Genomic DNA, 41,819 nt, shown 5'->3' on the forward strand with positions numbered 1-41,819 from the left:
AACATCTTGCTAAACCCAATATTGCGTTTAGCGGGTTCAATCTTTAACTTATTATTGTGTTTTAACCGCATCATTATGCAAAAAGCCCAATTATTAGAATCCGCAAAACAAAAGCTTGTAATTCGTAATTATAGCAATCAAACTATTGCATCTTATTTGTCTGCTATAAGCCATTTTGCCAGCTGGCTCATTACAGTCAAAGTTACAAAAGTAAATGATGACGTTGTTGAAAAGTATTTATATAATTTAATACATACACAATCGCGATCTATTTCTTCCATGAAGCAAACAATTGCTTCGTTAAAATTTGTTTTTTCTGAAGTATTAAATAGGGACATTCCTTCTGCCTTAAACATTCGATTTCGAAAAGAAGAAAAAATTCCCGTTGTCCTCTCAGAATCGGAAGTAGCACGTATTTTGAATTCTGTGAAAAATTTAAAACATAAAACGATTTTAATGACAGTTTATTCATCGGGGATTCGTTTAAACGAACTTATTTCTCTCCAAATAAAAGATATAGATTTTGATCGAAATCTCATTGTTGTTAAAATGGGAAAAGGGAAAAAGGATCGCCAGTCTGTTTTGTCGAAATCATTGAAAATGGTTTTAAAGCGCTATTTGCTAGAATATCATCCGTCACACTATTTATTCGAAGGGCAAAAAGGGGGGAAGTATAGTGCCAGTTCTGTCCAAGCGATTATGAAAAAGGCAGTGAATAAAGTTGGCATTAAAAAGCATGCAACTGTTCATACATTACGCCATAGTTTTGCGACGCATTTATTAGAAAATGGAACAGATATTCGATTTATTCAAGAATTGTTAGGGCATAAAAGATTAGAAACAACACAAATATACACACACATTTCTAAAGTGTCATTCAACCGAATTAAAAGTCCATTAGATAGATTAAAAATCGATAAATAACATGTTTGAATTCATCACCAATTATTTCGTCCCCAAGACCAAAGAATCGGCCCAAATCTACCGAACAAAAATTGGTGTCTTTGAAGGTTGGGTTTCAGTCCTCGTTAATGGAATTCTTTTTGTTATAAAATTAGCGATTGGAATTATGGTGGGCGCCGTTAGTCTCATCGCAGATGCAGTCCATACTTTGAGTGATGTTATATCATCAGGTGTGGTTATTTGGGGATTTAAACAAGCGGAAAAACCTGCAGATGTTGAACATCCTTATGGACATGGGCGGGCAGAATATATTGCCACTTTAATTATCGCTATTTTGTTGGTAGTTGCAGGAATTGAATTTATTCAAGTGGCCATTGACAGAATTAGAAATCCAGAATTAGTATCTTCTGAATGGTGGATGGTTGTTGCTTTGGGTGTCACCATCCTTTTAAAAGAGGTAACAGCGCGATATGCAGAATTTTTATCGTCAAAGATAGCCTCGGGAACACTCCATGCCGATGCATGGCACCATCGTTCCGATGCAATTTCGAGTCTATTGGTGGTAATTGCATTGGTCGCCGGTAATTTTGGTTATCCTGCCGTAGATGGTTGGGCGGGATTGGGCGTTTCTCTATTTTTAATTTATACCGGTTATGAGATTGCCAAAGAGGCTGTGGATGATCTCATCGGTAAACCGCCTTCATCTGAAGAGGTGGAAACTATTCGCCAAATTGTTTTGGATGTGAATGGTGTATTAGGTGCCCATGATATTATTGTTCATAGTTATGGTCATGATAAATTTGTAAGCATTCATGTTGAGATTGATGCAATAAAATCCACCGGAGAAGCGCACGATATTTCAGAAGAAGTGGAGTCTCGGCTTGAAGCATCATTGGGCGTGGAACCTACCATTCATTTGGACCCAGTCCATCCCAATGATCCCCTTGTGCAGGATGTGATGAACCATTTATCCAGCATTACTTCCCAAGATGATCGGGTAACGGATTTTCACGACATCAGGGTGGTGAATACTGAAAATCACCAAGTTATTTTATTTGGGACTAATATGAAAATTGGGACAACTCAGAAGGATATTGTTGCTTGCAACCAAGGACTTGAAAAAAGTTTAAAAGAAAAATTTAATAACTATGAGGTGCAGATCAAAGTATCGCCTATGCACCGTTTTTGATCAGGATATTTCGCCAGAGTAAAACCGTTTTTCTTGGCCATTTACTTCTAATACAGCCGATCCTGTTTCACCCAAAGATTTAAAAATGCCATTGATCATTTCGTCCCCGTTATGAAAGTGTACCGTTTCGTTTAAATGGCCGCAAGCAGCTTCCCAATGGGATTGGATCGTTTTAATATTTTCAGGAAGTCCATCGATTAGAGGTTCTAGCGTATTTAATATTTCTGCTAAAACCCTTTCGCGCTGGAAAAATATATTGGATTGAATATGCATAGATGTGGCGGAAGTTTGGAGTGATTGGTCAAAATCATCCATGGTTTCATTCACATTGAGTCCGATGCCAATTACGGCTTGATTTAATTTATTCCCTTTTACTTTTGACTCACAGAGAATGCCGCCCACTTTTTTCCCGTTTAGGATAAGGTCGTTGGGCCATTTCAATTTTACATCCGTATTAAAATTCAACAGCGCTTTTTGAACGGCCAGTCCAGATAAGATAGGAAGCCAACCGGAAAGATTCGCATTTAAATCATGAAGAAGAATGAGGGAGAAGGTGAGGCTTTTATCAGCAGCTGCAAACCATTTACGATCGGCTCGGCCTTTGCCACTAAATTGATTGTCTGTAACAATAAGGGCACCCGACTGGGCGCCCTCAATAATAATTTCCCAAGCTTCAGAATTGGTGGATTCCAGCCGGGTATAATATTCAATCTGTTGACCAAATATCCTGGTTTTCAGGTTGGCCTGGACCAGGTTGGTAAACAACATGGTGTTTTAAGCGTTGGGGTCTAACTTTTCACGCAGTTTCAAAGTCATACCGGGATTTAATATACCGGCATTGGCTTTGATTGTTTCTTCATTATCCCAAAGAAGAATGATCCATGATTTTGCATCGCCATATTTATTCCCTGCGATATTCCAAAGATTGTCACCAGTCTGAACAGTGTATTCTGTATAAGTCGGTTCAGCTGTTTTTGCGGAGAGACGTTCCTTTTGAAGATTTAGAAAATGATAGGGAAATATGATATTTGGGTTTTCGCCAATTTCATTTTTATTCCATGCGTAGATCTGACGCCACAGGCGAAAATCGCCATATTCTCTTTTTGCGATTTTAATCAAAAAGTCGCCGGGCTCTATCATTTGCTTTTCCCATGCGAAATCTGGGAATAAAACTTCAGGGTCAACCTTAATTTCTTTTTTTGGTTTCTCTGAAACTATTTTTTTATCCTTATCAACATCGGCAGCAGGTCCGTGTTCCGGTATATCGGTTGAATTCGTTTCTTCAATAACTTCTGGTTTGGCAGCAAAAGTTGCTTCTTGTGGTGTTGGGAGTTCGGCACGTTTTACTTCACTAGAATTTTGTGTTGCATCTGTATCTTGGAGTTCCAGAGCCGGGGCCGTTTGTTTTCCACAGGAAACTATAAATAGGAGTGTTACGCTTGCGAGAATCTTTTTCATAATCTATGCCTTATTTTTTTAAAAAGGGATGATAACTAAGTAAGAACTTAATAATACTTAATTAGTTTAAACATGTTCCAAATTGAAATAATATGCTTCAAAACAGTGTTTTATTTTAGATGTAAGAAAAAATATATAAAATAAAAATAATGTTGATTTAGGTTAAAATTCTCCAAATTGGGATCGTAATGAATCTGCCACCTCACCTAATGTACATTCAGCGCGAATACAGTCAATAATGGCAGGCATTAAATTATTCTCAGAATTGGCTACGGATTGCAGCACAGTTAGCTTTGATTGAACGGAACCATTATCCCGATCTTCCTTAAACTTTAGGACGCCATCAATTTGATTTTTTACCGATTCTTGGTTGATTTCCTGAAGGTCAGATTCTGATTCATCATCTTCTTCAAAACTATTTACACCAACAATCTTATTGTCTTTGCTATCCACGGACTTCTGGTATTCATAGGCACTTTTACCAATCTCACTTTGAACCCATCCCGCCTTGATGGCAGAAATTGCGCCACCCATATTGTCAATTTTTTCAATGATTGCCAAAGCTTCTTCTTCTAAATCTGATGTGAGTTTTTCTATCACTTCACTACCACCCAGTGGATCTACAAAATTTGTAACACCCGATTCATGGGCAATCACCTGTTGGGTTCGTAGGGCCAATTTCGCAGAATTGTCTGTAGGCAATGCTAATGCTTCATCAAATGCATTCGTATGTAATGATTGGGTCCCGCCCAGAACCGCGGATAAAGCTTGAATTGTAGTGCGCACCACATTATTATCTACTTGTTGCGCTGTTAGTGTGGAGCCACCGGTTTGGGTGTGAAATCGGCATAGCATGGCTTTTTCATCTGTAGCACCAAAGCGATCTTTCATGATTTTTGCCCAAAGGCTTCGGGCAGCTCGGAATTTTGCTATTTCAGTTAGAAAATCATTATGAGCGTTAAAAAAGAATGAAAGCCTTTTTCCAAAAGCATCTACTTTTAATCCTTTATCTATGGCAGCCTGAACGTATGCAATTCCATTGGCGATTGTGAAAGCCAGTTCTTGGGCGGCGGTGGATCCCGCTTCCCGTATGTGGTAACCAGAAATGGAAATCGTATTCCATTTAGGGACATGATCTGCGCAAAATGAAAATACATCCGTTACCAGTCGCATAGACGCTTCCGGTGGATAAATGTAAGTTCCTCGTGCGATGTATTCTTTTAATATATCATTCTGAATCGTGCCGTGAAGTTTGTCCGGGGCGACGCCATTTTTTTCTGCAGACACAATGTATAAAGCCAACATAGTTGCTGCCGTGGCATTTATGGTCATGGATGTGGACACTTGATCTAGTGGTATATCCTTAAATAATCGATCTATATCCCGGATGGAAGAAATGGGGACACCCACTTTTCCCACTTCTCCTTCTGCCATGGAATGATCTGAATCATATCCTATTTGTGTGGGTAGGTCAAAGGCCACTGATAGTCCCGATACTCCTTGGTCTAGAAGATAACGATAGCGTTGGTTGGATTCTTCAGCAGAAGTAAATCCAGCATATTGGCGCATGGTCCAAAGCCTATCCTGATACATATTGGGATAGATGCCACGGGTGAAGGGGAATTGACCTGCTTTATCCGCCACTATTTCATTCCGCGATCTTTTTTAATGTTTTGATAAGCATCATTCACTGCTTTGAATTTTTCTTCTGCCAAACTGATGAGGTCTTTACCTAAGTGTCCCACTTTATCGGGGTGATATTTTGTAGCCATTTTCCGATAAGCTTTTTTTACGTCACTATCAGAGGCGGAAAGGTCTACTTCTAAGATGGTGTAATCAGAAAGTGTATCTCTAAAAAACATGGCCCGGATGGAATCAAAATCACCTTCATTAATATTTAGATAACGGGCGATAGTATGGATAACCTTCACTTCGTCTGGGTGGACATGACCATCCGATTTTGAAAGTCCAAATAATACATGAATTAATTCCAATCGGCTGGGGTGATCCATAGAACGGACGATTTGCCGGCACACATCCTTGAGTGGATAATCTTGTTTCACAATATCCTTGAACAGGGTCATAAAATCCCGAACTTGTTTTTGACTAAATTGCTTGGATAGGAATTGTTTTACATAATCCAGTTCAGATTTCAGCATTTGTTTGTCCGCTTTCATCACAGCCGAAAACAGAACCAATAAGGATACAATAAAGTCTCCCGGTTGGGTTTGAGGATAATCACTGGATTGGTAAGCGCCCCCATAGGTGCCGCTGGCTTGTGCTGACATCCCGGCCAAAGAATAACCGATTATGGCACCAATTGGACCGCCCAAGACCCATCCCAGGCCTCCCCACAACATTTTTTTACCGACACTCACGTAATTTTATCCTTTCAAGAGTTGGCGAAGTTAATACTATTTTCTTTGTCTTAAGAAAGCAGAAGAATCCAAAGTAAACGAATTATGGAAGTTTCAAAGAAAACAAAAGCAGCCCTTTGGTGGCATCGACTACGGAAAAAAAATAATTATGGGACCGATACCTTTTCATTGTCTCCTAACGGGAGGGGTGTCTACAGGTTCCTGATTATTCTCCCGGAACATACTACCCAATCAGAATTGGCAAAACGATTTGTCTTTTCCATGCGTAATGCTCTAGGTCCAAAGGATATTAATAAAGTACAGATTCTTGGCCCTGCTCATGTTGGTAATCTATTAAACTTAGAAGATTTTCGTGATTTTATATTATATACAGAGGCAGATCTAAATCGTTGGGGCCTCCCGGGAAAAAAGTTGAATTGGGCTTGCCAGCGAATCCAAGCGGATGCAGTTTTGGATTTGAATCAGGATTTTGCGCCTGTTTCCGCGACGATTTGTTCCGAGGTGAATGCACCATTAAAAGTGGGTTTTTATAGTGAAGAGGGAGAGGATTATTTTAATGTAATGATTCGTCGCCATGGAAGCGACTTGATGGAAAGTGGTTTTAAGGAAATATTTCAAATAATGGGAATACGATGAATATATATGTTTACGAAGATCAATCGGCATTGAATTTTGATCCGATTTCACTTACAAGGGCATCATTTGATATTCGGATTGGGGCTGAAACTTTCTTGGAGCGAATTCAGTCCATTTTTCCAGATGAAAAGATTTCTTTATTCGTAAGAGACGAATTAAAGGATGTAACCGCAGAGAGACACCCCGGTTTAGCTGTCAATCCAAATTCTGTTGAAGATGGCTTATGGCTTTTGGGAAATGTGATATGGGATGAAACTGCTGCAAGCTTATTCCAAAAAGAGGATATAGTATTTTATTCAAATCAAAATATCATCGGTGCAAATCTTTCAAAAAATGATGGAAATAAATGGATCAAAATGGGTGGACCAAATAAGACTGAACCACCTTTAGAAAATAAAATAGAGTTTGAAGCAGCTCATTGTCAATATCTTTGGAATATTTTGGGGCAGATTTCACAAACAATTTTTTCTGAGTCTCAGCAATTTCAAAATAAATTTAATGCGTCAAAATATCCCAATGCTGTTTTCATGAATGAAGAACAGGTATTTGTTGGGGATGCCACGATTCAACCTACGACATTGATTAATGCTGAAAATGGACCGGTAATAATTGATGATGGCGTATTGATTTATGGCCAAACTTATTTAGAGGGGCCATTATATGTTGGTCCCGGTTCCGTGATTAAACCATTTACCCAACTTAAAAATTCAATAATTGGTCCAGAATGTAAAATCGGTGGTGAGGTAGATACTGTTATTATTCAAGGGTTTACCAACAAGGTTCACGATGGACATCTAGGTGATTCCTTTTTGGGTGAGTGGGTAAACCTTGGTGCCGGAACCCAAAATAGTAATCTAAAAAATAATTATGCTTCGGTTAAAGTCCAGGTAAATGATAAAAGTGTAGATACAAAATCATTACACATTGGCTGCTTTATGGGAGACCATGTAAAAACAGCAATCGGTACCGTTATAAATACAGGAACCTTAATTGGGCCGGGAGCCATGATTGCGACAGATGGCTTTCCACCGAAGACGATTCGACCATTTACATGGTACGTAAATGGTAAACATCGAAAAGTAATGCTTGACAAATTCATTGAAACTGCATATCATGTAAAAGAAAGAAGGGGTCAAGAGCTCACAAATGGTGAAAAAACATTGCTTAAAAAAATGCAAAATAAGCGATGAATAATTGTTGCTGAGTGAATTGACTCCGATTATATTCGTGTCCCATTTTAGAGGAAAAAATTCATGTTAGAAGGCATAATCTGCCCTGTATGCGAAGCCACTTTGGATGAAGTGGATATTAAAGAATCACTGGTTTGCAAAAATTGTAAAACAGATTTAAAAGATAGAAAATTTCTGGACTTCCTAGAATTTCTCATGACCAATGGCATGGTAGAAGACTTGGATTTCTTTGATCAAAAGGTTTACAGTGAAGATGTAGAACGTCTTGAACCGGATGATGAAGAAGATGTTGATCCTGCTCAATTTGAGAAGAAAAAAGATATTTTCAGTTTATACGAAGGCGAAATAGAAATGTATAAACAAAAGGCCGAAGATGAAGAAATAAAAGGCTATGAAGATTTTGAAGGTATCGAAGAAGAGTGGGAAGATTTCAACCAGCGAGATTTCAAAGGATCAACCAAAAGTTCATAATCATGGAAGATAATAAGAATATTCAGCAAATTAATATTGAACTCTCTCAGGAAGTGAGTGAAGGAGAATATGCTAATTTTGTGGTGGTTACCCATTCACCGGCAGAATTTGTCATGGATTTTACTAAGATTCTTCCCGGCGTCACTAAGGCGCGGGTTCATTCTCGGGTGATAATGGCGCCCCAACATGCCAAAGCATTTTTAGCGGCATTGGGTGATAATATTAATAAGTTTGAACAGAAAAATGGTGAAATTACACCACCGGCCAATAATGGATTTGGTGAATATCCAATCACCCCCCCAGAAGGATCACTACCTAATTAGTAGAGAATCCACTTTGCGCCCCTTTTTAATTCCCTCATTTTAATTATAACCCACAGGCTGAGGACAGCCCAGGAAAGACCATAGCCTAGCAATCCTCCGAAAATAATATCGGCGGGATAATGCACACCAACATACACGCGGCTGAAAGCAATCATGGTTGCAATGGTGAAAAAGACTTTATTATAGCGCTCGTAGAAATAGCTGAAAACTACCGCTGCCGCAAACATATTGGCAGCATGAGAAGAAACAAAGCCGTACTTGCCACCTTTCCCCATTAAAACTCTAATTCCTTCTGTTAATTCATGGCTGGGTCTGAGGCGCTGAAAAAATGGCTTCAAGATTGAGGCAGATGTATAGTCCGCCAATCCAACAGAAACTATTAAAATCACTACGCAGATTTGTCCTCGACGACCGCCTTTTATAGCCAAATAGAAAACAATGAATAAAATTGGAACGGCCCAGATATTCTGATTGGTAATTATTGGCATTAAAAAATCAAAGATTGGATTGGCTGTAGTCGTGTTGAAAAAGTGAAAAATCGCCTTATCTACATTTATGAAGAATTCTAACATGGTGGAAATTAAGGTAAAATTTCTTTTAAAAAACACTTGACCGAGGAGAAATGCTGAGATAATTTTTCGTCTACTTATAGCAGGATTGTAACTAAAGAAGACTGGTTGTTCCCCCGCTCCCAGGATTCCTACAATCCTGCTTCTATTTTTAGAAAAAAGAAAAGGCCCCCGGTTACGGAGGCCTTTTTTATTTAGATTTGATATTTATAAAGTGCTTAAAATCGGGCATTGAGTTTTAGTGTAATGTGCCGACCTAATTTTGGTCCGCCAACAATTTCACGGTGGACATCGCCATTGAGATTATTAATATTAAGCAATAAGTCATATCGCTTACCGAAACGATATCCTACCATGGAATCCACAACCAGATATTGCTCAATAATCCCATAATGCACGCCGGCGGCCCATTCAAATTCAGGGATGTATCGAAATCCAATATTTCCGTGGAATCCTATTTCAGAATTATAAGCTAGCTTACCATTCACTTTAAACTTTGGTGCATTGATGGGGTCATAATCCCGTGTTAAGAAATTCCAAAAGCGTGTTTTACCCAAATATGAAAAATTAATATCTGCTGTAATCTGTGGCGTAATAAAGGTGTAAAAACTAGCATCCAATCCCCACAAACTCACGGCGCCATAGTTGATATTGGTCAACATTAAATTAACAGGATTATCAAAATCAACTGAGTCGTCAGACCACCAAGCACCCAAGGTGTCACCATTGGAAATGACCAATTCAGTACCCTTCCGTGCTGCGGGATCTTTATTCCACCAACCGCTTGGAATTATACTCCATTTAGATGATCCTCTTTCAATATAGTAGGCGCCAGGTATGCCATCGCCCCCATCTTTAATACCACTATGATTAGAAGTAGGAATGAATCCAAGTATAGCCGGATCGGGGTTATCTACAGAATAAAAGCCGTTGGACGTATCCAACACAACGGGAGTTACCCAGGTTAAATCACTAACAAAATCGCTGTATTTGCTATAGTAAAAATCGAAAGTGGCGCGAGTTCGTTCACCCACAAAACCAGCATAGCCAAATTCGTAAGTCCATACTTCTTCAGAACGAACGGGATCCAAATATTTATAATCTTCTTCATGAACAAAGGCATGAGGTCTGCCCAGAACCGCCGGTATAAAAAGTACAGATTTTTCTGGCATATTTGCCCATCGGAACTCAGATGGTGAACCATCCCGCACATCATACATCATAAGATTGCCATCGGTATTTCGGGTATAACCATAGCCATCTTTGTTGCCTCGGGCTTTTACAGGAAAGATGGAATATTGGGCCGCTAAAACATCCAAGTACAAGCCTTGAGATGATGGCGTATTAAAGGCTCTGGCTGCAGTTAATCGGAATGTTTGGTTGTCTTTAGGTTTCCACATCAATCCAAATTTGGGAGAAATCTGTGGGGAAAAATTAGCTGTCTCCATCGTAAGTGGATCAAGAATAAAGGGAATACCATTTTCATCCAGTAAACCACTGTGAAGATCGATCCGACCTGATATGATTAGCTCAAAATGATCGGAAAGTTTGGATTGGGATTGACCATAAAGACCGAATTCGTTGGTGACAAATAATTCATCCCACTCATCTATTTCTCCATCACCATCATTATCTTTTCCATCTTCGTCAAAACTAATTGGATTATTACCACCAGACCCATCAGGAAGTATCGTACCAAATGTTTTGGGCATGGTCCGTTGATAATCTCCACCCCAGATTAGTTTGGTATTGAGAAAATTGAAATCAAGATTGTGCTGGAATTGTAGATGAAAAAATTTGGACTGATCCCATACAACACCACCGGTTCTCATATTGCGTGTTGTACCAGAAATGCTTGTATTCAGGTAGGCCTGGGCAAACCAGTTTTTATAGATCCATCGAGTTTGAAAGAATTGATAGATCCAGTCATCGGCCAAGTAACGACCGATTCCTGTTATATTAATATTTGTTGCCTGGGCAAAACCATAATTTAAGCTGACAAAATGTTCCGGGGAGAAATCATAATCCATCCGCAAATCGAAACGGGTATTTTTAATGTCAAAATTGGGCATATCATCCACGCCATCATTATTGCGGTCCCGGATTATATTATCGGAACCAAGATAGGTCGTATCCACAATACCATCGCCATCACGATCTACTTCAATATCCCAACCCTTCCACCAAGCATTTCCATCTTCAAAATAATCATCCAATTTATCGCCATCGCCAAAATCATCATTTTGCCATTGATTATAATGGGCTGTTCTTTCCGCATGTTCAATATATTCCCAATCATGGGCAGAAAAATTGACCAAAGACACTTTATAGGCAAAGTTTCCTATTTGCTGGGAATGGCGAACTTGTGCTTTTGCAAAATTTCTTGTTCCGCCTGTAAATCCAATAACTGTACCCAGGGATTCTTGGGGACGTTTTGATATAATGTTAACCACACCTGCATGCGCATTAGGGCCATAGAGAGAAGAAGAAGGACCTAAAACCACTTCAATCTGTTTTACATCATCAGAGGTGAGGGGAATAACGTTGTAGGCGATTAATCGCAGGGAGGGGACATTGGCCATCCGTCCATCTGTTAATGTGAGTAAACGGCTACTAAAGCTTGAATTAAACCCACGAGCGCTCAGATTGTAACTGTCTAGTCCAGAAGCAGTAAAATCAACTCCTTTTATATTTTTGAAATAATCCCCCAAGTTGGGATTGCTTGCATTACGAATTTTTAATTCTGATATAATGGAAATAGCTGCAGGAGCATCGGTAATTTTTTCCCGTTTGCCGCGACTGGCTGTAACCACATATTCTTGTAGCTGAATAGCAGAAACAGAAAGTTGAACATTAAATGTATTTGGGCTCTGGGTAGAAATATTGATTTTTCCCTTGAACTCACTATAACCGATATAGGTGACTTTAATATCGAAAGGTCCTTCAGGAATTTTCTTAATAGTATAATGGCCGTTGAAGTCCGTAGCGGCACCTGTATTTAAACCAGAACCGTTAATGATTACATTAGCGCCAATTAAGGGATTACCAGTGTTTTTGTCGGTAATTACACCTGTTAAACTGGTTTTTTGGGAGAAGGCAAAGATAACGCTTAATAGAAAAATGGAGATTATTTTTTTCATCTGTGTCCTATTCTGTTTATCTTCAAAAAAAAAATAGGGGTGATCCAAAGACCACCCCCACCTCTATGAACGATACACTTGCGAGGCATCAAAGAGTAATTTTATTCAGCAGCTGTCCACTGGGATTCGAATGAGATTGTTTCATCCACCGGGATACAAACACCACTTTTGAGTGTAAATCTCATTTTACCACCGGATGCAGTGGCCAATCCTGCTAAGGCAAAATCGCCAGCACTGTCATCTGTTGGTACAGGCTGTGCTGGATTTGAGCTATTAACCAACATGGCGTAAGGTATGCCAAATGCGGATACGGTACCACCACTGGCCAAGTTGTCATAATGCATGTAAGCGACCATATCTGCAGGTGTAATATTTCCATCACCATCAAGGTCCGTTAATGGATTTTTAACATCGGTTACTTTTAAGGATGTTTCAGCAACAATATTGAAAGCATACCATGTTAAAAAGTTGCCCCACGAAGCGAGTTTGCCACTTGGATCATAGATATAGGCTTCTTTTGTTGTAACAAGAGCACCAGTTGCATCTTTATCTGCGTGGGGATCTTCAGCAATTGTGAATGCATCAACAACGGTATTCCGTGGTAATGCGTCAATACCTGAGATTACACGGTCATCGGCTTCGCTCCATGAATCCATCACTTCTGTGTAGCGGGAGCTGTGAGCGTCGCGATCTAAAAAGTCAATCGTCATTGTGCCCGCATCACCATCCACGGTAAGTGTTCCATCCGAGAAGGGGGGAAGCACTTGTTCAATATCGACTGCTGGCGCAAGGGCCACTTGATGTTTGCCGGTACTGTAATAGTCAAATGTGACCGTATAGTCACCCTGGTCGTTGATCTGGGGAACAGTTAAATATGGTGCACAAGTTTCTGTATTCAGACGAATGGAAGGATAAGTACCGGTAATTTTATAGGTACCCGGTTTATCCTTGCTGGGTGCATCGTCAAAAACACCTTTCATTGATATGCCGTAAGCAGCGAGTGCTGCAGTATTTAAATCATTGGTTCTTGGGAAGCCCGGTGAATTATCGCCCGCTTTCCAGGATGCCAGATCTTGACTCGTGGCGCCAGCTACCATAGCCGCATCTGCGCCAGTGGCTGCGGCAAAACCTGCAGCATCATTCCATGAAGCTACCAAAGTGTAAGCATCAGCAGAATTCGCCACGCCATCTTTGGTCACAACAGTTCGGGAGTAAGTTCCTTTAAGACCAGATAAGGTCCAAGTTCCTACCACGTCACCAAAAATTGGGGGATCTTCATCTTTATCACAGGCAGAAAAGACAATCATTCCTGCAAGTAGAATCGAGGATGTTTTAAAGAGTTTTGTTTTCATAATCTATCCTTTTGAGTATTCGTTCATTTTATATATTGTTAATTACTATTGCCAATTTCAGTATTACCTCGCAAGAGTTACTGAAATGCATGTTCAAAAGCTACAGCTTTCCTATACTGTGGTCAAATCTTTTTTTATAGGGAAATTTTAAGATTATTATCTACGAGTAAGCCATCTTTTCAGCGACCATAAAAGTATGATTATCCCTAAGAAAAAGAGCAAATGGCTAAAGATGAAATTCATTATGGTTTCCATACATTTAATATAAGAACCGTATGAAAAATCTATTACACAAATTAATTAGTCCAAAATTAATCTACTTTTCATGACTAACTCATTGTTTGTGTAAAAATTTGTCCCTTGGGGGAAACATTGTTCATTCTTTATTATCTCAAAAATTGGTGGTGCAAGATTGTAATAGACCGACCAGTCGGTTTATAGCTTGAATTTTCCTCGGCATTCAACATAACTTTAACTAAAATTAAATGGTCTTTTTAATACCATTATTCATATTCACAGGAAATTAATACCATGAAAATTGCCGTTTTAGTAAAACAAGTACCCGGGTCTGAATCGCCCCTGCCCATCCAATCTGATCAAAAATGGGTGGATGAAGGTGCTGTTGCCTATGTCATGAACGAAAGTGACAATTATGCATTAGAAGAAGCGCTCCAGATCAAAGAAGCCAATGGCGAAGGTGAAGTGGTAGCAGTTAGCCTTGGTCCGATTCGAATCCAAAAAGTCATTCGGGAAGCTTTGGCTAAAGGTGCCGACAGGGCTATCCATATTCAAATGGAAACGGCCGGTGCCGTTGACCCTCTTACCACGGCAGGATTGTTTGCGGATGCATTAAAAGCAGAAAATTTTGATTTAATTTTTTCAGGTCTCCAGTCCGATGATGTGGGTATGGGGCAAACTGGTGTAATTCTTGGTGAAATGATGGGGATGGCTACTGCATCCTTAGCCATGGCAACTGAGGTGGGCGATGGTAAAATTAAGGTGAAACGTGAGCTGGAAGCAGGGTGGTTTCAATGGGTGTCCCTCTCGCTACCTGCAAGTGTAACTATTCAATCAGGGTTGAATACGCCAAGATATCCGTCATTAAAAGGTATCATGGGCGCCAAAAGAAAAGAGATTAAAGTGGTGGAGTCGAACGCCGGCGATGGTAAGCAATCTCTTGAAAAAGTTTATGTACCTCAAAGTGAAAAACAGACCGTTATGATCGAGGGAACTGTGGATCAAATGGTAGAAAAATTGATCGACACATTCCGTAACGACATTAAAGTATTATAGGGGGAATCATGGATATTTTAATCATACTTGAAGACAGTAATGGTAAAATTCACCGCATGGGATTAGAATCTATTGTTGCGGCGCAAAAAATGGCTAGTGGATTGGGCCTCACAATGGGCGCTGTTGTTATGGGCGCCAATGGAGACGCTTTAGCCAACGAAGCTTCCGCATATAATATAGGAGAAGTCATTAAAGTAAATGATGACCTTTTAGTATCATATTCATCCGATGGTTACGCTGAAGCGGTAAAACAAATAATTGAACAGGAAAATCCAACATATGTATTGTTTGGCCATACCTACCAAGTTCGGGATTTTGCCCCAAAAGTCAGCGCTAAATTGATGAAACCGTTTCTAGTAGATAATGTGGCTTTTAGCACCGATGGTGGCAAAGTTGTTTTCACGAAACAAATGTTCAATGCAAAATTGTTCTCTGATGTTACCCCAAATGGTGACGGCCCATATTTGGTAAGTTTTCAATCAGCTGCATTTTCTGCAGATAAGATTGAAACTGGATCGGCAGCGGTTAGAGATGGTTCCATAGCCTTAGACGCATCCATGATCAAGACCGAATCAGAAGACCCATTCCAAGAAGAAGCTGGCGGCGTGGACCTTACATCGGCAGAATTGATTGTTTCCGTCGGAAGGGGAATCGGGAAGGAAGAAAATATTCCATTAGCACAAGCATTAGCTAAAGCATTGGGTGCCGAGTTGGCATCCTCTCGACCGGTGGTGGATGCAGGATGGTTACCATCTGCACATCAAGTGGGTAGTTCGGGACAATCGGTTTCACCCAAAATGTATTTGGCCTTAGGCATATCCGGTGCAATCCAGCATGTGGTTGGGATGAAAGGATCTAAGAATATTGTCGCCATCAATAAAGATCCGGAAGCGCCCATCTTTGAGATTGCTGATTATGGTGTAGTTGGAGATGTCTTAGAAATTGTACCCAAATTGACTGAAGCATTGCAGTAATAATCTAAATGCTCTCAAATCTCGAACGTATCCTTTTTGTAATACTCGTTACCGTCTCTATGGGACTTGCGTGGGTTACTTTTCGGCGTATGTTCAAGGTTATCGGCCGTGGATCTAACCCCATTGATTGGGCAAAAGCTCTTGCCAACTGGCCAAAAGGATTATCCGTATTCTTAAGCCAAAAAACCCTTTTTAAAACGAGACCGATTATTGGTGCCATTCACGCCGGCGTAGCTTGGGGGTTTACGCTATATTTATTGGTGAATGTGATTGATGTCCTCTATGGCATGGTTCCCGGATTTCACTTTTTCCCCAACAATATTATTGGGGATATATACCGATTTTTCGTAGATATTTTTAGTATGATTGTCATTATTGGGGTGGTTATGTTTGTGGTCCGACGATTTATCACGAAAGATGAAAGATTGGTCACTAATGAACCAGTTCTCTTGAGTGAATCTGCCCGAAAAGGAATTAAACGAGATTCCTTTATTGTAGGTGTATTTATTATTCTTCATGTTGGTTTTCGATTTGTGGGCGCCTCATTTGAAGTGGCTATCGAGGGTGCCGATTGGAGCCAGCCCGGCGCAACACTTTTAGCTTCTGCATGGGGCGGACTGTCACCTGAGTCTCTTGTCTTTGGTGAACACTTAGGTTGGTGGATGGCATTAGGTTTAATCTTGGGATTCATGCCTTATTTTCCTTATTCTAAGCATGCCCATTTATTTATGGGTCCCCTGAATTATATGGCCCAGGTCGATCGCAAATCACCTTCAACTTTGGAGCTCATGGATCTGGAAGATGAAGATGCGGAACAGTTCGGCGCGGCGAAAATAGAACATTTACCACAAAAACAACTTTTGGATGGCTATGCATGTATCATGTGCAATCGCTGCCAGGATGGGTGTCCCGCCTATCAAACGGGAAAAGAACTTTCACCTTCTGCCTTGGAAATTAATAAGCGATATTATTTTAATGAAAATGTGAAAGAGTTTTCTGAAGGTGCCGAAAGTATAGATAGTCTTTCAAAATGGATGCTGTCAGAAGAGGCGGCATGGTCCTGCACAACATGTGGATTCTGTATTGAAGTTTGCCCTGTGGGGAATGAACCAATGGTAGATATCCTCCGCATGCGCCAAGATTTGGTTCTCATGGAGAGTAATTTCCCTCGGGATGCAATGGAAGTATTTGATAAGATTGAGAATTATGGCAATCCATGGGGTATGTCTCCCCAGGATCGTGAAAAGTGGACCGAAGGAATGGAAGTCCCGAAAATGCGTGATAAAGGATCGGCAGAATATTTATACTGGGCGGGCTGCTCCGGCGCTTATGATGACCGGGGAAAAGACATTTCGAAATCCGTAGCAAAAATTATGAACAAAGCGGGGGTGGATTATGCCATCCTTGGGAATGAAGAAACATGTACTGGTGATTCAGCCCGACGAATTGGGAATGAGTATTTATTCCAGATGCAGGCCACGCAAAACATGGAGAATTTTGAAAAGTACGGCGTAAAGAAAATTGTTACTCAATGTCCCCATTGCTTAACCACATTGAAAAATGATTATGGTGAAATGGGCGCCGAACTGGAAGTTATTCACCATTCTGAATTCATTGCTGATCTGATAAAAGAAGGGAAAATCAGTCCAGATAATTCTTTAGAAGAGGATGTAACTTTTCATGATGCTTGTTATGTAGGACGCCATCATGGGGAATACGATGCGCCAAGAGATGTGCTTAATTCTGTTATGGGTGACAATGCCAAAATTGTGGAAATGCCACGGAATAAAGAACAGAGTTTTTGTTGCGGTGCCGGCGGTGGCAATATGTGGTACGAAATCGACAAAGGTAAAAGGATCAATGTGGAACGATTTGAAGAAGCAATCGAAACGGGGGCCAAAAAAGTAGCCACATCCTGTAATTTTTGTATGATTATGATGGAAGATGCTCGCAAGGTTACGGGCCAAGATGAAACCATGGTAGTTTTCGATATTGCCGAATTGGTTGCCGATCGCATTTAAATTTTATCGCCATCATGGCAAACAATAATCACTTTTATTTTCCCTTTGAAAAAGGAATAAAAAACTACGATTCGGAAACCATTGAGAATCTATCCGAATATGAAAAATATCAATTGTCATTTCATCCGGAACGACCCAAATATTTAGACTATTTATCTATTTTTAATAACCCAGAGGAATGTCTTAAGCGTGATATATTTGGCGCCTGTTTAATCCAGGTACACAGGGCAGATTTTAATGAAATTCCTGTCATGCTTATCGGCCAACAAAGTGGGCCAACATCCGATTATAAAAAATTCCAAAATATAGTGTCTGATTCAGAATTGGTCCGCAGTTGGAACCATGGTATGCCTACTCCCGCCAGTTATGAAAAAGCAATTGAAGCAGTAGAAATCGCCAATACAGAAAATCGGATAATAATAATTTTTGTGGATACACCCGGTGCTGATCCTACGGAAGAATCAGAAGCAGGTGGTATTGCTTGGAAGATTGGGGGAACAATCAAGGCATTGGTGAATTCTAAAATGCCTACAATTTCTGTCATTATTAATAGGGGATGCAGTGGGGGCGCGATTGCATTAACTGGAACAGATATTACTTTAGCCATGGAAAATTCAACATATTTGGTGATTTCGCCGGAAGCTTGCTCGTCTATTTTATTTCACGACCGCCATCATGCCAACGAGGCAGCAGAGATTAGCCAAATTACTTCTAAAGAAGGGTTCACTCATGGCATTGTAGATAAATTGATTGATGAACCTGAAGGACCGGCCCACCGTTATCCACAGGAGTCCATAAAGTCTTTGAAAAAAGTATTGGCTAAAACTATTCAAAAATTGAATGGGTTGTCATCGGAGGCGGTTTATGAATTTAGAATAAATCGCTGGGCCAAAATGGGACATTGGGTAGAAGGTGCGCATATTGAAAGGCAACGTAAATCCCGCCTGCCCACATCAAATTCAAATGGGTATATCAAACGTCATAAAGGGTGTAGAGATAACAATGGAAATGGGATATTCGATCCGGTTTCTTTAAACCAACTATCCAATGATGATTTTGTTTGCAATATTTGTAATCATCGTTACATCCGCCTTTCCGCTTGGGACTATATAGACCTCATACTGGATAAAGGATCATTTGTCGAACATCCAGAAACAGCATCTGTTTTAGATAAAGATATATTGAATTTTCCCGGCTATAAGGAAAAATTAGATTCGGAGCGAGTGAAAACAGGTTTGCCCTCTGCCATGATCACCGGAGATGGAAAGATCGAAGGAAATGATGTGGTGTTTTGTGCAAATGATTTTGGATTCCTTGGCGGCTCATTTTGCATGAGTACTGGTGAAAAGATTTGGCGTGGAGCTGAAATTGCTATAGAGAAAAAAGTGCCCATGGTTATCCAGGCCTGCGGTGGCGGTGCTCGCATGCATGAAGGATGTTCGTCCATGGTTAGTATCCCCAAAGTACAACTGGCCATCACTAGGGTAGAACGAGCTGGGTTAAAAGTTATAACAATAATTACCGATCCGACACTTGGGGGAGTGGCCATCGGCTATGGATCGAGGGGCATTCGACTGTTTGAGTCCGGGGCTGGGAATATTGGATTTTCAGGTAAAAGAGTCGTGGAACAATATGTGGGCCATCCGGTATCAAGGGACTTCCAAAAGACTTCTTGGCTGGCATCATACGGCCATGCAAATCATGTTGTTAAATTGGGAGATCTTCGTGGAGAAATCAATAGAATTTTATCGAAATAAATATCTGATAGGGATTGAAGGTAGGCATAAAAAAGCGTTAAGTTTCTTGACTTTATTACACACTAATTGAACTGATTTATGATAAAATTCATTATTACTTTTTTAATTTATACCACAATACTGGCGGGGGCCTCATCAACAAAAAGAGGTATCGTAGAAGATTTTACCCAATTGAAATATAAGGTGGCTATGGCCACTCGCACCGAAAGTCCCCCTGTGATCGATGGAATTATCGATGATGATTCATGGCAAAATGCTATGCTGATTGACGAATTTATTCAGTATGAGCCTTATAATCTTGAAGCACCTACCGTACAAACGGAGTTACGCGTTCTTTATGATGATAATTATCTTTATATCGCATTTAAAAATTATGATCCAAAACCGGAAGAAATTATGGGGAGGTTATCCCGTAGAGATGATTGGATGACCGGGTTTGATTTTAATGGAGATTGGGTTGGTATTGGTATTGATTCTCGCAACGATGACAAAACTGGGTATTGGTTTGCCGTTAATGCGGCAGAAGTTCAGATTGATGTTGTTATCTCTGGAGATGGCTATGATGGGTTTGATAGAACTTGGGATGTGATTTGGGAAAGTAAAGTAACTCGCCATAAAGAGGGTTGGTCCGCTGAGATTCGAATACCGTTTAATGTATTTCAATATAGTAAAGATAAAGTTCAGGAGTGGGGCGTATCATTTCAGCGTGGTTATTATGGAAACCAAGAAGAAATTCAGTGGCCCGGCCGTGCCCTTGGTGCCAGGGGCATTGTCCCCCATTATGGTATATTGAAAGGAATTGAAAATATTCCCCAACCGAAACAATTGGATATAATGCCATATTTATTGGGAGGCCAGACTAGGAATGGCACCACAGAAAAAACAACCAATTATGGTTTAGATGCTCAATATACATTATCATCCACTTCAACTATGAATCTTACTTTTAACCCTGATTTCGGTCAAGTTGAGGCGGACCCATCCGTATTGAACTTATCAGCATTTGAAACGAGATTATCTGAACGGCGCCCCTTTTTTGTTGAAGGTGCCGCATTTTTTAAAAGTCGTTTGAATTTGTTTCACTCTCGTCGTGTGGGACAAAGTCCCAGTTACTATTACCCAGAAAAGGGTTCCATTGTGGATCAACCAGACGCAACAACCATTTTAGGTGCTACTAAAATTCTGGGTGAAACAGCTTCCGGATTGAAATATGGTGTTATTGAAGCTGTAACCAATAGAGAATATGGTACCTGGGAATATGACGAGAATGGCAAAACGGTTCGCGACCAATTTATGATTGAGCCATACACCAATTATTTCATTGGCCGTGTAGAGCAGCCCATTATTAATGATGTATCTACAGTTGGTTTTATGGCAACGGACCTTCGCCGACAAGGTGGTGACCCGACGAGTGCGTTCAACATGGACTGGCGGATGAAGTTTAAAGACAATAAACTTTTTTTTAATGGGCAGGTGGCTCATTCAAGAGCGGCGGGCGATCCGGGGATGGCCGGTCGCTACAGTCTTAGTTATCGGGATCCTGTTTGGTGGGAAATTATGACTTGGGGCGGTTACTCCGACAAAAATTTTGATGTGAATGATATGGGTTTCATGCGCCGGAATAACAGTTGGGACTGGGGTCTAAGGGGTAAAATCCGCCGAGATGTTCCAAAAGGAATTTTTCTGAAACAAGAATTATCATTAAGAGTGGGTGCTCGTGGAAATAATGACGGATTAATCACCAGTAAAGATATTGATTTTGAGCAGGAAAATACCTTTATGAATTATTGGAGTACCGGCATCAATATTAATTTGAGTCCTGATGTTTATGAAGATGATGATCTATTTAGAGATTCCCGCGCGATGGTGATTAAAGATGAAGCATGGCAATCATATGAATTGGGGTTTTCTACGGATCGGAGAAAACGAATCATCCTAAATCCAAGTATTGGATATACCCATGGCAAAGTTCGTGGATGGGGACATAGCTATAACATGAGGGTGATGATTCGCCCAACGGATTATATCAATTTTACTATAATGACTCATAATGGTGATCACCCCAGTGCTATGCAGTGGGTGGGAATTGAAGAAGATTCAGTGCGAACTAATATCATTTATGCCACCACAGAACAAACAATGCAGAATATTAACTATCGATTCAATTGGGCTTTCTCACCTACAATGACCTTTGAAGCCTTTTACCAACCATTCAAAATTGATATGGATTATGTGTCCTATAATCGTTTATTAAAAGAAAAAACGAACAATGTTGAACCATACAATTATGTTGGAAATGAAGATTTTAAAATTGATAACCAAGTGGGCACATTCGTGTTTCGTTGGGAATATTCACCGGGGAGTTTGCTCTACGTTGTATATAATTTAAATGACAATAATTACTTTTCTTCTGAGGAAGAGAAGTGGTTTAAAACTAAATCAAATTCATTATTTATTAAACTGAATTATTTTTTTCAAACTTGATATTTAGGAACTGATTTAGCGGTTTATTTAGACAAATCGACTAAATCAATTCCCAATTCTTTGGCGTGTGCCATGATTCTTTCATCACGATAAAATTCACCAAAATATATTTTATTAATGCCAGCGTTGGCAATTAGTTTAAAGCAATCATAACAAGGTGAGGCTGTCACATATATCTCACTATCCTCTAACCGAACACCATGACGTGCCGATTGAACAATAGCATTCGCTTCTGCATGTATCGTCCGAACGCAATGGGTGTTTTCCATTTCATGTCCCGCTTCGTCACAATGAGCTAATCCACGAATGGAGCCATTATATCCTGTAGCTAAAATCGTTTTCCCCCTCGTAATAACTGCACCCACATGCTTCCGATCACAAGTGGATCGGGTGGCGACTTCTCGGGCGATATTCATGAAATACTGTTCCCAACTAACCCGTTCGCTCATTTTACTTAATCTCCAAAATTTTATACATTTTTCATTCGTTTCGGATAAATATTTTTACTGCAGACCTTAGTTCTCCGAAATAAATCCGTTCTACATATTGGGTCAATTGGGCCGTTAAAATTAAAAAGGCCCAAGTAGGGATTGGTACCTCTGAGCATCCCTTTATGAGAACTCTCTTATTTGTATATTGGGACCAATCTATTTCAGCTACTTTTTTACGAAAGACTTTCTCTCGGAGAATACCACCGTCCAAAAAATCATTGAGAAAAATGGTTTCCATTTAATCTTTAATTTGTTCAGTGGACATATACACCGGTTTTTTGTCACCCATAAAATGGTGGTAATCCAAAATACCGTAGCCTTCAGGATTTCGCGTAGGACAAGTGCTGCAGCTATTGGAACCATCTTCCCGATGACGGACAATATCTAACAATTTTTCATCCGTTTCAGCAGCGCCGGCAACAAGCGCTTCATCTGTCTCCACATACCATCGCATGGTGACGAGATATTTATACTTTTTGGCTTCATTTCCATTTTCACTCATTGTTAAACTCCTTTAAGAACTTTTAGTCAATGGGGTAAAAGTAAGCAAAAATCAGGTGAAAATAAGGGCCGTTTTTTCAATACTTTCAGCCAACTCTTCAATATCATTTTTTGTATTATATAAATAAAAACTTGCACGAGCAGTAGCCGTCACCCCCAGGTGATTCATTATGGGCTGTGAACAATGATGACCGGCACGTATGCAAATACCGTCTGTATCGAGAAATTTTGCTAAATCATGGGGATGAATATTTTTTACGTTAAAGGGAATGACTGCGCCTCGATCAGTCGAATTTCCGTAAAGAGTAATATCTTTATTCTGAGAGAGGAGCTGCAACCCATAGGTAAGCAATTCTTTTTCATGTTCATGGATGGTATCAACGCCGACCGATTGTAAGTAATCAATGGCCGCGCCCAACCCAATGACTTGGGCAATGTTGGGTGTTCCCGCTTCAAACTTCCAGGGTACATCGTTCCAAGTGGATTTTTCTATTGTGACCGTATTAATCATTTCGCCACCGCCCATGAATGGGTCCATTTCTTCGAGTAATTTTGTCCGACCAATTAGAACACCAACGCCGGTAGGCCCCACCATTTTATGTCCGGAAAAAGCGTAAAAATCACAATCTAACTTCGTGATATCCACATTCATGTGGGGGACGGCCTGGGCGCCATCAATGACCGTAATGGTGCCGATATTTTTGGCAGCATCTATAATTTGATCAATTGGGTTCACCGTACCAAAAACATTGGATTGATGACACACGCTAACCAATTTTGTATCGCTGGAAAAATAAGAATCCAATGATTCAAGATTGAGTAAGCTATCATCAGTTAGTGGGATATATTTTATGGAAGCACCCGTTTTTTCTGTGGCCAATTGCCATGGGACCAAATTACTGTGGTGTTCCATTTCTGAAACAAGAACTGAATCATGTTTACATAAGTTTTTCAACCCCCAGGCATAAGCGACGAGGTTTAGTGATTCAGTTGTACTCCGTGTGAATATAACTGAATGGGTGTCTGGCACATTCAAGAATTGTTTTATTTTTAGCCGAACACCTTCATACTCATCCGTGGCTTTTTCGCCAATAGTATATAAAGCACGATGAACATTGGCAGCATAGGAATTATAGTAAGATGTTAAGGCATCAATTACTATTTGTGGTTTTTGGGTCGTTGATGCAGAATCCAGATAGACAAATGGCTTTTCCGAATTAAAAATGGGAAAATCTTTCCGGATGGATTTTACATTCAGCATTAGAGCATACCCAATTGGAGTCGAGCTGATTCTGTGATCATACCCCGATCCCAAGGTGGATCCCAGACCAATTCGACTCGGACATCCGAAGTCCCAGGGACGCCGGCGATTTTTTGTTTAACTTCAGAAGCAATCATATCGCCCATGCCACATCCCGGTGCCGTTAAAGTCATTTTTATATCTACGAAAGAACCGCCTTCGTCTTCATCGGAAATATCACATGAATAAATTAATCCAAGGTCCACCACATTAACGGGAATTTCAGGATCATAACATGTTTTCATGGCATCCCACACTGCTTTTTCATTGGCGCGTCCATCTGTTTCAATCTCTTCTAACCAAGGTTGCACTTCAGGAATTTTCCCGATTGCATCTGCATCTTTGCCTTCAACCCGTACAAGGTTACCTCGAATCATGACGGTATAACTTCCCCCTAAGGCTTGGGTTATATGGCCTTCTTCCCCCTTTTTTAGAGTAATCTTATTGCCGAAAGGAATGAGGGTTGCTTCGCAATCTCTTGCGATAACGACTTGTTCATCAATATCTGCATACATATTTAATCCAGTAATTCTGTTTGAATTTTGTGAATAGCGCTGCTAAAACCATTGGTGCGCTGACTGCTTATGGCTCGTCCCAATCCAATTGATTCAAGGAATTGTCCACTATTAATTTCTAAAATATCTTTTTTGGAATGGCCATTAAAAACACGTTCAATAAGAGAAAGGAGTCCTTTAACAATCATGGCGTCCGAATCGGTGCGGAATGAAAAAACACCATTATTATGATCACAAACCACCCACGCTTGAGATGTACATCCGTGGATTCGATTGGATTCAATTCGCTCTTCTGGGGATAGACCATTGCTATCTTTGGCCAAATCCACTAAGTATACATATTTATCTCGTGGATCTGAAAAGATCGAAAAATCATTGAGGATCAAATCCAATGATTCCTTAACGCTAGCCATTAATGACAGTACCTTCCAGCCAATCAGTAATTTTTTCACTGATGTAAGTTTTTATATCTTCATTTTTAATCGGATTCAAAATTTCTTTTGCGAAACCGCCTATGATTAATTCAATTGCCTTTTGTTTACTAAGGCCACGGGATCGCATATAAAAAAGTGCTTCTTTGTCAATTTGACCGGTGGTGGATCCATGAGCACATTTTACATCTTCAGTATAAATTTCTAATTGTGGATTGGCATTCATGAGTGCCGATGGACTCAGCAATAAATTTTTGTTGGACTGATCTGCATCTGTTTGTTTTGTATTCTCTCGAACAATCACTTTTCCGTTAAAAACGCCCGATGATTTGTCTGCTAAAATATATTTAAAAAGCTGATGACTTTGGCAGGCATCATTTTGATGATCAACTACTACATGCTGATCGTGATGCTGTTGATTTTCCGTAAGACTCAAACCATTAATGGTTGCTTCTCCGCCGTTACCTTTGAAATGAAGTTTTATATCATGGCGGAATAATTTGCTTCCAGACGAAAAATGGGTGGTTTTCAATCGTGAATCGGAATTTAATATATATTGGGTGGTGGCTACATGGTCGGCGGATTTAGTCTCTTCCTGGATACGAATGTGGTTTAAATATCCATTTTTGCCGATTACTACTTGGCTCACAGGATTCACAAAATATGATTGGTCTGACAAACCGATATAATGTTCAATTATGGTCGCTTGAGAATTTTTACCGATATTGAAAATAAAGCGGGGGTGATTCATGAGTTGTTCAGACATATCCGTCATTAAATAGATAATTTGGATGGGCTTTTCAATAATCACATTCGGATCAATATTAATCGGTATGCCGGAATTCATCATGGCTGTATTCAGGGCTAAAAATGGATTTTCATTTTTATTCATTGAATAATGTTCTGGGTTTGAGTTGAAGTGATCTAGTCCAGTGGTAATAGTGATCTCTTTTGGAATATCCAAAAGTTGCGATTGGTAATGACCATTAATCATAAAAATGAGATGTGAGTCGGGAATTCGTCCCGGAATATTTTTAGGTAATTTTGGCAAATCATCAGCCCAAGAAAGGCGGTAGCCAGATTTTTTCATTGATGAAAAATCAGTAAATTGCCATTCTTCCCATCTTTTTGTCGGGAATCCCAATTCGTTAAATTGGTCAAATGCTTGGCGCCGAAGATTCCGAAGAGATTGATCTTCATGAGGCCAATAATCTAATAGGGCGGAAAACTGGTTTTGGAAATTGGTCATGATTCCAGCCAGGAATAGCCTTTTTCTTCTAATTCAATCGCCAGTGATTTATCGCCAGATTTTACAATTTTACCATCGATAAGAACGTGGATAAAATCTGGCTGCATGTATTCTAAAAGTCGCTGGTAATGGGTGATTGCTAAAAAGGCGCGATCACTATTTCGGAAATTATTTACCCCTTCAGCCACAATCTTTAACGCATCAATATCTAGTCCGGAATCGGTTTCGTCTAGAATGGACAATTGAGGTTCAAGTGTGAGCATTTGGAGAATTTCATTGCGTTTCTTTTCTCCTCCGGAGAATCCATCATTTACGGCACGCCTCAAGTACTTTTCATCCATGTCAACTAGTCTCAATTTTTCACGGATGAGGCGCATAAAGTCTGCCGCATTGATTTCTTTGATTCCGTTATGCTTCAGTTTTGCATTTAAAGCTGCTCTCAAAAAATATGTATTATTTACGCCAGGAATTACAACGGGGTATTGGAAGGACATAAATATGCCTGATAACGCGCGATCTTCCGGAGACAGTTCAAGCAAGTCAATTCCATTATAAGTAACGGAGCCGGCCATGACTTCATAGTTATCTCGCCCAGTAATAATATTGGCTAAAGTACTTTTCCCGGAACCGTTACGGCCCATGATGGCATGGAGTTCACCAGTGGCAACAGAGAGATTAATCCCTTTCAGGATTTCTTTTCCATCAACACCGGCGTGTAAGTTTTTGATTTCTAGCATGTTTCTATTTTTTTTAAACGTAATGAATTATTTGAGAAATTGGTGGTAATTGAATGAGATGTTACCCAACCGCCCCTTCTAAACTCACCTCCATGAGTTTTTGGGCTTCTACTGCGAACTCCATTGGAAGCTCATTGAATACTCTTTTACAGAATCCATTCACAATCATGGAAACCGCATCTTCTGTGGAAATGCCCCTTTGGTTGCAGTAAAATAACTGATCTTCTCCGATTCGGGATGTGGATGCTTCATGCTCCATTTGAGCCGAGGGATTTCTTACATCAATATATGGGAAGGTATGTGCGCCACATTCGTTGCCGATAAGAATGGAATCACACTGAGAATAATTCCGGGCATTTTCAGCACCTTTCATTATTTTGACACTACCGCGATAAGTATTTTGTCCTTTTCCTGCAGAAATACCTTTTGAAATAATAGTGCTTCGTGTGTTCTTCCCAAGGTGAATCATTTTTGTTCCAGTGTCCGCTTGCTGAAAATTATTGGAGAGGGCGACGGAATAAAATTCACCCACAGAATTATCACCTTTTAAGATACAACTTGGATATTTCCACGTGAGGGCAGATCCTGTCTCTACTTGTGTCCATGAAATTTTAGAATTGGCTTCAAGGCAGATGCCTCGTTTTGTGACAAAATTATAGATGCCACCTTTTCCTGTTTTCGGATCACCGGGATACCAATTTTGGACAGTAGAATATTTAATTTCTGCATCCTTATGGGCCACCAGTTCTACTACTGCAGCGTGGAGCTGGTTCTCATCCCGCATGGGGGCTGTACATCCTTCGAGGTAACTCACATGACTACCTTCTTCAGCTACAATTAATGTTCTTTCGAATTGTCCAGTATTGGCTGCATTGATACGAAAATAAGTAGACAGTTCCATTGGACATCGTACCCCTTTTGGGATAAATACAAAGCTGCCATCGCTGAAAACGGCAGAATTGAGTGCCGCAAAATAATTGTCTGTTGTTGGCACCACACTGCCCAGATATTTTTTTATAACATTGGGGTGGTTTTTGACTGCCTCAGAAAAAGAGCAAAAAATAACACCTGCTTTACCCAATTCTTCTTTAAAAGTTGTGGCGACAGATACGCTGTCAAAGACTGCATCCACGGCCACATTGGCCAGCATTTTTTGCTCTTCTAGTGGAATGCCTAATTTATTATATGTGTCCAGAAGTTTAGGATCAACCTCATCTAAACTTTTGAGTTTTTCTTTTGGTTTTGGGGCCGAGTAATAGGAAATGGCCTGAAAATCTATGTTTGAATAATTAAGTTTGGACCAATCCGGTTCGTCCATTTTTAGCCATTGTTTGTAAGCTTTAAGACGCCATTCTAGCATCCATTCCGGCTCATCTTTCTTAGAAGAAATAAGACGAATTACATCTTCATTTAAGCCGGGCGGTATGGTCTCCTGCTCAATATCGGTTGTAAAACCGTATTCGTATTCTTGACCAATAGCCTGGTCAAGAATCTGTTGGTTTTTGGACATAAAGGCTAAACCTTAATCACTATGCCGAGAAGCTGGTTCCGCAACCGCAAGTGCGTTCTGCATTCGGATTAACAATCTTAAATCCACCATTTAATATATCGCTGGAAAAATCAACTGAGATTCCCTTTAAATATAGATAGCTTTTTAAATCGCAGAAAATCTTCAGTCCTTGGCTTTCAAAGACCTTATCAAATTCTTCCTGTTCTTTTTCAAAGGACATATCATAATTCATCCCCGAGCATCCGCCGGTAGTAACTTTCATCCTAAGGCCGAAACCTTTTTTTCCTTCAGTTTCCATTACGGCTGATAGATGTTTGGCTGCTTTTTCAGTTACAGTAATTCCGGCGTCAAAAATTTCTTGTGTATTGGGTTGTGTTGCCATTATTCCCACTCCATATTAATTTTTTGTTCAGTTCGTTCTTTTGGTGCTGATAATCCCAACCCCAATTTTTCCCGTGCTTCATCTGTAATCATTTCAGGATTCCAAGGCGGGTCGAAGGTTACTTCCACAAATGCTTGGGTCACTTCATCCAACGCTTCCAATTTATTCTTGATATCCAACGACATCTGTTGACCCATAGTACACCCCGGTGTGGTCAGGGACATGACAATATTTACGTCAGATCGTATTTCATCATAAGATTCCTGGATTTGGATTTTATAGATCAACCCCAAATTCCATAAATCTACTGGCAGTTCTGGATCGTAACATTGCTTTAAAATTTCAATCACTTGATCTTCTTTTACTTGTGCCATTACTGGGTTACCTCCCGTACACTCATTTGCGAAAACATATTTCGCATATTATCATTAATGCGTTGGATTGGTACACGGATATTGCACGTGCCCAATTGAATACAATCAGATTCGAAAAAACAATCCATCATACCTAATGGACCTTCAAGGTTCTCGAAAAAATCTTTTAAAGAAATATGATCAAGATTGGCAAGGATGCGATATCCGCCAGCTGGACCTTGCACCGCTTCAACGATACCATCTTTTGCCATTTGTTGCAATGTTTTGGCTAACAATTGCTGGGGGATACCATATTGGGTTGCAATCTCCTTGGCGCTGGTCAATCCGTCATTATTTTCGGATTGCATGTGGCGTAAGGCGATTAAGGCATATTCGACTTTGCGTGTAATCTTTAGCATTGTGTTTTCTCTAGCTTGGGAATTTACCTTTTTCTAAAAATGCACTACAAGAATTAAATACGACTTTTTTTATCGCATTTAAAAAAAATAACAAATAAATAGTCTTAGTGAATACCGATTGGTGTTCGCTACAGCACAATTATTTCAGATTTTTGTTTAGAGGTGAAAAAACCAATTTGTTGTGCGGCAAGGCCGGTAAGCTCGGTGCATTTTTTGGCATAATCTTCAGCTTGGGATTGGGGCAGAGCCACCAGCAATCCGCCGGATGTTTGTGCATCAGATGCCATTAACTTTTGAGTTTCACTAAGTGAATTAGAAAATGAAACAAATTTGGAGATATATTCAAAATTCCGTTTTGTACCGCCGGGAATAACACCATCATTTGCTAATACATCAACGCCATCCAAAAAGGGGAGTGATTTAAATTGTATTTTTGCTGAAACATTACTGGCTTTACACATTTCTGATAAATGACCCAAAAGGCCAAATCCTGTTACATCCGTGGCTGCATGGGCGTCAAAATCATTCATTAATTTGGAAGCAGTTGCATTAAGCATGGCCATACAATCTACCGCACTTTTAATCATTTCATCTGGAGCCAACTCCTGTTTAATGGCAGTAGATACTATGCCTGTCCCCAGTGGCTTCGTCAGGATAATCGCATCGTCATCACGAGCACTTGAATTCCGGATAAGTTTATTCTCATTCACATCTCCTGTGACCACTAATCCGTACTTCGGTTCTTTATCATCAATAGAATGACCACCCACAATTGGGATGCCGGCCTCCTTAGCTTTATCTGAACCACCATGAAGAATTTCTTTTAACACATCTTTTGATAATTCTTTGATTGGAAACCCAACAATATTTAGCGCGAATCGTGGTGTTGCTCCCATGGCATAAATATCTGATAGTGAATTTGCCGCGGCAATTTGACCAAATTGGTAAGGATCATCTACAATGGGTGTGAAAAAATCTACAGTCTGGACGACCAGTTTGCCTTCGTCAAGGCGCACCACGGCAGCATCGTCAGAACCATTGAATCCAACAATCACTCTTTCTTGATGTACTATTTCGAGATCACCCAGTACCTGGGCTAGGTCCTCCGGACCAATCTTGCAGGCTCAGCCTGCGCCGTGTGAGTAATGGGTCAGTTTAATTTGATTGCGTTTTGACATGGGAATAATTTAAAGAGATAAAATGAGGATTCTAAAGTGCTTCTATTTTTAAATGAATTCTATTCACAATTTATTGTTTTCAGTTAATACAGGTCTGTAAATTCCGCACTGGTAAAAAGCCAATGAACATGTTTTTAATTGATTTAAACGCAATAAAACAATCCAACCTAACGGAATAATATTTTATTCAATCATTCATATATTTCACACAATTTATTAAGGAAAATTCATGAGTAAAACCACACAACAGGTAGATGAAGTTGTTATTCGCTTCGCCGGTGATTCAGGCGACGGCATGCAGCTTACGGGTGGCCGATTTACGGAAACCACTGCCATTGTGGGCAATGACTTAAGTACTCTGCCCGATTTCCCAGCAGAAATTCGCGCACCTGCCGGATCACTTGCAGGTGTTAGTGCATTCCAAATCAAATTTAGTTCTAAGGATATTCATACACCTGGAGATGAACCGGATGTTTTGGTCGCTATGAATCCAGCAGCATTAAAAGTACACCAAAAAGAATTACCTCCCGGCAGCACAATTATTTGTAATGCTAATGCCTTTTCGCCAAAAAATTTGAAGTTGGCCGGTTACGAAACCAATCCACTAGAAGATGGTACTCTAGACGATTACTATACACTTTATTCTATTGAAATGGGAAAAATTGTCGCTCTTGCCTGCGAAGATATGGAACTTCCGTCTAAAACTGTAGATCGAACAAAAAACTTTTTTGCCCTCGGACTCTTATTTTGGATTTATGATCGCCCCACTCAGTCAACCAAAGATTGGTTAAATGTCAAATTTGGAAAGCGACCTGAATTGGTTGAAGCCAATATCCGTGCTTTAGATGCGGGTTATAATTATGGGGAAACAACTGAAATCTTCACCACGAGATATACAGTTGATAAAGCGAGTTTACCCGCAGGTACTTACCGAAATGTGGTAGGGAATTATGCCCTTTCTTTAGGATTGGCGGCTGCGGCTGAAAAATCAAAATTGGAATTGTTTTATGGCGGCTATCCCATTACACCAGCTAGTGACATTCTTCATACTCTTGCTGCCTGGAAGCATTTAGGTATAAAGACCTTTCAAGCTGAGGATGAAATTGCAGGGATTGGATCTGTAATTGGTGCAGCTTTTGCAGGAAATTTGGGAATTACGGCAACATCAGGTCCTGGGGTTGCTTTAAAAGCTGAAGCTTTAGGTTTAGCAATCATTGCTGAATTGCCATTGGTAATTATTAATGTTCAACGCGGTGGCCCGAGTACCGGGTTGCCAACAAAAACAGAACAATCCGATTTACTTCAGGCCATGTATGGCAGAAATGGTGAAGCGCCCATGCCGGTAATAGCATCAGCTACACCTGGGGATTGTTTTTATGCAGCATATGAAGCATGTCGCATTGCAGTGAAATACATGACACCAGTCATGTTGTTGACTGATGGTTATTTGGCGAATGGTTCTGAACCTTGGCAAGTACCCCAATTGGATGAACTAAAAGATTTTGATGTATCCTTTGCAGATGAATCAAATTTAACCGACGGCGAATTCATGGCCTACACGCGTGATAAGAAAACACTGGCGCGTCCTTGGGCTATCCCGGGGACAGAAGGACTTGAACATCGGATCGGTGGTATTGAAAAGGAAGATTTAACCGGAAATGTAAGTTACGATCCTGATAACCATCATTATATGGTAGAGACACGGGCTAAAAAAGTAGATACAGTTGCACAAGATTTTGGTCCGACAGAAATCTTTGGTGATGCCCATGGTGACCTTTTAATCCTCAGTTGGGGCGGGACAAAGGGCTCCTGTCGCTCTGCTGCAGAAGCTCTGCAGGCTGATGGACAAAAAGTAAGCCATGTCCACCTTCGATGGGTTCATCCTTTTCCGAATGATTTGGGTGAAATCCTGATCAAATTCAAAAACGTTCTCATGCCTGAGATTAACTATGGTCAATTGATAAAAATGGTTCGTGCTGAATTCCTGATTGATGCGAAAGGGTTAAATCAAGTTCGTGGCAAACCAATCAGTTCTTCAGATATTCAACAAGCAGCAAAAGATTTAATAGGATAAAATTATGTCAGAAACATTAGCAAAAACATATACGCGGGCAGATTTTTCTTCTGATCAATCCGTTCGTTGGTGCCCAGGTTGCGGTGACTATGCCATCTTGGCCCAAACACAAAAAGTATTCCCTGATCTTGGAGTGAAAAAAGAGAATTTCGTATTTATTTCCGGTATCGGCTGCTCCAGTCGTTTTCCATATTATATGGATACTTTTGGGTTCCATACTATTCATGGTCGTGCACCGGCCATAGCATCGGGAGTAAAATTATCCAACCCTGATCTTTCCGTTTGGGTGGTAACCGGTGACGGTGATGCACTTTCAATTGGTGGTAATCATACCATCCATCTCTTGCGCAGGAATTTGGATATTAATGTAATGTTGTTTAACAACCGGATTTATGGATTGACGAAAGGGCAATATTCACCTACTTCTGAAGTGGGTAAAGTGACGAAATCAACACCCATGGGTTCATTGGATAGTCCTTTCAATCCACTGAATTTAGCCATGGGGGCAGGGTCAACTTTTGTTGCTAGAACCATAGATAAAGAAACCAAGCATATGCAAGAAATGATTAAGCGTTCCTACGGGCATAAAGGAACATCTTTCTTGGAAATTTATCAAAACTGCAACATTTTCAATGATGGTGCTTATGCGCCATTAACCGATAAGTTAACGAAATCCGATAAAGTGATACGCCTTGAGAATGGGCAACCCATGACCTTTGGCGCTGAAAAGACTAAAGGCATTCGCCTGGATGGGAATACTCCCATCATTGTGGAAATTGGTGATAAGTGGAGTTTGGATGATGTATTGGTTCATGATGAGTCGGATTATGTGATAGCATCCCTGCTGTCAAACTTGACCTACCAAAGTGATTTTCCTGATCCCATCGGTGTGATTTATGCAATTGATTCTCCCACTTATAACAATATGTTGGTAGAACAGATTAATTCCGCGATAGAGAAAAAGGGAGTAGAATCAGTTCAGGATATTTTGAATGCAGGCGACACTTGGGTGGTTGAATAAAAAGAAAAATGGGTTTCCGAAAAGAAAAAGACAGCATGGGGGAACTTGAAGTTCCCGAAGATCGATATTACGGTGCCCAAACACAACGGTCTCTAAATAATTTTAAAATTGGTGGCGAACGGTTTCAACGTGAATTGATTCGTGCCTATGGTATCTTGAAAAAAGCTGCCGCAACTGTTAATGAATCTGCTGGGAAACTTGAAAAGAATCTTGCGGAAAATATTCGCAGTGCAGCTGATGAAGTAATCTCCGGAAAACTTGATGATCATTTTCCTTTAGTGGTTTGGCAAACTGGTTCCGGTACCCAATCCAACATGAACTTTAATGAGGTAATTGCCAATCGTGCCATAGAAATGATGGGCGGAGAATTGGGAAGTAAGGATCCTATACATCCAAACGATCATGTAAACATGGGCCAATCCACAAATGATACTTTCCCCACAGCTATTAACATCGCGGCGGTGGAAGCATCAGTTAATCAACTCCTTCCCGAATTAAAAAATCTTTGTGATAGTCTTCAGAATAAGGCCCATGAGTTTGATTCAATCATCAAGCTGGGGCGCACCCATTTGCAGGATGCAACACCCTTAAGTTTGGGACAGGAATTCTCCGGCTATGCTTCTGCCTTAAATCATGGAATTACGCGGATTGAAAAGGCTCTCGATTATTGTTATGAATTGGCCATGGGTGGTACAGCCGTAGGGACAGGTATCAATTCTTTTGAAGGATTTGGTGAACAAGTTGCAAATGAAATATCAAAACTGACTCGACTGCCATTCAAAACGGCTGAAAATAAATTTGAAGCTTTAGGAGGTCAGGATTGTATTGTTGAATTGTCCGGTGCTTTAAAAACAGTGGCTGGGTCATTATTCAAAATTGCCAATGATGTTAGATGGTTGGCCAGCGGTCCACGTTCAGGCTTTGGTGAAATACTTATTCCTGCCAATGAGCCCGGTTCATCCATCATGCCAGGAAAGGTTAACCCTACTCAATGTGAAGCCATGACAATGGTATGCACTCAGGTTATGGGTAATGATACTACAATTACAATTGCAGGCGCTAGTGGAAATTTTGAATTAAATGTTTACCGACCTGTGATCGCCTATAATATTCTTCAATCCATTCGATTATTGACTGATGCTTGTGATTCTTTCCGCGTCCATTGCGTTGACGGCATTGAAGCAAACAAAGAAAGAATCCATTCGAATTTATATAATTCACTTATGTTGGTTACAGCACTAAATCCTCATATCGGTTATGATAAAGCAGCAGAAGTAGCCAAAAAAGCCTACAAGGATGATACCTCCTTGCGAGATGCAATTGTAGCATTAGGATATCTAAGTGGAGAAGATTTCGATCGACTGGTTCAGCCGGAACAAATGATTCGCCCGGCAAAATTAAAATCCTGATTGGTTGGAACCGATTCGGTTCCCCCGAGTTAATTTTAATAAATTCACGCCTGTTCTACTTCAGGCATTGACTTAAATTTCACAATGGCATTCAAACTTTCCATTCCACAATTGGTAAAATATTTAAAACCAGCAGCAATTCTTGCTGTTACGGGAATGGTGGTAATCTTTGCCTATATTTTTTATTTAGCCCAGGATCTTCCTTCTCTCAGTCAATTGGAAAATTATGATCCGGATTTGGTAACGCGGATTTATTCCGCTGATGGTGAAATTCTCGATGAACTCTATCTTGAAAAACGTATTTTTATCAGCATTAATGATTTACCCAACAATTTGAAAAATGCTCTGATTGCTTCTGAGGATCGCCGTTTTTATGATCATTGGGGAATTTCTATGCGTGACTTTTTTCGCGCAATCGTAATTAATATAATAAGTTTGAGTTATGAGCAAGGATTCAGTTCTCTCACCCAACAGGTGGCCCGGACGCTTTATGATTCAATCGGGTTCAAGAAAACCATCACCCGAAAAATTAAAGAAATTATTACGGCAATCCAAATTGAGCGGACTTACACCAAAGATGAGATTCTAGAAATGTATCTCAATAATGTTCATTTTGGCCACGGCACCTATGGTGTTCAAGCGGCGTCAAAACGGTATTTTGGGAAAAGTGCTTCAACATTAACATTGGGTGAGTCAGCTATGTTGGTGGGTATCCTCCCGGCGCCGGCGCGGTTTTCCCCCGTGCGCCATACAGAAAGAGCCCATTATAAACGGAATGTAGTTCTTCGCGTTATGCGCGACCAGCAATTCATCACTAGAGATATATATTCTGAAGCACGGGCGATTGAATCTGAATATGTAATTGAAACCCAAGCTAAGGGGAAAGCACCTTATTTTACGGAACATATTCGTCGATTCATGGAAAAAGAGGATGACCGTCTTGGGGTGAATATTTATCGTGACGGCCTAAAAATTTATACCACATTGGATACCCGTCTTCAGGAGATTGCAGAAGAATCTCTCATGAAATCCATCAAGCGGAATCAAGATAAATTGAATAAACGCCTCTTCAGCGATGATGAAGAATTTTCCCAATTGGCATACCTTGGAATTTATCCTGAGGATTCAGTCAAAATGATGATGCGGGGCGATACATTACTTTATGAAGATTTAAGAAATAAGTTGCTCGTTCAAGGTGCCTTTATTGCATTAGATCCCACTTCCGGAGCGATACTGGCAATGGTTGGAGGGCGTCCCGATTACCATGATCAATATAACCGTGCCGTCCAGGCCAAGCGTCAGCCAGGATCGGTTTTTAAACCATTCGTATATACCACCGCCATAGATAATGGATATCCTGTCACGAAGCAATTATTAAATCAGCCACTTGTTCTTCGTGTACGGAATGCGGAGGGAGAATGGGAAAAATGGATGCCCCGCAATTACGACGGCACCACGAGTGGATTAACTTCTTTGCGAGAGGGGATTCGAAAGTCTGTTAATTTGGTGGCTGTTCGGGTTGTAAAAGAATTGGTGCCTGCGACAGAAGTGAAGGCCACTGCTGAGCGCATGGGAATTACAACAAACATCCGTGCCGTGGATGCCATTGCCCTAGGCACATCCGAAGTATTTTTATTAGATGTGGTGAATGCTTATTCTGCTTTCACCAATAAGGGTGTACTTAATCAACCATTTGCCATTACTCGTGTTGAAGATCGTTATGGGAATGTGATTGTAGAATACCGCCCCATCCGGGAAGAGGTATTGCGGGAAGAGTCTGCCTATATTATGGCCAACATGCTCCAGACTGTCATGGATGCAGGGACGGGCGGTAGTGCCCGTTGGCGTCATAATTTTTATCATCCTGCCGGGGGTAAAACGGGCACAACCCAAAACTGGACAGACGCCTGGTTTGTGGGATTCTCATCACAAATAGCAGCGGGAGTATGGATGGGTGTGGACGATCCTCGCGTTAGTTTGGGTGAGGGCCAAGATGGCTCTCGTGCCGCCTTGCCAGCTTGGGCGCGATTCATGACAGCAGCCCACGATACCCTTGGTTTAAAGCGGGTTGGTTTTGATCGTCCCGATGGGGTGGTAGATGTTGAAATCTGTGCCACCACCAAAGATAAGCCAACCAATTTATGTCCCTTGGAAACTGAAATATTTATAAAGGGAACGGAGCCTTCGCGATTATGTAAGGTCCACCGACGAAATTAAGCAGCGTCTAAAATCTCCTGTGCTTCCCGGCGGACGAGATAGGCCGGATCCAGTTTCCGATCTTCATCTAGACCCATGACCCGTTTAATTTTTGCCATAATTTCATTTTTTTGAATTTCATTGGCAAATCCATAACGAATCAATTTGCCCAAGTTGCGGATTGCTTTCGATCGAATCACATCATTCCCATGAGAAAGTTTACTCACCAATGCGTTGAACATGGCTTCGCGCAATTCCAGGCTTACATCTTCGGGGTTCATATTTTCGCAAATTTTCCCTAATGCTCTAACGGCAGTATCTTCACATTCCTTTTGGGGACTATTCACCTTTTCCAGTACCGGTTGAAGTGCTGCCACAATTTTTGGTGATTTAATTTTCCCCAACGCGTAAAGGGCAAAGGCAATTTCTGGTGAGCCACCCTTTGATGATAGTATTTTCAATAGCGGTGCGATTGCTTCCTCATTCATGAGTCCACAGGCGCGACCGAAATTCAATTCGGCTTTTATATCGGAATCGGTAACTTTTTCAAAAACAAGGGGAATGGCAGCTGCACCCATTTTGGCTACGGTATCCAATGCTTTCTCGATGGCGGTTCTTAAGTCAGGGCGGTCAAATGCATCAATGTAAAAAAGAGATGTAACTGCATCAAACATGATGGGAAGATTATCGTTGGATGTGCCTCGCGTTACGGCGGCATCAATTTCTTCGAGACCTTCCATTATAATTGACGAATTGGCTGAGGACAGCTTTTTGAAGGACTTGTCCATGGGAAACCTCCTATGCTAAGGGCTAAAAAATAACGTGTGGCTATCTTTTTTCGGTCCAATGATGACCGAATCTCGCAGATAATTTACTCCAGAATTCAATTTATTTTCATTAGAATTGAAACAACGATATATTGGTTCGCCGGCATGAATTTCATCGCCAATTTTTGCCATGAATTCAACGCCTGCGGTTGGGTCTAAAATGTCATCTTTATTACGTCGTCCGCATCCTAGTTCAACACCAGCCCATCCGATTTTAAGTGTATCCATGGATGTGACAAACCCTGAAGTCTCAGCCTTGACAATTATTTCAAATTTCGGTGGATTTAATTTGCTATCAAATAAATTGCCCCCTTGTGCTAAAACCATTTCCTCAAACTTTTGGTATGCTTTTCCAGTTTGGATTAGGTTTTCTTGGATGGAAATGGCGGCCGTTTCCCACCGCGTTATTCCTGCTTGAACGAGAAGTTTACAACCTAATTCATACACCACATCCATAAGGTCTTTTGAACCATCTCCTTTTAATGCATTAATAGATTCCTGAATCTCGCACCACATTCCCGCCGTTCTTCCCAATGGTTGATTCATACTGGAATAGATTACATCCGTTTTTACACCAAATGCTTCACCCACTTTTTGGAGTGTATTTCCCAATGATGACGCTTGATTTATATTTTTCATAAAGGCACCGTTTCCGGTTTTAATATCCAAAACCAAGCCTTGAATTCCTTCAGCAATTTTTTTACTCATGATTGATCCACATATTAATGGAATAGAATCAATGGTATTGGTTACATCTCGCAAGGCATACATCTTGCGATCGGCAGGACAGATATTTTCAGTTTGGCTCATCATGCAAAGGCCATGCGTTTCCACAATTTTTTTAAATGTATTAATAGAAAGATTTGATTGAAAGCCGGGAATAGTTTCAAGTTTATCAATTGTTCCACCCGTATGGCCGAGACTTCGCCCTGCTAACATGGGGATGGCCAACCCCGCCGCCGCCATAATGGGCGCCAAGATTATGGAAACTTTATCCCCAACACCGCCGGTGGAATGTTTATCAGCAATATAGGAATCCATGCCAGAAAATTGAATTTGTTCTCCGGAATTCAGCATAACTTCGGTAAACGCAACAATTTCTTCAAGGGTCATTCCTTTCGCATGAACTGCCTTGAGGAAAGGTGTCATTTTATCATCATTGATTTGACCGTTTACATAGGCGTTAATGAAAGTTTCAAGGTCATCTCCGGGGATGGCTTCACCTCTTGATTTAAGCTCAACTAGTTTTTGAGGATTCATTTTTTTTTCTTCATAAATCGTTTGAATATATTGAGATTAATTTTAAAGGGTGGTTGTTCCCGAACAGTATGGAGGAGGAGGTAGGTGGCAATGACAAATAAAATAGCATTGGGTGACCAAATGCCAACAACGGGGGAAAGAATATTTCTATCGGCTAAATCTTCACCACCAATCATAAATATGTAGTATACCAGAAAAAAGCCAAATGAAAGGCTGGTGGCAATGGTGAATCCGCCTTTACGAAATAACACGCCCAGGGAGGCGCCTGTCATGATGAAAAGAATACAGGCCACGGGTAAAGAGATTTTTTTATGGAGTTCCACTTCATACTTATTGTTAGACTTGCCATAACTGCGAAGGAGATTGTACTCATTTCGAAGTTGCCGTTGGGCGATGTTAATATCTTTTTCCTTACGGTATATTTCATCGGCACTGTTTGATTGGTCGCTTGAATAAGATTCTTGATACGTCGTTAATAAAGCAGTTGCCGATTCATAATTTGGTGGAACAATGCTATCCATTTCCGTTCGTAAAAATGCCCGTCCCACGCGGCCTTTTACAATGGCAATCCTATTGTCAATATCCTCAAGTTTACTCAAAATCATTTGGATGGTCATTTCCCGATCGGAGCGGCTGGTGGTATCGCGTCTGTTTAAAAACAAGTCATCGGCAGGAATAATAATTTTGTGTTTTTCAAATTCTATCCGACGATAATTACCATAATCTTTTAGATCCAGTTCATGGATTTCGCCATTGAAAAGATCCAAGACGATTGCATCATCAATGGTTGAAAGTTTGCCCGTTTTGGAATGAATACTGGTTTGTGTTTCTCCAATGCCTTTACTGAAAATCCGAACATCCTTTAGTGTGTCATTTTCCTTATCTCGGATTATTATACTGTAATCGGGTAAATCGTCCATAAAATATCCCGGTTCAATATTGAGGTCCGGCCGTTTGCGATAAATATCCCCGGAAAGCATACGTGCTTTGAAATTCATCTCCGGCATAATGAATGAATTAAAAAGGATGAGCACCGTTGCAATGGCAAAACCCAAAATGAGGGCAGGGCGGACAATCGTAATAAAACTAATACCTGATGCTCGCATGGCGGTGATTTCATTATCTTCTGAAAATTGCCCGAAAGCCATAAGTGCCGCTACCAAAACAGCCATGGGAACGGCCAAGGCAGTAATCCATCCTAGGTTGAGGAAGAGATATTCAAAAATGGTACCCAAGTCTAGGCCTTTCCCCAGGAAACGGTCAATGGCTCTGAGAAGGAATTGGGTGAACAGAACAAATACAATAATCATTAACGAAAAGATAAAGGGCATGAATAGTTGCTTGAGGATGTATCTTGTAAGAAGGCGCATGTGAAAAATTACAATAGTTCTATCCTAAAATTATCATACCATGTTGAATGAAAAATGATTAACCAAGTTCCTGTAAAAAACTTTTCTTTAAGTGCCATTAATAACATTAATTTCCCCGGCTTCAATTGAAGTGATTCGATTGAATATGAATGGTGGGTGTAGCTCAGCTGGTTAGAGCACCTGGTTGTGGCCCAGGAGGCCGTGGGTTCAAGTCCCATCACTCACCCAAAGGATGAGTTAGTGGGTTCCCTGTCCGCCGTAGTGAAACGTAGGCGGGAAGTCCCATCACTCACCCAAGAAAAGATTTAAAGTAAAAAGATAAAAAATAAAAGGAATTCGCTAACTAGCGAATGAAAAAATCCTTTAATTTTGTTTGAACATTCGGGGTGTAGCGTAGCCCGGTTATCGCGCCTGCTTTGGGAGCAGGAGGTCGGAGGTTCGAATCCTCTCACCCCGAC

General features: G+C 40.5%; 38 protein-coding genes and 2 tRNA genes. 17 read left to right on the top strand and 23 right to left on the bottom strand.

Annotated features, from left to right (window positions below):
• Positions 1-75: 75 nt before the first annotated feature.
• Positions 76-924 (top strand): tyrosine-type recombinase/integrase, encoded by an 849-nt coding sequence (locus HN459_00765; protein ID MBT3477974.1) that lies wholly within the window; start codon positions 76-78, stop codon positions 922-924.
• 1 nt (position 925) lies between these two features.
• Positions 926-2,092, top strand: coding sequence for a cation transporter (locus tag HN459_00770; GenBank protein MBT3477975.1), 1,167 nt, complete (start codon positions 926-928; stop codon positions 2,090-2,092).
• Here HN459_00770 and HN459_00775 read toward each other — a convergent pair whose 3' ends face one another.
• The 4 genes from HN459_00775 to HN459_00790 all read right to left on the bottom strand — a co-directional run bounded on the left by HN459_00775 (position 2,093) and on the right by HN459_00790 (position 5,910).
• Positions 2,093-2,860, bottom strand: a complete 768-nt coding sequence (locus tag HN459_00775) for a biotin--[acetyl-CoA-carboxylase] ligase (GenBank protein MBT3477976.1) — start codon at positions 2,858-2,860, stop codon at positions 2,093-2,095.
• 6 nt (positions 2,861-2,866) lie between these two features.
• On the bottom strand, positions 2,867-3,550 hold the full coding sequence (locus HN459_00780) for a LysM peptidoglycan-binding domain-containing protein (protein ID MBT3477977.1): 684 nt from the start codon (positions 3,548-3,550) through the stop codon (positions 2,867-2,869).
• Between the two features lie 162 nt (positions 3,551-3,712).
• Complete coding sequence (locus HN459_00785) at positions 3,713-5,197, bottom strand: methylmalonyl-CoA mutase (protein MBT3477978.1); 1,485 nt, start codon at positions 5,195-5,197, stop codon at positions 3,713-3,715.
• A complete protein-coding gene (locus HN459_00790) occupies positions 5,194-5,910 on the bottom strand; it encodes a DnaJ domain-containing protein (GenBank protein ID MBT3477979.1) in 717 nt (238 codons plus the stop codon). The genes HN459_00785 and HN459_00790 overlap by 4 nt, the downstream gene beginning before the upstream one ends.
• A gap of 102 nt (positions 5,911-6,012) precedes the next feature.
• On the opposite strand from HN459_00790, the gene HN459_00795 reads away from it, so the two are divergent.
• The 4 genes from HN459_00795 (at position 6,013) to HN459_00810 (ending at position 8,548) form a co-directional block, all read left to right on the top strand.
• Positions 6,013-6,564, top strand: a complete 552-nt coding sequence (locus tag HN459_00795) for a hypothetical protein (GenBank protein ID MBT3477980.1) — start codon at positions 6,013-6,015, stop codon at positions 6,562-6,564.
• Entirely contained in the window at positions 6,561-7,754 is a 1,194-nt protein-coding gene (locus HN459_00800; protein ID MBT3477981.1) for a hypothetical protein, read from the top strand. Before HN459_00795 ends, HN459_00800 begins: the two co-directional genes overlap by 4 nt.
• 63 nt (positions 7,755-7,817) lie before the next feature.
• The gene (locus HN459_00805) at positions 7,818-8,225 is read left to right on the top strand and encodes a hypothetical protein (protein MBT3477982.1); all 408 of its coding nucleotides are present in this window, start codon (positions 7,818-7,820) and stop codon (positions 8,223-8,225) included.
• A gap of 2 nt (positions 8,226-8,227) precedes the next feature.
• Entirely contained in the window at positions 8,228-8,548 is a 321-nt protein-coding gene (locus HN459_00810) for a DUF3467 domain-containing protein (protein ID MBT3477983.1), read from the top strand.
• Here the strand turns inward: HN459_00810 and HN459_00815 are convergent.
• The 3 genes from HN459_00815 to HN459_00825 form a co-directional block, all read right to left on the bottom strand.
• Complete coding sequence (locus tag HN459_00815) at positions 8,545-9,120, bottom strand: phosphatase PAP2 family protein (GenBank protein ID MBT3477984.1); 576 nt, start codon at positions 9,118-9,120, stop codon at positions 8,545-8,547. The genes HN459_00810 and HN459_00815 overlap by 4 nt on opposite strands.
• A 215-nt stretch (positions 9,121-9,335) precedes the next feature.
• Positions 9,336-12,257, bottom strand: coding sequence for a TonB-dependent receptor (locus HN459_00820; GenBank protein ID MBT3477985.1), 2,922 nt, complete (start codon positions 12,255-12,257; stop codon positions 9,336-9,338).
• Between the two features lie 101 nt (positions 12,258-12,358).
• Positions 12,359-13,609, bottom strand: a complete 1,251-nt coding sequence (locus HN459_00825) for a hypothetical protein (protein MBT3477986.1) — start codon at positions 13,607-13,609, stop codon at positions 12,359-12,361.
• Between the two features lie 531 nt (positions 13,610-14,140).
• Here HN459_00825 and HN459_00830 point away from each other — a divergent pair.
• The 5 genes from HN459_00830 (at position 14,141) to HN459_00850 (ending at position 22,138) form a co-directional block, all read left to right on the top strand.
• Positions 14,141-14,902 carry an electron transfer flavoprotein subunit beta/FixA family protein gene (locus HN459_00830; protein ID MBT3477987.1) on the top strand — a complete coding sequence of 254 codons (762 nt, stop codon included), beginning with the start codon at positions 14,141-14,143 and terminating at the stop codon, positions 14,900-14,902.
• An 8-nt stretch (positions 14,903-14,910) separates the two neighbouring features.
• Positions 14,911-15,876, top strand: a complete 966-nt coding sequence (locus tag HN459_00835) for an electron transfer flavoprotein subunit alpha/FixB family protein (GenBank protein MBT3477988.1) — start codon at positions 14,911-14,913, stop codon at positions 15,874-15,876.
• A gap of 8 nt (positions 15,877-15,884) precedes the next feature.
• A complete protein-coding gene (locus HN459_00840) occupies positions 15,885-17,897 on the top strand; it encodes a (Fe-S)-binding protein (GenBank protein ID MBT3477989.1) in 2,013 nt (670 codons plus the stop codon).
• A 14-nt stretch (positions 17,898-17,911) separates the two neighbouring features.
• The gene (locus tag HN459_00845; protein ID MBT3477990.1) at positions 17,912-19,654 is read left to right on the top strand and encodes an acetyl-CoA carboxylase carboxyl transferase subunit alpha/beta; all 1,743 of its coding nucleotides are present in this window, start codon (positions 17,912-17,914) and stop codon (positions 19,652-19,654) included.
• 78 nt (positions 19,655-19,732) lie between these two features.
• Positions 19,733-22,138: a carbohydrate binding family 9 domain-containing protein gene (locus HN459_00850; protein MBT3477991.1), complete on the top strand. Its 2,406-nt coding sequence runs from the start codon at positions 19,733-19,735 to the stop codon at positions 22,136-22,138.
• A 23-nt stretch (positions 22,139-22,161) separates the two neighbouring features.
• Here HN459_00850 and HN459_00855 read toward each other — a convergent pair whose 3' ends face one another.
• From HN459_00855 to selD, 13 genes are all read right to left on the bottom strand, one after another.
• A complete protein-coding gene (locus HN459_00855) occupies positions 22,162-22,587 on the bottom strand; it encodes a dCMP deaminase family protein (GenBank protein MBT3477992.1) in 426 nt (141 codons plus the stop codon).
• Positions 22,588-22,618: 31 nt separating this feature from the next.
• Entirely contained in the window at positions 22,619-22,867 is a 249-nt protein-coding gene (locus HN459_00860; protein ID MBT3477993.1) for a DUF2480 family protein, read from the bottom strand.
• Positions 22,868-23,131: a hypothetical protein gene (locus HN459_00865; protein ID MBT3477994.1), complete on the bottom strand. Its 264-nt coding sequence runs from the start codon at positions 23,129-23,131 to the stop codon at positions 22,868-22,870.
• 51 nt (positions 23,132-23,182) lie between these two features.
• Entirely contained in the window at positions 23,183-24,388 is a 1,206-nt protein-coding gene (locus HN459_00870; GenBank protein ID MBT3477995.1) for a cysteine desulfurase, read from the bottom strand.
• 2 nt (positions 24,389-24,390) lie between these two features.
• The gene (gene sufT, locus HN459_00875; GenBank protein MBT3477996.1) at positions 24,391-24,945 is read right to left on the bottom strand and encodes a putative Fe-S cluster assembly protein SufT; all 555 of its coding nucleotides are present in this window, start codon (positions 24,943-24,945) and stop codon (positions 24,391-24,393) included.
• A gap of 2 nt (positions 24,946-24,947) precedes the next feature.
• Positions 24,948-25,358: a SufE family protein gene (locus HN459_00880; GenBank protein ID MBT3477997.1), complete on the bottom strand. Its 411-nt coding sequence runs from the start codon at positions 25,356-25,358 to the stop codon at positions 24,948-24,950.
• Positions 25,351-26,625 (bottom strand): Fe-S cluster assembly protein SufD, encoded by a 1,275-nt coding sequence (sufD, locus tag HN459_00885; GenBank protein ID MBT3477998.1) that lies wholly within the window; start codon positions 26,623-26,625, stop codon positions 25,351-25,353. Before sufD ends, HN459_00880 begins: the two co-directional genes overlap by 8 nt.
• The gene (gene sufC, locus HN459_00890; GenBank protein MBT3477999.1) at positions 26,622-27,362 is read right to left on the bottom strand and encodes a Fe-S cluster assembly ATPase SufC; all 741 of its coding nucleotides are present in this window, start codon (positions 27,360-27,362) and stop codon (positions 26,622-26,624) included. Before sufC ends, sufD begins: the two co-directional genes overlap by 4 nt.
• Before the next feature lie 61 nt (positions 27,363-27,423).
• Positions 27,424-28,872, bottom strand: a complete 1,449-nt coding sequence (sufB, locus tag HN459_00895; protein ID MBT3478000.1) for a Fe-S cluster assembly protein SufB — start codon at positions 28,870-28,872, stop codon at positions 27,424-27,426.
• A 19-nt stretch (positions 28,873-28,891) separates the two neighbouring features.
• The gene (locus HN459_00900; protein ID MBT3478001.1) at positions 28,892-29,254 is read right to left on the bottom strand and encodes an iron-sulfur cluster assembly accessory protein; all 363 of its coding nucleotides are present in this window, start codon (positions 29,252-29,254) and stop codon (positions 28,892-28,894) included.
• Positions 29,254-29,628, bottom strand: coding sequence for a DUF59 domain-containing protein (locus HN459_00905; GenBank protein ID MBT3478002.1), 375 nt, complete (start codon positions 29,626-29,628; stop codon positions 29,254-29,256). Before HN459_00905 ends, HN459_00900 begins: the two co-directional genes overlap by 1 nt.
• Positions 29,628-30,026: an Rrf2 family transcriptional regulator gene (locus HN459_00910; protein ID MBT3478003.1), complete on the bottom strand. Its 399-nt coding sequence runs from the start codon at positions 30,024-30,026 to the stop codon at positions 29,628-29,630. The genes HN459_00905 and HN459_00910 overlap by 1 nt, the downstream gene beginning before the upstream one ends.
• Before the next feature lie 128 nt (positions 30,027-30,154).
• Positions 30,155-31,204, bottom strand: coding sequence for a selenide, water dikinase SelD (selD, locus tag HN459_00915; GenBank protein ID MBT3478004.1), 1,050 nt, complete (start codon positions 31,202-31,204; stop codon positions 30,155-30,157).
• A gap of 229 nt (positions 31,205-31,433) precedes the next feature.
• On the opposite strand from selD, the gene HN459_00920 reads away from it, so the two are divergent.
• From HN459_00920 to HN459_00935, 4 genes are all read left to right on the top strand, one after another.
• Entirely contained in the window at positions 31,434-33,278 is a 1,845-nt protein-coding gene (locus HN459_00920; protein ID MBT3478005.1) for a 2-oxoacid:acceptor oxidoreductase subunit alpha, read from the top strand.
• 4 nt (positions 33,279-33,282) lie between these two features.
• Positions 33,283-34,299 carry a 2-oxoacid:ferredoxin oxidoreductase subunit beta gene (locus HN459_00925; GenBank protein MBT3478006.1) on the top strand — a complete coding sequence of 339 codons (1,017 nt, stop codon included), beginning with the start codon at positions 33,283-33,285 and terminating at the stop codon, positions 34,297-34,299.
• Positions 34,300-34,307: 8 nt separating this feature from the next.
• Complete coding sequence (gene fumC / locus HN459_00930; GenBank protein ID MBT3478007.1) at positions 34,308-35,708, top strand: class II fumarate hydratase; 1,401 nt, start codon at positions 34,308-34,310, stop codon at positions 35,706-35,708.
• Positions 35,709-35,792: 84 nt separating this feature from the next.
• Entirely contained in the window at positions 35,793-37,925 is a 2,133-nt protein-coding gene (locus HN459_00935) for a PBP1A family penicillin-binding protein (GenBank protein MBT3478008.1), read from the top strand.
• Here the strand turns inward: HN459_00935 and HN459_00940 are convergent.
• Genes HN459_00940 through HN459_00950 form a run of 3 tightly spaced genes read right to left on the bottom strand, consistent with a single transcriptional unit; the run spans position 37,922 to position 41,322 of the window.
• On the bottom strand, positions 37,922-38,692 hold the full coding sequence (locus HN459_00940; GenBank protein MBT3478009.1) for a hypothetical protein: 771 nt from the start codon (positions 38,690-38,692) through the stop codon (positions 37,922-37,924). The two genes, HN459_00935 and HN459_00940, sit on opposite strands and share 4 nt — an antisense overlap.
• A 15-nt stretch (positions 38,693-38,707) precedes the next feature.
• A complete protein-coding gene (locus tag HN459_00945) occupies positions 38,708-39,991 on the bottom strand; it encodes a thymidine phosphorylase (GenBank protein MBT3478010.1) in 1,284 nt (427 codons plus the stop codon).
• Positions 39,988-41,322, bottom strand: coding sequence for a YjgP/YjgQ family permease (locus tag HN459_00950; protein MBT3478011.1), 1,335 nt, complete (start codon positions 41,320-41,322; stop codon positions 39,988-39,990). The genes HN459_00945 and HN459_00950 overlap by 4 nt, the downstream gene beginning before the upstream one ends.
• 191 nt (positions 41,323-41,513) lie before the next feature.
• On the opposite strand from HN459_00950, the gene HN459_00955 reads away from it, so the two are divergent.
• Positions 41,514-41,587 (top strand) — tRNA-His (locus HN459_00955).
• A 156-nt stretch (positions 41,588-41,743) separates the two neighbouring features.
• Positions 41,744-41,818: transfer RNA gene (locus tag HN459_00960), tRNA-Pro, on the top strand.
• Position 41,819 lies beyond the last annotated feature (1 nt).

This window comes from Candidatus Neomarinimicrobiota bacterium (genome assembly GCA_018647265.1).
Taxonomy (GTDB): domain Bacteria; phylum Fidelibacterota; class Marinisomatia; order Marinisomatales; family TCS55; genus TCS55.

Excerpts from the sequence above, each read along its gene's own strand:
- HN459_00880 (MBT3477997.1), bottom strand. The coding sequence starts at position 25,358 with ATGGCTAGCGTTAAGGAATCATTGGATTTGATCCTCAATGATTTTTCG.
- HN459_00850 (MBT3477991.1), top strand. The coding sequence starts at position 19,733 with ATGATAAAATTCATTATTACTTTTTTAATTTATACCACAATACTGGCG.
- HN459_00830 (MBT3477987.1), top strand. The coding sequence starts at position 14,141 with ATGAAAATTGCCGTTTTAGTAAAACAAGTACCCGGGTCTGAATCGCCC.
- HN459_00815 (MBT3477984.1), bottom strand. The coding sequence starts at position 9,120 with ATGTTAGAATTCTTCATAAATGTAGATAAGGCGATTTTTCACTTTTTC.
- HN459_00820 (MBT3477985.1), bottom strand. The coding sequence starts at position 12,257 with ATGAAAAAAATAATCTCCATTTTTCTATTAAGCGTTATCTTTGCCTTC.
- HN459_00810 (MBT3477983.1), top strand. The coding sequence starts at position 8,228 with ATGGAAGATAATAAGAATATTCAGCAAATTAATATTGAACTCTCTCAG.
- sufD (MBT3477998.1), bottom strand. The coding sequence starts at position 26,625 with ATGACCAATTTCCAAAACCAGTTTTCCGCCCTATTAGATTATTGGCCT.
- sufT (MBT3477996.1), bottom strand. The coding sequence starts at position 24,945 with ATGTATGCAGATATTGATGAACAAGTCGTTATCGCAAGAGATTGCGAA.
- HN459_00835 (MBT3477988.1), top strand. The coding sequence starts at position 14,911 with ATGGATATTTTAATCATACTTGAAGACAGTAATGGTAAAATTCACCGC.
- HN459_00910 (MBT3478003.1), bottom strand. The coding sequence starts at position 30,026 with ATGCTAAAGATTACACGCAAAGTCGAATATGCCTTAATCGCCTTACGC.
- HN459_00825 (MBT3477986.1), bottom strand. The coding sequence starts at position 13,609 with ATGAAAACAAAACTCTTTAAAACATCCTCGATTCTACTTGCAGGAATG.
- HN459_00775 (MBT3477976.1), bottom strand. The coding sequence starts at position 2,860 with ATGTTGTTTACCAACCTGGTCCAGGCCAACCTGAAAACCAGGATATTT.
- HN459_00905 (MBT3478002.1), bottom strand. The coding sequence starts at position 29,628 with ATGGCACAAGTAAAAGAAGATCAAGTGATTGAAATTTTAAAGCAATGT.
- HN459_00845 (MBT3477990.1), top strand. The coding sequence starts at position 17,912 with ATGGCAAACAATAATCACTTTTATTTTCCCTTTGAAAAAGGAATAAAA.
- HN459_00945 (MBT3478010.1), bottom strand. The coding sequence starts at position 39,991 with ATGAATCCTCAAAAACTAGTTGAGCTTAAATCAAGAGGTGAAGCCATC.
- HN459_00840 (MBT3477989.1), top strand. The coding sequence starts at position 15,885 with ATGCTCTCAAATCTCGAACGTATCCTTTTTGTAATACTCGTTACCGTC.
- HN459_00920 (MBT3478005.1), top strand. The coding sequence starts at position 31,434 with ATGAGTAAAACCACACAACAGGTAGATGAAGTTGTTATTCGCTTCGCC.
- HN459_00800 (MBT3477981.1), top strand. The coding sequence starts at position 6,561 with ATGAATATATATGTTTACGAAGATCAATCGGCATTGAATTTTGATCCG.
- HN459_00790 (MBT3477979.1), bottom strand. The coding sequence starts at position 5,910 with ATGTTGTGGGGAGGCCTGGGATGGGTCTTGGGCGGTCCAATTGGTGCC.
- HN459_00950 (MBT3478011.1), bottom strand. The coding sequence starts at position 41,322 with ATGCCCTTTATCTTTTCGTTAATGATTATTGTATTTGTTCTGTTCACC.
- sufC (MBT3477999.1), bottom strand. The coding sequence starts at position 27,362 with ATGCTAGAAATCAAAAACTTACACGCCGGTGTTGATGGAAAAGAAATC.
- HN459_00805 (MBT3477982.1), top strand. The coding sequence starts at position 7,818 with ATGTTAGAAGGCATAATCTGCCCTGTATGCGAAGCCACTTTGGATGAA.
- sufB (MBT3478000.1), bottom strand. The coding sequence starts at position 28,872 with ATGTCCAAAAACCAACAGATTCTTGACCAGGCTATTGGTCAAGAATAC.
- HN459_00860 (MBT3477993.1), bottom strand. The coding sequence starts at position 22,867 with ATGGAAACCATTTTTCTCAATGATTTTTTGGACGGTGGTATTCTCCGA.
- HN459_00935 (MBT3478008.1), top strand. The coding sequence starts at position 35,793 with ATGGCATTCAAACTTTCCATTCCACAATTGGTAAAATATTTAAAACCA.
- HN459_00865 (MBT3477994.1), bottom strand. The coding sequence starts at position 23,131 with ATGAGTGAAAATGGAAATGAAGCCAAAAAGTATAAATATCTCGTCACC.
- fumC (MBT3478007.1), top strand. The coding sequence starts at position 34,308 with ATGGGTTTCCGAAAAGAAAAAGACAGCATGGGGGAACTTGAAGTTCCC.
- HN459_00925 (MBT3478006.1), top strand. The coding sequence starts at position 33,283 with ATGTCAGAAACATTAGCAAAAACATATACGCGGGCAGATTTTTCTTCT.
- HN459_00900 (MBT3478001.1), bottom strand. The coding sequence starts at position 29,254 with ATGGCAACACAACCCAATACACAAGAAATTTTTGACGCCGGAATTACT.
- HN459_00780 (MBT3477977.1), bottom strand. The coding sequence starts at position 3,550 with ATGAAAAAGATTCTCGCAAGCGTAACACTCCTATTTATAGTTTCCTGT.
- HN459_00940 (MBT3478009.1), bottom strand. The coding sequence starts at position 38,692 with ATGGACAAGTCCTTCAAAAAGCTGTCCTCAGCCAATTCGTCAATTATA.
- HN459_00795 (MBT3477980.1), top strand. The coding sequence starts at position 6,013 with ATGGAAGTTTCAAAGAAAACAAAAGCAGCCCTTTGGTGGCATCGACTA.
- HN459_00855 (MBT3477992.1), bottom strand. The coding sequence starts at position 22,587 with ATGAGCGAACGGGTTAGTTGGGAACAGTATTTCATGAATATCGCCCGA.
- HN459_00765 (MBT3477974.1), top strand. The coding sequence starts at position 76 with ATGCAAAAAGCCCAATTATTAGAATCCGCAAAACAAAAGCTTGTAATT.
- HN459_00770 (MBT3477975.1), top strand. The coding sequence starts at position 926 with ATGTTTGAATTCATCACCAATTATTTCGTCCCCAAGACCAAAGAATCG.